Source organism: Promicromonospora sp. NPDC023987, from assembly GCF_040639055.1.
GTDB lineage: Bacteria > Actinomycetota > Actinomycetes > Actinomycetales > Cellulomonadaceae > Promicromonospora.
Window position 1 is genome coordinate 1 of sequence record NZ_JBEZZF010000021.1, and the last position, 55,980, is coordinate 55,980.

General features: G+C 70.7%; 51 protein-coding genes (1 of these 51 only partly in view). 22 read left to right on the forward strand and 29 right to left on the reverse strand.

Translation table 11 applies throughout. The features are described from left to right. From AB0F40_RS11855 to AB0F40_RS11865, 3 genes are all read left to right on the forward strand, one after another. The coding region (locus AB0F40_RS11855; protein ID WP_357467027.1) for a family 20 glycosylhydrolase at positions 1-1,026 on the forward strand (1,026 nt) is incomplete at its 5' end. Beyond that, complete coding sequence (locus AB0F40_RS11860; protein ID WP_357467030.1) at positions 968-2,017, forward strand: epimerase; 1,050 nt, start codon at positions 968-970, stop codon at positions 2,015-2,017. The genes AB0F40_RS11855 and AB0F40_RS11860, both read left to right, overlap by 59 nt. Continuing rightward, on the forward strand, positions 2,017-3,063 hold the full coding sequence (locus AB0F40_RS11865) for a dihydrodipicolinate synthase family protein (RefSeq protein WP_357467033.1): 1,047 nt from the start codon (positions 2,017-2,019) through the stop codon (positions 3,061-3,063). Before AB0F40_RS11860 ends, AB0F40_RS11865 begins: the two co-directional genes overlap by 1 nt. A 9-nt stretch (positions 3,064-3,072) precedes the next feature. Here AB0F40_RS11865 and AB0F40_RS11870 read toward each other — a convergent pair whose 3' ends face one another. Then, positions 3,073-3,711, reverse strand: coding sequence for a helix-turn-helix domain-containing protein (locus tag AB0F40_RS11870; protein ID WP_357467036.1), 639 nt, complete (start codon positions 3,709-3,711; stop codon positions 3,073-3,075). Between the two features lie 103 nt (positions 3,712-3,814). Between AB0F40_RS11870 and AB0F40_RS11875 the strand changes: the two genes are divergently transcribed. The 3 genes from AB0F40_RS11875 to AB0F40_RS11885 all read left to right on the forward strand — a co-directional run bounded on the left by AB0F40_RS11875 (position 3,815) and on the right by AB0F40_RS11885 (position 6,478). Beyond that, on the forward strand, positions 3,815-4,012 hold the full coding sequence (locus tag AB0F40_RS11875; protein ID WP_357467038.1) for a ferredoxin: 198 nt from the start codon (positions 3,815-3,817) through the stop codon (positions 4,010-4,012). Next, positions 4,009-5,211 carry an FAD-dependent oxidoreductase gene (locus tag AB0F40_RS11880; protein ID WP_357467041.1) on the forward strand — a complete coding sequence of 401 codons (1,203 nt, stop codon included), beginning with the start codon at positions 4,009-4,011 and terminating at the stop codon, positions 5,209-5,211. The genes AB0F40_RS11875 and AB0F40_RS11880 overlap by 4 nt, the downstream gene beginning before the upstream one ends. Before the next feature lie 73 nt (positions 5,212-5,284). Beyond that, the gene (locus AB0F40_RS11885; RefSeq protein ID WP_357467043.1) at positions 5,285-6,478 is read left to right on the forward strand and encodes a cytochrome P450; all 1,194 of its coding nucleotides are present in this window, start codon (positions 5,285-5,287) and stop codon (positions 6,476-6,478) included. A gap of 53 nt (positions 6,479-6,531) precedes the next feature. Here the strand turns inward: AB0F40_RS11885 and AB0F40_RS11890 are convergent, their stop codons facing one another. Genes AB0F40_RS11890 through AB0F40_RS11900 form a run of 3 tightly spaced genes read right to left on the reverse strand, consistent with a single transcriptional unit; the run spans position 6,532 to position 9,788 of the window. After that, positions 6,532-7,152 carry an NAD(P)-binding domain-containing protein gene (locus AB0F40_RS11890; RefSeq protein WP_357467046.1) on the reverse strand — a complete coding sequence of 207 codons (621 nt, stop codon included), beginning with the start codon at positions 7,150-7,152 and terminating at the stop codon, positions 6,532-6,534. Further along, complete coding sequence (locus tag AB0F40_RS11895) at positions 7,149-8,369, reverse strand: FAD-dependent monooxygenase (RefSeq protein ID WP_357467049.1); 1,221 nt, start codon at positions 8,367-8,369, stop codon at positions 7,149-7,151. The genes AB0F40_RS11890 and AB0F40_RS11895 overlap by 4 nt, the downstream gene beginning before the upstream one ends. Before the next feature lie 39 nt (positions 8,370-8,408). Then, positions 8,409-9,788: an MFS transporter gene (locus tag AB0F40_RS11900; protein ID WP_357467053.1), complete on the reverse strand. Its 1,380-nt coding sequence runs from the start codon at positions 9,786-9,788 to the stop codon at positions 8,409-8,411. Between the two features lie 152 nt (positions 9,789-9,940). On the opposite strand from AB0F40_RS11900, the gene AB0F40_RS11905 reads away from it, so the two are divergent. Next, positions 9,941-10,900: a LysR substrate-binding domain-containing protein gene (locus AB0F40_RS11905; RefSeq protein ID WP_357467055.1), complete on the forward strand. Its 960-nt coding sequence runs from the start codon at positions 9,941-9,943 to the stop codon at positions 10,898-10,900. Positions 10,901-11,013: 113 nt separating this feature from the next. On the opposite strand, the gene AB0F40_RS11910 is transcribed toward AB0F40_RS11905, so the two are convergent. The 4 genes from AB0F40_RS11910 to AB0F40_RS11925 form a co-directional block, all read right to left on the reverse strand. Further along, positions 11,014-12,051 carry a YdcF family protein gene (locus AB0F40_RS11910; RefSeq protein WP_357467058.1) on the reverse strand — a complete coding sequence of 346 codons (1,038 nt, stop codon included), beginning with the start codon at positions 12,049-12,051 and terminating at the stop codon, positions 11,014-11,016. A 75-nt stretch (positions 12,052-12,126) separates the two neighbouring features. Then, positions 12,127-13,005, reverse strand: a complete 879-nt coding sequence (locus tag AB0F40_RS11915) for a pirin family protein (protein WP_357467060.1) — start codon at positions 13,003-13,005, stop codon at positions 12,127-12,129. A gap of 195 nt (positions 13,006-13,200) precedes the next feature. Continuing rightward, positions 13,201-13,542 carry a GNAT family N-acetyltransferase gene (locus tag AB0F40_RS11920; RefSeq protein WP_357467063.1) on the reverse strand — a complete coding sequence of 114 codons (342 nt, stop codon included), beginning with the start codon at positions 13,540-13,542 and terminating at the stop codon, positions 13,201-13,203. A gap of 79 nt (positions 13,543-13,621) precedes the next feature. Further along, the gene (locus tag AB0F40_RS11925; RefSeq protein WP_357467199.1) at positions 13,622-14,557 is read right to left on the reverse strand and encodes a LysR substrate-binding domain-containing protein; all 936 of its coding nucleotides are present in this window, start codon (positions 14,555-14,557) and stop codon (positions 13,622-13,624) included. Positions 14,558-14,709: 152 nt separating this feature from the next. On the opposite strand from AB0F40_RS11925, the gene AB0F40_RS11930 reads away from it, so the two are divergent. From AB0F40_RS11930 to AB0F40_RS11940, 3 genes are read left to right on the forward strand one after another with little or no spacing between them, the layout of a single operon-like run. Further along, on the forward strand, positions 14,710-15,969 hold the full coding sequence (locus AB0F40_RS11930) for a glutaminase (RefSeq protein WP_357467065.1): 1,260 nt from the start codon (positions 14,710-14,712) through the stop codon (positions 15,967-15,969). A 1-nt stretch (position 15,970) separates the two neighbouring features. After that, complete coding sequence (locus AB0F40_RS11935; RefSeq protein WP_357467067.1) at positions 15,971-16,729, forward strand: MerR family transcriptional regulator; 759 nt, start codon at positions 15,971-15,973, stop codon at positions 16,727-16,729. 41 nt (positions 16,730-16,770) lie between these two features. Further along, a complete protein-coding gene (locus AB0F40_RS11940; RefSeq protein ID WP_357467070.1) occupies positions 16,771-17,751 on the forward strand; it encodes a CPBP family intramembrane glutamic endopeptidase in 981 nt (326 codons plus the stop codon). On the opposite strand, the gene AB0F40_RS11945 is transcribed toward AB0F40_RS11940, so the two are convergent. Further along, positions 17,710-18,720, reverse strand: a complete 1,011-nt coding sequence (locus tag AB0F40_RS11945; RefSeq protein WP_357467072.1) for a LacI family DNA-binding transcriptional regulator — start codon at positions 18,718-18,720, stop codon at positions 17,710-17,712. The genes AB0F40_RS11940 and AB0F40_RS11945 overlap by 42 nt on opposite strands. A gap of 172 nt (positions 18,721-18,892) precedes the next feature. Here AB0F40_RS11945 and AB0F40_RS11950 point away from each other — a divergent pair, with 172 nt between their 5' ends. Both AB0F40_RS11950 and AB0F40_RS11955 read left to right on the forward strand, forming a co-directional pair. Then, positions 18,893-19,828: a dihydrodipicolinate synthase family protein gene (locus AB0F40_RS11950; RefSeq protein WP_357467075.1), complete on the forward strand. Its 936-nt coding sequence runs from the start codon at positions 18,893-18,895 to the stop codon at positions 19,826-19,828. 127 nt (positions 19,829-19,955) lie between these two features. Next, entirely contained in the window at positions 19,956-21,263 is a 1,308-nt protein-coding gene (locus AB0F40_RS11955; RefSeq protein WP_357467077.1) for an Nramp family divalent metal transporter, read from the forward strand. A gap of 20 nt (positions 21,264-21,283) precedes the next feature. Here the strand turns inward: AB0F40_RS11955 and AB0F40_RS11960 are convergent, their stop codons facing one another. The 12 genes from AB0F40_RS11960 to AB0F40_RS12015 are packed head-to-tail and all read right to left on the reverse strand — an operon-like array spanning position 21,284 to position 35,189. Further along, entirely contained in the window at positions 21,284-23,161 is a 1,878-nt protein-coding gene (locus tag AB0F40_RS11960; RefSeq protein WP_357467080.1) for a cytochrome c oxidase assembly protein, read from the reverse strand. Beyond that, complete coding sequence (locus tag AB0F40_RS11965; RefSeq protein ID WP_357467082.1) at positions 23,158-23,532, reverse strand: hypothetical protein; 375 nt, start codon at positions 23,530-23,532, stop codon at positions 23,158-23,160. Before AB0F40_RS11965 ends, AB0F40_RS11960 begins: the two co-directional genes overlap by 4 nt. A gap of 44 nt (positions 23,533-23,576) precedes the next feature. Next, entirely contained in the window at positions 23,577-24,482 is a 906-nt protein-coding gene (locus AB0F40_RS11970) for a cytochrome c-type biogenesis protein CcmH (RefSeq protein WP_357467084.1), read from the reverse strand. After that, on the reverse strand, positions 24,479-26,932 hold the full coding sequence (locus AB0F40_RS11975; protein ID WP_357467087.1) for a cytochrome c-type biogenesis CcmF C-terminal domain-containing protein: 2,454 nt from the start codon (positions 26,930-26,932) through the stop codon (positions 24,479-24,481). The genes AB0F40_RS11970 and AB0F40_RS11975 overlap by 4 nt, the downstream gene beginning before the upstream one ends. Further along, positions 26,929-27,327 (reverse strand): cytochrome c maturation protein CcmE, encoded by a 399-nt coding sequence (locus tag AB0F40_RS11980; protein WP_357467090.1) that lies wholly within the window; start codon positions 27,325-27,327, stop codon positions 26,929-26,931. Before AB0F40_RS11980 ends, AB0F40_RS11975 begins: the two co-directional genes overlap by 4 nt. Next, positions 27,324-28,052 carry a cytochrome c biogenesis protein CcsA gene (gene ccsA, locus AB0F40_RS11985; RefSeq protein ID WP_357467093.1) on the reverse strand — a complete coding sequence of 243 codons (729 nt, stop codon included), beginning with the start codon at positions 28,050-28,052 and terminating at the stop codon, positions 27,324-27,326. Before ccsA ends, AB0F40_RS11980 begins: the two co-directional genes overlap by 4 nt. Next, the gene (locus AB0F40_RS11990) at positions 28,049-28,429 is read right to left on the reverse strand and encodes a hypothetical protein (protein ID WP_357467096.1); all 381 of its coding nucleotides are present in this window, start codon (positions 28,427-28,429) and stop codon (positions 28,049-28,051) included. Before AB0F40_RS11990 ends, ccsA begins: the two co-directional genes overlap by 4 nt. 1 nt (position 28,430) lies before the next feature. Beyond that, a complete protein-coding gene (gene ctaD / locus AB0F40_RS11995; RefSeq protein WP_357467099.1) occupies positions 28,431-30,959 on the reverse strand; it encodes a cytochrome c oxidase subunit I in 2,529 nt (842 codons plus the stop codon). Between the two features lie 3 nt (positions 30,960-30,962). After that, entirely contained in the window at positions 30,963-31,970 is a 1,008-nt protein-coding gene (coxB, locus tag AB0F40_RS12000) for a cytochrome c oxidase subunit II (protein ID WP_357467102.1), read from the reverse strand. Next, positions 31,967-32,371: a hypothetical protein gene (locus AB0F40_RS12005; RefSeq protein WP_357467105.1), complete on the reverse strand. Its 405-nt coding sequence runs from the start codon at positions 32,369-32,371 to the stop codon at positions 31,967-31,969. Before AB0F40_RS12005 ends, coxB begins: the two co-directional genes overlap by 4 nt. Beyond that, the gene (locus AB0F40_RS12010; protein ID WP_357467108.1) at positions 32,368-34,089 is read right to left on the reverse strand and encodes a GMC family oxidoreductase; all 1,722 of its coding nucleotides are present in this window, start codon (positions 34,087-34,089) and stop codon (positions 32,368-32,370) included. Before AB0F40_RS12010 ends, AB0F40_RS12005 begins: the two co-directional genes overlap by 4 nt. A gap of 47 nt (positions 34,090-34,136) precedes the next feature. Then, positions 34,137-35,189, reverse strand: a complete 1,053-nt coding sequence (locus tag AB0F40_RS12015) for a gluconate 2-dehydrogenase subunit 3 family protein (RefSeq protein WP_357467110.1) — start codon at positions 35,187-35,189, stop codon at positions 34,137-34,139. 192 nt (positions 35,190-35,381) lie between these two features. Between AB0F40_RS12015 and AB0F40_RS12020 the strand changes: the two genes are divergently transcribed. Beyond that, entirely contained in the window at positions 35,382-35,819 is a 438-nt protein-coding gene (locus tag AB0F40_RS12020; RefSeq protein ID WP_357467113.1) for a DUF4383 domain-containing protein, read from the forward strand. A 9-nt stretch (positions 35,820-35,828) separates the two neighbouring features. On the opposite strand, the gene AB0F40_RS12025 is transcribed toward AB0F40_RS12020, so the two are convergent. Both AB0F40_RS12025 and AB0F40_RS12030 read right to left on the reverse strand, forming a co-directional pair. Further along, positions 35,829-36,347, reverse strand: coding sequence for a hypothetical protein (locus AB0F40_RS12025; RefSeq protein WP_357467115.1), 519 nt, complete (start codon positions 36,345-36,347; stop codon positions 35,829-35,831). Between the two features lie 151 nt (positions 36,348-36,498). Further along, positions 36,499-36,774, reverse strand: a complete 276-nt coding sequence (locus AB0F40_RS12030) for a YciI family protein (protein ID WP_357467118.1) — start codon at positions 36,772-36,774, stop codon at positions 36,499-36,501. 23 nt (positions 36,775-36,797) lie between these two features. Here AB0F40_RS12030 and AB0F40_RS12035 point away from each other — a divergent pair, with 23 nt between their 5' ends. The 3 genes from AB0F40_RS12035 (at position 36,798) to AB0F40_RS12045 (ending at position 39,754) form a co-directional block, all read left to right on the forward strand. Then, a complete protein-coding gene (locus AB0F40_RS12035; protein ID WP_357467121.1) occupies positions 36,798-37,529 on the forward strand; it encodes a Crp/Fnr family transcriptional regulator in 732 nt (243 codons plus the stop codon). 451 nt (positions 37,530-37,980) lie between these two features. Then, on the forward strand, positions 37,981-38,700 hold the full coding sequence (locus tag AB0F40_RS12040; RefSeq protein WP_357467124.1) for an NlpC/P60 family protein: 720 nt from the start codon (positions 37,981-37,983) through the stop codon (positions 38,698-38,700). Positions 38,701-38,863: 163 nt separating this feature from the next. Then, positions 38,864-39,754, forward strand: a complete 891-nt coding sequence (locus AB0F40_RS12045) for an SDR family oxidoreductase (RefSeq protein ID WP_357467126.1) — start codon at positions 38,864-38,866, stop codon at positions 39,752-39,754. Between the two features lie 25 nt (positions 39,755-39,779). On the opposite strand, the gene AB0F40_RS12050 is transcribed toward AB0F40_RS12045, so the two are convergent. Next, the gene (locus AB0F40_RS12050) at positions 39,780-40,145 is read right to left on the reverse strand and encodes a hypothetical protein (protein WP_357467129.1); all 366 of its coding nucleotides are present in this window, start codon (positions 40,143-40,145) and stop codon (positions 39,780-39,782) included. Between the two features lie 194 nt (positions 40,146-40,339). On the opposite strand from AB0F40_RS12050, the gene AB0F40_RS12055 reads away from it, so the two are divergent. Together AB0F40_RS12055 and AB0F40_RS12060 are read left to right on the forward strand one after the other, a co-directional pair. Further along, entirely contained in the window at positions 40,340-40,993 is a 654-nt protein-coding gene (locus tag AB0F40_RS12055; protein WP_357467131.1) for a PAS and ANTAR domain-containing protein, read from the forward strand. A 330-nt stretch (positions 40,994-41,323) separates the two neighbouring features. Then, entirely contained in the window at positions 41,324-43,465 is a 2,142-nt protein-coding gene (locus tag AB0F40_RS12060) for a DEAD/DEAH box helicase (protein WP_357467134.1), read from the forward strand. 42 nt (positions 43,466-43,507) lie between these two features. Here the strand turns inward: AB0F40_RS12060 and AB0F40_RS12065 are convergent, their stop codons facing one another. Together AB0F40_RS12065 and AB0F40_RS12070 are read right to left on the reverse strand one after the other, a co-directional pair. Next, positions 43,508-45,493, reverse strand: coding sequence for a DUF2264 domain-containing protein (locus tag AB0F40_RS12065; RefSeq protein ID WP_357467137.1), 1,986 nt, complete (start codon positions 45,491-45,493; stop codon positions 43,508-43,510). Between the two features lie 268 nt (positions 45,494-45,761). Further along, positions 45,762-46,625 carry an NmrA family NAD(P)-binding protein gene (locus AB0F40_RS12070; RefSeq protein ID WP_357467139.1) on the reverse strand — a complete coding sequence of 288 codons (864 nt, stop codon included), beginning with the start codon at positions 46,623-46,625 and terminating at the stop codon, positions 45,762-45,764. A gap of 64 nt (positions 46,626-46,689) precedes the next feature. Between AB0F40_RS12070 and AB0F40_RS12075 the strand changes: the two genes are divergently transcribed. The 3 genes from AB0F40_RS12075 (at position 46,690) to AB0F40_RS12085 (ending at position 48,461) form a co-directional block, all read left to right on the forward strand. Continuing rightward, complete coding sequence (locus AB0F40_RS12075; protein WP_357467142.1) at positions 46,690-47,049, forward strand: helix-turn-helix domain-containing protein; 360 nt, start codon at positions 46,690-46,692, stop codon at positions 47,047-47,049. Next, positions 47,046-47,888, forward strand: a complete 843-nt coding sequence (locus AB0F40_RS12080) for an SDR family oxidoreductase (RefSeq protein ID WP_357467144.1) — start codon at positions 47,046-47,048, stop codon at positions 47,886-47,888. Before AB0F40_RS12075 ends, AB0F40_RS12080 begins: the two co-directional genes overlap by 4 nt. A 126-nt stretch (positions 47,889-48,014) precedes the next feature. After that, entirely contained in the window at positions 48,015-48,461 is a 447-nt protein-coding gene (locus tag AB0F40_RS12085; protein WP_357467146.1) for a DUF4383 domain-containing protein, read from the forward strand. Between the two features lie 223 nt (positions 48,462-48,684). On the opposite strand, the gene AB0F40_RS12090 is transcribed toward AB0F40_RS12085, so the two are convergent. Continuing rightward, positions 48,685-49,134, reverse strand: a complete 450-nt coding sequence (locus tag AB0F40_RS12090) for an SRPBCC family protein (protein WP_357467148.1) — start codon at positions 49,132-49,134, stop codon at positions 48,685-48,687. A 299-nt stretch (positions 49,135-49,433) separates the two neighbouring features. Between AB0F40_RS12090 and AB0F40_RS12095 the strand changes: the two genes are divergently transcribed. Further along, positions 49,434-50,984: an alanine/glycine:cation symporter family protein gene (locus AB0F40_RS12095; protein WP_357467150.1), complete on the forward strand. Its 1,551-nt coding sequence runs from the start codon at positions 49,434-49,436 to the stop codon at positions 50,982-50,984. Between the two features lie 6 nt (positions 50,985-50,990). On the opposite strand, the gene AB0F40_RS12100 is transcribed toward AB0F40_RS12095, so the two are convergent. After that, on the reverse strand, positions 50,991-51,566 hold the full coding sequence (locus AB0F40_RS12100) for an iron transporter (protein ID WP_357467152.1): 576 nt from the start codon (positions 51,564-51,566) through the stop codon (positions 50,991-50,993). A 129-nt stretch (positions 51,567-51,695) separates the two neighbouring features. Next, on the reverse strand, positions 51,696-55,980 hold the 3' portion of the coding sequence (locus AB0F40_RS12105; protein WP_357467154.1) for a family 78 glycoside hydrolase catalytic domain. The gene runs 389 nt beyond the window's last position; only the last 4,285 of its 4,674 coding nucleotides appear in the window; the start codon falls outside the window, past its right edge; the stop codon is at positions 51,696-51,698.

The following is a 55,980-nucleotide window of genomic DNA, read 5'->3' on the forward strand; positions in this document are numbered from 1 at the left end:
TACCGCTCCGCGAGCCGGTCGGGGGGGGGGCGCGGGGCGGCCCCCCCCGCCGCCGCCCCGGGGGCCCCCGACGACTGGGGCCACGGCCACGTCCACGACGGGTCCCCGCACGGCGGCTTCTATACCCGGACCGAGGTGCGCCGCATCGTCGCTCACGCCGCCGAACGCCACATCACTGTCGTTCCCGAGATCGAGCTACCCGGTCACGCGCAGGCGGCGATCGCGGCGTACCCGTGGCTCGGCGCCGGCCGGCCGGACCTCCCGGTGGCGACCCGGTGGGGGATCTCACCGCACCTCCTCGCCCCGTCCGAGGAGGTGCTCGCCTTCCTCGGCGACGTGTTCGGCGAGGTCGCGGACCAGTTCCCGGCCCCGTACGTGCACGTGGGTGGCGATGAGTGCCCACCGGACGCATGGGCCGTGCACTCCCGCGCCCGGATGCGCGTGCTGGGTGCCTCGAAGCCCGACGATCTGCGCGGCTGGTTCATCGACCAGGTGGCCGAACGCCTCGACGGCCTCGGCCGCACCCCGCTGTACTGGTACGACGGTGCGCCGCGGTCGCGCGACGCGATAGCGGTCGCCTGGCAGGGCGGCGACGGAGGCCTCTCCGCGGCGCACGCGGGGGCGACGGTGATCAGGGCGCCGCACACCCAGACCTACCTCGACTACCGCCCCAGCGCGGACTCCCGGCGGGGTACCGGCCTCGTGCTCGACCTCGACACCGCCCACCGGTTCCAGGTGGTGCCCCCCGGCGCCGACTCGACCGTGGCCGACCGGTTCCTCGGCGGGCAGGCGCAGCTCTGGACCGAGTACGCGCCCGACCGTGAGACCCGCGACGCGCTGCTGCTGCCACGGCTGCCCGCCGTCGCCGACGCGCTGTGGCGAGGGCAGGACCCGGCGCGCGCCGACGCCTTCGCGATGGCGCTGGCACCGCTCACCGCCGCGCTGACCGCAGCAGGATTTGGCTCCCATGAAGGACCTGACCCAGACGAAGGAGGAGCAGATGCTCACCCCGGCCCAGCTCGATGATCGGCTGACCGCGCCACGCCCCGCGCTCGTCGAAGACCTTTCCCGTCTCGACGGCGACCTCCTCGTGATCGGCGCCGGCGGAAAGCTCGGTCCGAGCCTCGTCCGCCTGGCCGTCAGGGCACTCGAGGCGGCGGGGTCCGACTCGCGCGTGCTGGCCGTCTCGCGGTTCGCCACCGCGGAGGCGCGGGCCGCGGCCGAGGCCACGGGGGCAGTGGTGATCCCCGCCGACGTCACCGACGACGGGCAGCTGACCGGACTCCCGGAGGCCGCGAACGTGGTGTTCCTCGTCGGTGCGAAGTTCGGCAGCTCCGGTCAGGAGGCCGCGACCTGGGCGACCAACACCTATCTTCCCGGCCGCGTCGCCCAGCGGTACGCGGGCTCCCGCCTCGTCGGGCTGTCGACCGGCAACGTCTACCCGTTCACGCCCGTCGCGTCGGGCGGGGCGACCGAGGCCACCGCCCCACAACCGGTCGGTGACTACGCGATGTCATGTCTCGGCCGCGAACGGATCCTGACCCACGTGTCCGAGGCCACGTCGACCCCCACGGCGCTCATCCGGCTGAACTACGCGGTCGAGATGCGCTACGGCGTGCTCGTCGACCTGGCCCGCATGATCAGGTCGGGCCAGCCGGTCGACGTGACCATGGGCGCCGCGAACGTGGTGTGGCAGGGATACGCCAACGAGGTCATCCTGCGCTCGCTGCTGCACGCCTCGGTCCCGCCCTTCGTGCTCAACCTCACGGGGCCCGAGACCATATCGATCCGGCGCACCGCCGAGCGCCTCGCCGAACGGATGCACCTGCCCGTGGAGTTCACGGGTGCGGAGTCGCCGACGGCGCTGCTCTCGGACGCGAGCCGGTGCCACGGCCTGTTCGGCTATCCCGACACCACGTTGGACGAGCTCGTCGACCTCACCGCCGAGTGGGTGCTCGCCGGCGGGACGGTGCACGAGAAGCCCACCAAGTTCCAGCAGCGAGACGGGAAGTTCTGATGTCCGACGCCATCACCAGGTTCCGCGACGGCGGAGTCATCCCGGCGCACCCACTCGCGCTCGACGCCGGTCGCCGCCTCGACGAACGACGCCAACGTGCGCTGTCCCGCTACTACATCGAGTCCGGGTCGCTCGGCCTCGCCGTCGGCGTGCACACCACCCAGTTCGAGCTGCACAGCACGCACCGCGACCTGTTCGCGCCGGTGCTCGCGCTCGCGGCCGACACGGCGGCCGAGTACGGCGCCGGCGCGCCGCTGCTCGTCGCCGGCGTGGCGGGCGGCGTCGAGCAGGCCGTGACGGAGGCGCGGATCGCCGCCGAGGCCGGGTACGACTTCGTGCTGCTCACCCCGTACGGAGCGACGGACGCCACGGACGACGAGCTCGTCGAACGCGCCGTGCGCGTCGCCGAGGTGCTGCCGGTCATCGGCTTCTACCTCCAGGCAGCCATCGGAGGACGACGTCTCGGCGCCGGCTTCTGGCGCCGCTTCGCGGAGGTCCCGGGCGTCATCGGCGTGAAGATCGCGCCGTTCGACCGGTACGCGACCCTCGAGGTCGCTCGAGGGGTCGCGGCGAGTGGCCGGAGCGACGTCGCGCTGTACACGGGCAACGACGACAGCATCGTCGTGGACCTGATGAGCCGGCTCCCGGGACGCGGCCCCGACGAGTCGCCCGTCGCGCTACCGATCGTCGGCGGACTGCTCGGACAGTGGGCCGTCTGGACCCGGCAGGCCGTGTCCGTACACGCCCGAGCTCGCCGCGCGCAGGCAGGCGATCATGCCGAGCGTGGCGATCTCGCCCGCCTCGCGCCGGTGCTCACCGACGCCAACGGCGCGATCTTCGACGTCGCGAACCGCTTCGCCGGCTGCGTGCCCGGCATCCATGAGGTGCTGCGGCGGCAGGGCTTGCTCGCCGGCACGTGGTGTCTCGATGAACGCGAGAGCTTGTCCCCGGGCCAGTCCGAGGAGATCAGCCGGGTCATCGCCGCCTACCCCGAGCTGCACGACGACGAGTTCGTGGCAGCGCATCGAGACCGCTGGCTCAGCTGAGCCCCACGGTCAGTCGGTGGGCAGAGGCCAACGCCACCCGGACCGGCTCCGTGGCAATGGCCGCGCGGGCGGCAGAGGGCTGGCGCCCTCCGGTCTCAGGGCGTCCAGGGCGAGCACGACGTAGCGTCGCCAGCCGTCGTCGTCGGGGTTCGTCGTCCACAGCGCGCTGGTGATCATGCCCATGATCGTCGCGACGTCGCCGGGTACGAGGTCGGCGCGGATCAGGCCGGCTGCCTGACCTCTGCGGGTGAGCAGGGCGGCCGTCCCGAAGAGCCGGTCGGAGATCTCGCCTGTGGCGGCCCGGAAGTCCTTTGCGGCGGCGAGAGTGTTTCGCTCACGGGCGGCTACCGACATGGCGGCGTTCAGCAGGGTGGTCAGCCCGCGCAGCGGGTCCTCGTCGTCGAGGGCCTGCTCGGTGGCCGGCGAGACCATCTCCGCCACGCTCTGCTCGATGGCGGCCCGCACGAGCTCGTCCCGGTCGGAGAACCGGCGGTACAGGGTGGCGATGCCCACGCCGGCACGCCGGGCGATCTCGTCCAGCGGCGCATCGGGGCCGCTGGCGGCGAAGGTCTCCCGCGCGGCGCGCAGGATCCGCTCCACGTTGCGCTCCGCGTCAGCACGCATCCGTCGCGGGGATTCGCTCGTCATGGATCGATTATAGCAAGCAAACGATAGCGAGCCTATCGCTTGTGCTGTATGGTGAGCGGCACGACGAAGTGATAGCCCGACTATCGGATGAGGTGAGGTTGCCATGAAGGTGGAAGTCGACGTTCACAGGTGTGTCGCCGCCGGGCAGTGCGCGATGATCGCGCCCGACGTCTTCGACCAGCGCGACGAGGACGGAGTGGTCGTCCTGCTCGACGAGGCGCCCGGCGAGGAGCAGCGTGACGTGGTCAGCGAGTCGGCGATGGCTTGCCCGGCTGCGGCGATTCGCCTGGTGCCCGCGTGAACAGGGTCGCGATCATCGGTGCCTCGGCGGGCGGCCTCGCCGTCGCGGAAGCGCTACGCGGGGCGGCGTACGAGGGCGAGATCACGCTCGTCGGGGACGAGCACGACCCCCCGTACGATCGGCCCCCGCTGTCGAAGCAGATCCTGACCGGGGAGTGGGGGCCGGACAGGCTGGCGCTCCGTGGGCGGGAGGATCTTGGCCGCTTGCACCTGGACCTGCGTCTCGGTGCGACGGCCACCGGACTGGATCCGGTCGAGCGGGCCGTGCGGCTCGCTGACCGCACCTCCGTGCCGTACGACGGGCTCGTCGTCGCGACCGGTGTCCGGCCCCGCCGCCTGGCGGGCAGCGAAGCGGTGACCGGGGTGCACTCGCTGCGCGGCCTGGAGGACGCGTGGACATTGAAGGCTCGGCTGCTGCCGGGGCGGCGCCTGGTGATCGTCGGAGCCGGGTTCCTGGGCGCCGAGGTGGCCGCCGTCGCTCGTGGGCTCGGGGTGGCCGTGACCATGCTGGAATCAGCTCCGGTCCCGCTCGCGCTGGCCGTCGGCGACGAGGCCGGTCGCTTCCTGGCCCGGCTCCACACAGATCACGGGGTCGGTCTACGCACGGACGTCTCTGTCGTGGGGATCGTTGCCGAGCAGGGCGAGGTTCGCGGTGTGGAGCTGGCCGGCGGCACCGTGCTCCCGGCCGACGACGTGCTCGTGGCCATAGGCTCCCTGCCCAACACCGAGTGGCTGGCGGGCAGTGGCCTGACCATCGAGGACGGGCTGGTGTGCGACGAGTTCAGTGCGGCCGCGCCCGGCGTGTACGGGGTCGGGGACGTGGCTCGCTGGCACAACCCGCTGTTCGGCACCTCGATGCGGGTCGAGCACCGTACCAACGCCGCCGAGCAAGGCATCGCGGTCGCCCGCAACCTGCTCCACCCCGAGGACCGTAGACCTTTCGCTCCTGTGCCGTACTTCTGGTCCGACCAATACGGCATGCGGATCCAGGCCCATGGGTACCTGCGCGGCCACGACGAGGCCGTCGTCGTGGCCGGCGACACGGAGGGCGGCAGCTTCCTCGTCGCCTACCGACGCGGGGAGCGGCTGACCGGCGTGCTTGCGGTCGGTATGTCACCGAAGGCGCTACGTCCCTGGCGTGCGCTCGTCGCCGCCGGCGTGGAGTGGGGCGAGGCGGTCGCCACTCTGGCGGTCGCGTGACGGCGCACGCCCGCCGAGCGGACTCAGCATCATCGATGAACTTCAGAGCACCATCCATGGACAAGGAGCAGTCATGAGCAACCAGACAGCCACCGACAACACGACAGATCTGCCGGCCTTCCCCGGCAAGCGCGAGGCCCGCTGCCCGTTCGCGCCCCCTTCGGAGTACACGGACTGGCGTGCGAAGGACGGGCTGCAGCGAGTCGAGCGGAAGGGCGAGCTGGTCTGGGCGGCGAGCCGGTTCGAGGACGTGCGGACGGTCCTGAGCGATCCGCGGATCAGCGCGGCCCTCCCGGAGGACGAAGGGTCGCCGGCGGCCTTTCCCGGGATGGACGACCCGGAGCACGCCCGCCTGCGCATGATGCTGACGAGGGACTTCAGCGTAAAGCGCGTGCAGCAGATGCGTCCGCACATCCAGGGGCTGGTGGACGACATCCTCGAGACCATGATCAGCAAGGGGAGCTCCGCGGACCTCGTCCGCGACTACGCGCTGCCCATCCCTTCGCTCGTGATCTCGCTGCTGCTCGGAGTGCCCTACGCCGATCACGGCTTCTTCCAGGACAAGGGCGGCGCGCTGCTCGACACGCGCATCACGAAGCAGGAGCGGGATGCAGTCCTGGGCGAGCTGCTCGGCTATCTGGGCGAGCTGGTGGAGCGCAAGGAGCGCGAGCCAGCCGACGACCTCCTCAGCAGGCTGGTCACCGAGCGGGTCCAGACCGGTCAGCTCAGCCGGGAGATGGCAGCCATGAACGGGGTGCTCCTGCTGATCGCCGGGCACGAGACCACGTCCAACATGATCAGCCTGTCCACCCTCGTCCTGCTCCAGGACCCTGAACAGCTGACCCGGATCCGGGACACCGAGGACCCGGCCGTGATCAAGAACGCGGTCGAAGAGCTGTTGCGCTACACGACCATCGCCCAGGACCAGATCATGCGGGTGGCGGCCGAGGACGTCACCGTCGGCGGGCAGCTGATCCGCGCAGGGGACCTGATCGTCGCCAACCTCCCCTCGGGCAACCGTGACGAAGCGATCTTCACCGATCCGGACACCCTCGACATCGACCGCAACACTCGCGGGCACCTCGCCTTCGGCTACGGCGTGCACCAGTGCCTCGGACAGAACCTGGCCCGTGCCGAGCTGGAGATCGCCCTGCCCACGCTCCTGCGTCGGCTACCCGGCCTGAAGCTGGCCGTGCCGATGGAACAGATCAGGTTTCGGGACGAGATGGTGACCTACGGCCCCCACGAGCTGCCGGTCACCTGGTGAGCGTGGCGGCGCCAGAGCGTGCGCCGCCACACGGAGCGATCACCCACCGCCGCTCACGGCAGCAGCGTGAATCCCGACTCCTGGCGCGTCTTCCCGAGCGCCGACAGCATGATCTGGAGAAAGCCCATCGCCTCGAGCTCCCTCGCGCGCGACAGCGGGCCGACGTCGACCGCCCGGAGCCCTGCCGCCTCGATGAGGTCGGCAACCGCGATCTTCGCCTCGGCGTAGTCCCCGGCGAACAGGACGGTCGTGGTCGTGGTGCCGTTCGTGCCGCTGGTGAGCGTGTCGCCGAGATTGACGTTGAACGCCTTCACGACTGCCGCACCCGCGGGGAGCAGCTTGGCGAGCTCGGCGGCAGTGGAGGAGTCGGCCGGCACCTGCAGCTCGTCGTAGGTGCTGAAGTCGATGGCGTTGCTGATGTCGATGACGACCTTGTCGCCGAGCTGATCTCGGTAGTGCTCGAGGATGCTCGGGTACGCGCCATATGGAACCGCGAGCACGACGAGGTCGCCGGTAAGCTTGTCGCCGATCGCCCCGTACGCGACATCCGAACGTTCGCCCGAAGAGCTCGCGGTGCTGCGCCTGATGATCTGAATGCTCGCTCCGGCTCGTGCCGCGACCTCGGTGATCGCCGAGCCCATCTTTCCGCTTCCGATAATGCTGATCGATGTCATGCGAACGAGCTCCTCCGGAATCGATTGAGCGCCTTCTCGGCGACTTTCAGCGCGTCGTAGTCGAACACCGCGCTTCGGCGGAAGTCCCGACCGACGCGTAGGTCGGCGTCGCGCTTCTCGAGGTTCATGAACTCGTACTGCGCATCGAACATGGCGCCGGCTCGACGTGATCCGTGCTGCAGGATCGCTGTGCGCTGCATGCGAACCGAGGTGTAGCGCCTGAACGCCTCGGGGATGCCAGAGACGCCGTTGGCCGCCTTCAGGAACGTGGCAAGGGCCATGCTGTCCTCGATCGCCTGGTTCACCCCCTGACCCTGGTGGGGCAGCATGGTGTGCGCGGCGTCGCCGAGGAGCGTGATCGGTCCGCGCGACCAGTTGGTGAGTGGCTCGTGGTCGAACAGGCCCCACCAGAAGGTCTTCTCGATGGCCCCGATGAAGCGATGGAGCCGCGGGTCCCAACCATCACCCGCGAACTCGGCGGCGAGCTCGCCGACTTCGGCCGGGCCGGACCAGGGTCCGTTGAGGGGCCGGTCGCTGGGGATGCCGGCGACGAAGTTGAACAGCTTGCGCTGCTGCAGCGGGTAGCACATGAAGTGCCTGTTGTTGCCCATCCAGACCTGGCTGATCATGGGCCAGTCCTCAGGCAGGCGAGACGCGTCGACGACACCGCGATAGACGATGTAGCCGGAGTAGACGGGCTCCGGATGTTGATCCACCGCTTTCCGCACCACTGAGTGGATGCCGTCCGCTCCCACCACGGCATCGAAGTCCTCGTGCGTGCCGTTCTCGAACTCGACGCGGACACCGGTGTCCAGCGTCCGCACCGACGCCAACCGGTGGCCGAGACGGATGGTCTCCGGATCGACTTCTCGAGCCAGAACCTCGATGAGGTCCGGTCGGTACATTCCGATGTTCTGGTACTGCCGCGCCGAATCCTCCCAGGCCGCGTCGGTGACGAGATTGCCCATGGCGTCCTGGTAGACACCGTGCCCGTCCGGGACCGCTCCCGCATGTCTGACGGGTTTGAGCACGCCGAGCTGGTCGAGCACGCGCTGGGCGTTCGGTGCGACGGTGACGCCAGCGCCCACCTCGCCCAGCTTGTCGGCCTGCTCGAACACGGTGACGTGGACCCCGGCGATCCGCGTCAGCGCGATCGCTGCGGTGAGCCCGCCCATCCCTCCGCCGATGACCGCGATTCTGGTGGTGCTGTCTACCATTGCTCCTCCTTGACTGAACTGCGCAATACGTGCATTTCTCTATCGCTTCTCCGCCAGGTCGTCGTCGGCTTCCCGCGGCGCGAACACCGTGGCCCCGCTCGCCTGTTCGGCCTCGTGGTCAGGACCGAGCGGGATCCCGGTGCGGTCGCGCAGACACAGCGTCGCCACCGCTCCGAGGAGGGTGGTCAGGAGGAGGTAGCACGAGACCGCGACCGTGGTGCCCGTGGCGTCCAGCAGCATCTGCGAGATCATGGGGGCGAACGCCCCGCCGAGGACCGCTCCGATCGCGTAGGTCACCGACACCCCCGAGAAGCGCATCGAGGCCGGGAAGATCTCCGAGTACCACGCGGCCAGCGGGCCGTAGGTGAGGCCCAGCCCGGTCGAGATGAGGAACAGCGCGGCGTAGAGCCCGGGCAGCCCTCCGGTGTCGACGAGCCAGAAGATGGGGAAGACCACGACGGCCTGCAGGCCGAAGCCGATGAGGAACGTGTTTCGCCGGCCGATCGCATCCGCCAGGACGCCCGCGAGGAGCGTCGAGAAGAACCACACCACCGCCGCGACGACCGCCGCGACGAGGACCGCGGTGGTGTCCAGGTGCTGCTCGGCGATCGCGTAGTTGTTGAGGAAGCCGCCCGTGGTCATATAGCCGAGCGTGCTGTTGCCCACGAACACGAGGGCCGCGAGGACCACGAGGGGCCAGTGGTGCTTGAACAGCGCCACGATCGGGGCGTGCGTCTGCTTGCCGCGCTCGGCCATCTCGGTGAAGACCGGGCTCTCCTCGACCGAACGGCGGATGACGAAGCCGACGACGATGAGGACGACGCTCACGAGGAAGGGCACGCGCCACCCCCACTGGAGGTACTCCTCACCCGGGGAGATGACCCCGGTCATGAGAGCGGTCATGCCCGACGCGAGCAGGAAGCCGAGCGGGACGCCGAGCTGCGGCCAGGAACCGGCGCGGCCGCGCCGGTTGGCTGGGGCGTGCTCGACGGCCATCAGTACCGCCCCGCCCCATTCGCCGCCGGCGGAGAGGCCCTGGAGGATGCGCAGCAGCAGGAGGAGGATCGGCGCCGCGATGCCGATCTGGGCGAAGGCGGGCAGGACACCGATGAGGGTCGTCGCCGCGCCCATGAGGACGAGCGTGCTGACCAGCATCGTCCGCCGCCCGATGATGTCGCCGAAGTGCCCGGCGAGGAATGCGCCGAGCGGGCGGAAGAGGAAGGAGATACCTACCGTCGCCAGGGAGAGCAGGAGTGCGACGTCCTCACCGGCGGGCTGGAAGAAGAGCTGGGCGAACACGAGCCCGGCGCTCGTCGCATAGATGAAGAAGTCGTACCACTCGATGGTGGTGCCGATGATCGTCGCGAAGGCGATCCGGCGTTGGGAGGTGGGATTGCCTGCGGCAGGCGAGGAGCTCATGGTGCGTCCCTAACGTCATTGTCGTCCCTCCGGCAGGAGGGGTGGGAAAGCCGTTCGCCCAGTGTTGCGAGGTCCACCTCTGCATGTAAATCACAGTAATTTGAAGATATAGTTCGGCTGCACTGAAGAAGTGATCCGAGAAGGAGGTGGCCATGGCCGACGTGAGCCTGCGGCAGCTCGAGCTGTTCGCGGCCTTGCCGAACTTCACCACCCTCAGCGCGGCGGCGGCCCATCTGCACATCTCGGAGTCCGCGCTGTCCCAGGCCGTCACGAGCCTCGAGCATGCGGTGGGAGAGCAGCTGTGCGTGCGCCGCAAGGCGCGGGGTCTCACGCTGACGCCGACCGGACAGCAGTTCGCCAGGCAGGCCCGCCAGATCGTCGCCGACACGCAGGAACTGGTTCTGGGTGCCGGTCGTGGGCAGGAGCTGCGGGGACCCGTGAAGCTCGGCTGCTACTCGACCTTCGCCACGAACGTGGTCCCCGAGCTCCTCGAGGGCTTTCCGAAGCGGTATCCGGGGGTGCACATCGAAATCATGGTGAGCACCAACGAAGAGCTGCTCTCGGCGCTCGAGGCGGGTCGCCTCGACGTGGCTCTGGTGTACGACGTGTCTCTGCCGATCGGGTACCGTCGCCGCAAGATCTACGGGACCGAGCTCGAGGTCCACCTGCATCCGGACCACCCGCTTGCGACGGCCGGCACGCTGGATCTACCGGATCTCGCCGGCGAGCCCTACATCCAGTTCGACGCGACCCCTGGCACCGTCAACGTCACGGATGCGTTCGCCGCGCGCGGTCTCGAACCCACGGTCGCAGCTCGGGTCACCGAGATCGGCCTCGTCGAAGCGCTCGTGGGCCGCGGCCTCGGGTACGGCCTGCTCATGTCGCGCCCCAACGCGCTCCCGATGAGCCTCGAAGGCCGACCGGTGGTCGTCCGGCCGCTCGACCCGCCCGTCACGGTCTCCCACGTGGTGGGAATCTGGCCCGAGGACATGAACCTCACGCCCCGCGCCTCGGCCCTGCTCGACTTCGCGCTGGAAAAGCTCGGCGGCTACGGACGGGCCGATGTCCTGCCGGATCCGGCCGCACCCGGCGGCACCGCGGTGATCCCGTAGCTCTGATGGCTGTTGCGAGCCCGATGCCCGGGCACCGCTGGTTCCGATGGTCACGCGCCGCGCCGCCTACCACGAGCCGAGTCGCCCTCGGCAGGCCGCTCGACGACGCAGGCCTATATACCGCCCATGAGCCGGCCGAGCGAGAGGACGACGTACATCACGAACGGCAACATGAGCACTCCGAGCGCGATCGCGTTGAGCACGGAGTGCTCACGCAGCAGCGCTATGAACTCCCGTAGCAGCGCGCTCGGTAGGTAATAGCGTGCGGTGCGTGCGCCGATCGCATGCCCGGTGATGCCGAGCTTGCGCAGGAGCGTGGCCGCCCGGAACGCGTGATAGTCGTTGGTGACGGCCAGCACCGAGCCCTCTATGCCCGACTCGGCGAGCAGCGTTCGCGAGAGCCTGAGGTTCGCCCCGGTCGTCGTCGAAGCGCTCTCGACGAGCATGCGCTCGGCAGGGGCGCCGATCTCTCTCGCGTGCTGGGCCATTGCTTCCCCCTCGCTGCGCGGCTCGTCCGCCCCCTGGCCGCCTGAGAGTACGAGCACCGACGTGAGCTCCCTGCGCTGAACGTCGACGCCGAGCGCCACACGCTGAGCAAGCAGCGGTGGTACCCGACCCTGGACGAGCCCCGACCCGAGCACCACGACGGCCGCAGGAGCGGGTGCGCGTCGTGCGAGCCGGGCGTAGACGAGCGACCAGCCAAGGAACGCGGCGAACGCCGGACCGAGGTACGCGATCGGCGCCATGAGGAGGAGCAGCACACCCGCCAGCTCGATCCAACCCGTGCTGACCGCAAGCACGCCGAGCGCGATCACACCGAGCACAGCGACACCCGCGAGCAGCGAGAGCATGTTCGCCGGCGACCGCCGCTCACGTCGCAGCATCGTCACACCATTGACAACGAGCGCGACGCCGAGTGCAAGACCGGCCACAAGTGGCACCACGAGCAGGAGCAGCCCACCGACCAGATTCCTTGCCTGCTCATCGAGCCCCGCGAGCGTGGCACCGAGCTCGAGCACCAGCCCCACCGCCCAGGCCACGAAGGACGTCGCCGCGAGGGTGAGCAGCACCCCTGGCAAGAGCCGCCGCGGATCACGACGCGCGAGCACAACACCGGAGACCGCGAGAACGAGCGTGAGAAGTCCAGACACCACCCCAGCCTACGGACGGCCTGCTCGATCGCGGTGCAGCACGGGCATGGGATCACCTACGTCCTGCCCGTCACGTCATGCGCTCGCCTGATCGGTGCGCCGCGGCGGATTGCGCCGTGGTGTGATGACGACGTCGGGCAGCGCCGGCGCCGGGAGGCGTCGTCCGGCATAGCCCTCGACGACGCCGAAGCGGTCGGAGGCGGCCTCCCAGTCCTCGCGGGCCCGCACGATCTCGTCGTGGTCGCGGGCGATGAAGTTCCACCACATGACGATCTCCTCCTCGAACGGCGGGCCGCCCAGCAGGATGGTGCGCGCTGGGCCGTCCGAACGGTTCGTGATCGTGAGGGTCTCGACGCCCGACGGCACGTAGCCGAGCTCCGCCGGGCGGATCGCTGCGTCGTCCAGGAGGACGTCCCCCGCGTCGACGAGCAGGCCGTGCTCGAAGCCGGGATCGACGGAGAGCGTGACCGTGGTGTGCGGCTCGACGTCGATCTGTGCGCCGAGCAGCGGCGTGAACGTCCGCACCGGAGACGTCTCACCGCCCAGCGAACCGAGGAAGACTCGGAGCTCGGCCCCGTCGATCTGCACAGGCTCCGGCACGTGGTGCTGGAAGTCGCGCGTCGCTTCCCGGTCCGCCTCCGGCAGTGCGACCCACAGCTGGACACCGTGGAGAACCATGGTGTCGGCAGTGGAGACCTCGGAGTGGGCAATTCCGTGGCCACCGGTCATCAGATTCAGCTCGCCTGTCCGGATGGGCGCATGCGTGCCGAGGCTGTCGCGGTGCTCGATGTCGCCGCTGAAGAGCCAGCTCACGGTCTGGAGGCCTGTGTGCGGATGCGGCGGCAGGTCCATGCCGCCGATCGCCGGGACGTCGATCGGTCCGTAGTGGTCGGCGAAGCACCAGGCACCGATCAGCGTCCGTGCCCGCTGCGGAAGCGTGCGTCGAACGTCCAAGGCTCGTGGTCCGCCCATCGGCACCTCACGAGCCGGGAGGACCTGAACACCCGCCGGGCTCTCGACCGGGACCCCGCACCTGACCGCATCTGAAACGGCTTCCCCGTTGCTCATCTGGATCGCTCCATCTCGTGTCTATTCGATTCCGTGCCGATTCAGCTCCGTGCCCGGGCGACCTGAGCCTCGCGCTGACGTTCAGCGCAGAGCCTTGAGATGCTCCGCGCTCGCGGCGTCGGTTGCTTCGTCGAAGTCGTGGTGCGTGGTGAGCCACTTCTTGACGTAGGGGCAGACGGCCACGATGCGGTGTCCCGCCTGGACGCTGGTGCTCAGAGCAGTGCGCGTCAGGATGCTCGCGAGACCCCGACCCTCGAACTCGTCGAAGACCACTGTGTGGTAGAAGATGCGCTGTCCTGCCGGTGCCGCCTCGACGTCCTTGTACATGGAGAACCCGGCGTGGGTCTCCTCGACCAGTACGTCGAAGCGACCCCTCTCGGGGTTGTCGCGAACGGTGACTTCTTGGTGGTTCTGATCGTCCATGACACCGATTCGACACTGTGTTGCCAGGACATGGTCAAGCCCGGTGATCCGCTCGCGGAGCTCGGTGCTCGGCGTCCCGCTACATCGTGGGACCGCGCAGCCACCCGTGGCGTTCGGCACATCGTCGTGCGGTGGCCAGGACGCTCGCGATGGCGGGCGACATGTCGTTCGTGGGCCACAGCACCGAGAGGTCTGCGGCGATCTGCGGATCGACGACGTCGCGAGCGGTGACGCTGGTGCTGGCCTTCGCGGCGTGCTCGGCGAAGGACGCGGGGGCCAGCCCGACCTCGCGTCCGCTGGAGAGCCGGGCGAGCATGGCGTTCACCGGCGGGTCCTCGAACGCGCAGATCTCGGGTGAGAAGCCCACCTCGTGGCACGCGGCGATGATGCCGTCGTAGTAGGCCGGGGCGAGACGGCGGGGAAACAGCAGCAGCGTCTCGTCGCGCAGGTCCGCCAGTGGGGTCTTCGGTGCCACAGCGAGGCGGTGACGGCTGCTCAGGAGCGCGGAGACGGCCTCCCGGCGCAGGATCTCGCCGTCTACCCCGTCGTGGGGCTGCGGTGAGAGGGCGAGGCCGATGTCGAGGTCGCCGGCGCAGAGCCGTTCGGGGATCTCGGCGCTGAAGGTCTCTCGAGCGTCGAACACGAAGTCGGGGTGCTCTTCCTGGAGCGCGTCCAGGAGCACCGTGAACGTGCCGAAGTTCGCGACCGGGGTATAGCCCAGCCGGATCGTCGTAGCGATCCCTGACCCGGCCAACCGGGTGAGCCGCGCGGCCTGCTCCAGCGCGGCCAGCGCTCTCGGCGCCTCCTGAACGAGAGTCCGGCCCGCGGCGGTGAGCTGCACCCGACGGCTCGAGCGGACGAAGAGCGGGGTCTCCAAGCTCTCCTCGAGCTTGCGGACCTGATGACTCAGGGACGGCTGGGAGATGTAGAGGCGCATGGCTGCGCGGCCGAAGTGGAGCTCTTCGGCGACGGCCAGGAAGTAGCGCAGGAGGCGGGGGCTGAGATCGATAGACAGACTCTATCGTCCGGCGTCGAGACAAGTCTTGGACGCCCGCCGGTCGGCCGCCATAGCGTCGTGTCACACCTCCGGGAGGCTTCGGCGCGCGCCGTCGAGTCCGGTCGAGCTGTTCATGAATGCGGGTGGGCGAACCGTTATGAGGAGGATGAATGCGGTCTATCGTTCCCGACTACCTGAATGAGGCGCTCGGAGATGTGGAGGCGGTTGCCTCCGGAGAGCCGGCAGGCTACATCCCCGAGCTCGCCTTGGCCGACCCCGAGCGCCTAGGTGCAGTTTTTGCCACCGTCGACGGCGAGGTCTACGGCGCCGGTGACAGCGATGTCGAGTTCACGATCCAATCGATCTCGAAGCCGTTCACGTATGCCTTGGCCCTCTCTGATCGAGGATTCGATCCGGTGCTCGCCAGGGTCGGGGTCGAGCCATCGGGGGAGGCGTTCAACGAGATCTCCCTCGAGAGCGATACAGGACGTCCCCGCAATCCGATGATCAACGCCGGCGCGATCACCACTCACTCGCTCGCCGGTGCAGAGGGCCTGAGACCGGCCGAGCGCGTCGAGCGCGTCGTTCAGGGGCTCTCGGCGTTCGCCGGCCGTCAGCTGAAGGTCGATGAGATGGTGTGCGCCTCGGAGATGGAGAACGCGCACCGCAATCTCGCCATCGCGCACATGCTGCGCAGCCACGGCATCCTCACCGAGGATCCGAGGGCCGTGGTGGAGGGCTACGTTCGCCAGTGCTCGGTGCTGGTCACCGCACGAGATCTGGCGATGATGGCCGCGACGCTGGCCAACCGGGGAGTGAATCCGCTCTCGAACGAGCAGGTGGTCGACCAGGCCGTGGTGCGCCAGGTCCTGAGCGTCATGGCCACCTGTGGGATGTACGACGCGGCAGGGGACTGGGCGACCCAGGTCGGCATACCTGCGAAGAGCGGCGTGGCCGGAGGGCTGATCGGCGCCCTGCCCGGCCAGCTCGGCATCGCTACCTTCTCGCCTCGGCTGGACGCGCACGGGAACAGCGTTCGCGGTGTGTCGTTGTTCGAGCGATTCTCGTCTGACATGGGGCTGCACGTGATGGAGGTTCCACCCGCAGCGCGTGCGGTCGTGCGTTCCAACCGCGTCCGCGCGGGCGCGGAAGGGATGACCCGCATCTTCCGGCTGCAGGGCGGGATCCGCTTCGCCGGAGCCGAGAGAATCGTTCGCGAGGTCCTGGAGAGCGCGCCTTCGGAACCCCGGGTGGTTCTCGACGTCTCTCTGGTGCATTCGATCGACGACGTGGCGAGGCGAATGCTTCTGGAGGTCGCACGCCGACTCACACTGGACGGTCACGAGGTCGTCCTCGTGGATCCGGAGGCGATGATTCCGGCGCCGGATCCCGGCGACGGCGGTCGGCTCACCGTCGTGAGCGAGCTTTGACATGCCGTGGAGTACACGCGAAGTAGCGGAGCTGGCGGGTACGACGGTGAACACCCTCCGTCATTACCATCGGATCGGCCTGCTCGAGGAGCCGGAGCGCCGCTACAACGGGTACAAGCAGTACGAGGTTCAGCACCTCGTGAGCCTTCTGCGAATCCGGCGCCTGGTGGACCTGGGTGTTCCCCTGTCACAGATCAGTGACGTGATCGTCTGCACGGAAGGCACGCCGGACACGCTTCGCGAGCTCGACCGCACGCTGCGGGAGACCATCGAACGGTTGGGGCAGGCGCGTGCCGACATCGCGGGCATCCTGCGGGACAGCCTCCCCGCGGTCGTCACCGCCGACCTTGATTCCCCCGCAGCTCGGTCGTCGGAGTCGGAAAGGTCGACGGTCCACGTCCACACGCAGCCGTATGGCGCGCTCGCGTTGGCCGAGATCCAGAAGCTCGCCGAATCCGGTACTGACGGCCTCGGTGCTGCACTGGACCGTCTGGCACCTGACGCGGATGAAGTAGACCGACGCCGACTGGTGACCAGGCTCGCGACGAAGCTCGCGCAGCATCTCGTCGACCGGCCGTGGCCGGAAGCCCCTGCCACGCACCTGTCGAACAGCTACCACAGCACCTCGCGGACGACGGCCGAGGCCGCTCGAGCCCCGTGCAACCCCGCGCAGCTGGATGTTCTCCATCGTGCCCACAACGTCGCACGTGACCTCGTGCGGGCGACGCGGGAGGCGAACCGGATCGTCAACGCACGTTGAGCGCCTACTTCTCGCTTCGATCTCGAATGGAATCCCAACCCATGAACCACCGCACGAACACCATCCCGCCCGAGGTCGAGTACCACCGGGTGCTCGCCGGGGAGAAACGTCGCATCGGTCGAGGAGTCCTCGCGATCGTGCTCCTGATCGGTGGCCTGCTGATCTTCAGCATCGCCCTCACAGCCGCTGCGACAGCACTGGACGACGCGATCGGCACCGACGGCGGCCCGGCGTACTCGCCTCTGATCCACGCCGCCGGCCTGGCCTCCGTCGCGTTCCTCATCCCGTGGAGCATGCTCATCCAGCGCTGGCTCTACGGAGTGAGGGGGCCGTCACTGCACTCGGTGATCTCGCGATTCCGGTTCGACATCTTCGGGCGGGCGCTCGTTCTCATCCTTCCCGCGTGGATCATTCTCCTGGGCGTCCTCTACCTCGCGCCGGTGCCGGAGGGCACCCCCTGGCCGAACACGGACGTGCTCTGGTTCATCCTCGCCACGCTGTTGCTCACCCCGCTCCAGGCCGCCGGCGAGGAGTACGGGTACCGCGGTCTGGTCTTCAGGGTCGCCGGAGGATGGGCGCGCGGGGCGCGGGCGGGCCTCGTCGTCGGCGTCCTGGTCTCGAGTGTGGTCTTCGCGGCCATCCACGTCTCGACCGACGTGTGGTTGAACGTCCACTACCTCGTCTTCGCCGTCGGGACCGCGTTGATCACCTGGCGCACCGGCGGACTCGAGGTCGCGGTGGTGCTGCACGCCGGAATCAACACGCTGACGTTCGTGCTCGAAGCTGCGCTGCAGCAGGACTTCTCCGTCCTGGCCGATCGCTCGGCAGGCGTCGGGGAGGCGGCGGCGACTCTCGGACCCGCCGTAGTCATCGTCCTCACGACCGTGGTGGTGTGGATGGTGACCCGGCGCACCGGGCCGGCGCGGACGCCGAACAACACCGACAGGCCCGGCCATTCAGAGGACCGAACCCGTGCCGCCTCAGGCGCGAGTCGTGGAGGCGCGTGGGATGAGGGTCGGTAGCGCGCGTCGCAACGGCGTGCTCGGGCTCGTGTCGACGAGGAGCATCTCGAGCGCGGTCGTCGCGATCTGCTCGAACGGGGTGTGGACCGAGGTGAGCGGCACCGGTAGGCGTGCGGCGAGCGGTATGTCGTTGTAGCCGACGATCGAGACGTCGCGCCCTGGTTCGAGCCCGAGCGAGTGTGCGGCGCTGAGCACCCCGATGGCGAGGTTGTCGTTGGCGGCGAAGATCGCGGTCGGGCGGTCGGTGCGGTCCAGGAGCGCGTGTCCGCTGCGGATGCCGTCGTCGATGCCGTAGCCGACGGACAGGATCCGTTCCGCACCGATGGTGAGCCCTGCCTCGGCGAGGGCGCGTTCGGCGCCGGTTCGTCGGTCCTGACCGCTGGAGGTGAACCACGGGCCGGTGACGACGGCGATCTCCTGGTGCCCGAGGTCGACCAGGTGCCGGACGGCGAGGTAGCCGCCGGTCTCGTCGTCGCCGAGCGAGGACGGGCTGACGCCGTCGGTCCGCAGCACGAGCACGTGGCGGACCTCGCGCTCGCGAAGCGACGCCGGCAGGGCGTCGTCGATCCGGGCGGTGGCCAGCAGGACGCCGTCGACGTTGCGGTCCAGGAGGGTCTCGGTGGCGCGACGCTCCTCGTCGGGTTCGTCGCCGCAGGTGGCGACGACGGCGAAGTGCCCCCGCTGTCGTGCTGCCCTCTCGATGGCTTCGAACATCTGCGCCATGACGGCGTCCGTGAGACGGGGGACCAGGACCCCGATGGTCCCGGTCGCGCCACGCCGCAGGTTGGCCGCGACGGCATTTCTCCGGTACCCGAGCTCGTCGGCGACACCTCGTACCCGCTCGGCTGTCGCTGACCGGGAGCGGGAGTTGCGGTCGTCGAGCACACGGCTGGCCGTCGACACGCTGACCCCGGCCGCCTCTGCGACGTCACGCAGAGTCACTGCCTGACGGTCGATGCGAGCGCCCATCGAACATCTCCTCCTGCGTCGGTCGCGTGACGTCCGCTGCGTTCTGCGTGCGGATCGATCTTGACTCAGCCTAGGGTCGTCAGCATACTTGCAATCGTTGTTGCAAACGTTCCCGAGAACGTTCCCGCGCTGAAGCGGGTCGATGTGCAGCACGATGCAGAGGAGAACCGCAATGACGCTCGACCTCCGCGGGCTGAGCCCCGCACCCGTCACCCCGTTCACGCCCGACGGCGACGTCGACTTCGACGCGATCCACCGGCTCGGCGGCTGGCTCGGTTCGATCGACGGGGTCAAGAGCCTCGTGGTGCTCGGCCACGCGGGGGAGGGCACGTTCCTCACCGTCGACGAGCAGCTCGCCGTCATCCGCGCGTTCGTGGAGTCGACCGACGGCCGGATCCCGGTGGTCGCGGGTATCACCGGCGAGGGCAACAAGGTCGCCGCGCTCGAGGCAGGGCGCGCCGTGGACGCCGGAGCAGCGGCCGGGCTGGTCTACCCCTCGCACGGCTGGCTGCGCTTCGGCTATCAGAAGGGCGCCCCGCAGACCCGCTACCAGGCGATCTACGAGGAGAGCGGGCTGCCGCTGATCCTCTTCCAGTACCCGGACAACACCAAGGCCACCTACGACCTCGACACCCAGCTGGAGATCGCCGGCCAGGACGGCGTGTTCGCGACCAAGAACGGCGTGCGCAACATGCGCCGCTGGTACACCGAGATTCCCGCGCTGCGCGCCGCCTACCCGGAGCTGCAGATCCTGTCGTGCCACGACGAGTACCTGCTGCCGACCATGTTCGACGTCGACGGGCTGCTCGTCGGCTACGGCAACGTCGCACCCGAGCTGCTCGTCGAGCTGATCGAGGCGGGCAAGGCGCAGGACTACCCGCGCGCTCACGCCATCCACGAGCGGCTCCTGCCGGTGACGAAGAACGTCTACCACCGCGGCTCGCACATGGAGGGGACCGTCGCCCTCAAGTGGGGCCTGGTCAACCGCGGCATCCTCGACCACGCCACGGTGCGGACACCGCTGCTGCCGCTGCCCGACGGCGCCGAGGCGGAGATCGCGGCAGCGTTCTCCGCTGCGGACATCGGCCGAGCGGTCGTCGCGGCTTAAGCCTCACCCGCTGGTGGGGTGCGTTCGCCGCGGAACGCACCCCGCCGGACCCGGCGCGACCTGTGCAGAACATATGGTCGATGAAGACGCGCGCCGAGTACACGCACTCCAACGAAGGAGGCCCGCCATGGGCGAGCGCAGCACCATCCATCACGCATCAGCTCCGAAAGCCGGGCCCGGCGGCGATCCGCCGGGTGCCGTGCAGGCCGCCGCCGAGTGCCGCAGTACGCGGCGTACCTTCTGGCAGCAGCTGCTTCTGATCGGCCCGGCGTTCGTCGCGGGCGCCTGGCAGTTCGGACCGGGCAACCTCACGACCGCAGTACAGGCCGGTGGCACCTACCAGTACACGCTGATCTGGGTGATCGTCGTCTCCACCGTGCTGATGATCTTCCTGACCGACATGTGCGTGCGCCTGGGTATCAAGTCTCCGGTGTCGCTCATCGCCTCCATCAAGGACCACCTCGGCGAACCGGTGGGCGTCATCGCCGGTGCCGGCGTGTTCCTGATCTCGCTCTGCTTCTCGGTCGGCAACGCCGTCGGCTCAGGGCTCGGGCTGTCCATGCTGTTCGGCGGCAGCCCCGTGCTGTGGACGGTGGTCTGCTCCATCGCCGTCGCCGCGCTCCTGCTGCTGCGCAACGTCTACCGCGCCATCGAGAAGGTGCTCGTCGTGATCGTCGCGCTCATGGCGATCGCCTTCGTCGTGAGCGCGATCGTCGCCCGCCCGGACTGGGCCGCGGCGGCATCCGGCCTGGTACCCGCGGTGCCGGCCGACGCTTGGCTGCTGGTCGTCGCTCTCGTCGGCACGAACTTCAGCATCAACGCCGCGTTCTACACGGCCTACGGCACCAAGGAACGCGGCCGGACCGAGGGCGACTACCGGGACGCCACGATCGTCGACACCATCCCCGGCATCGTCGCCCCTGGCGTCATGACCGCCCTCGTGATCGTCGTCGCGGCCGCCGTCCTCGGCAAGACCGGCGAGTCGGCGGCGACCATCGTCGACCTGGCCGGCGTGTTCGAACCGCTCGCCGGGCCCATCGGCTCCACCATCTTCGCGCTCGGCTTCTTCGGAGCGGCGTTCTCGTCCATGATCGCCAACGCGACAGCCGGCGGCACCATGCTCTCCGACGGGCTGGGCCGCGGGGCCTCGTCGAGCTCGAAGGCCGCCAGGGTCATCAGCGCGGTCATCTTCGCGTTCGGTGTCGTGATCACGCTGATCTTCCAGGCGGCACCGGTTCAGCTCATCGTCACCGCCCAGGCGTTCACCGTGTTCGTCGCGCCCGTGCTGGCGACGCTGATCATCGTGATGGCGAACCGGCGCGGCCTGATGGGGGAGATGCGCAACCGCTGGTGGCAGAACCTGATCGGCGTCATCGGGCTGCTCTCCGTGGTCGCGCTGTCGGTCAGGCTCGCACTGAGCCTGCTCGGTGGCTGATCCACACGATCCATCTCGAGCTATGTGGACGGGGCCGCCGCTCGACGGGCGGCTCTGCGTTGGTCGCGTTCGTCGGCCGCCGCCCAGCGGGCCGCGATCAGGAGGGCCAGCCCCAGAGCCGGTACCTCGCCGAGCGCCCACACGAGTGCTCCGGCGGCCTGCTGGTCGGTCACCGGGTCGGTGAGCCAGTCCGGTCGGGACTGCGCCAGCACGGAGGCGGCGAGCAGCATCTGCGAGCTGGTGACCAGGGTGAGCCCGAGCACGGTGTGGAACACCATGGCCGGCGCGAGCATGAGCAGCCGCATCGGGTACGGCGGCCGGTGCGGCACGGGGTCGGTGCCGATGAGGATCGTGGTGAACGCGTAGCCGGCCAGACCGAAGTGCAGCACCGCCCACAGGTGCACGACGCCGTTGGTCAGGCTCAGCTCGAACAGCGGCGTCGCATAGAAGAGGGCCATGCTGACCACCACGTTGGCCGTCGCGACCACCGGGTGCAGCAGGACGTGGGCGGCTCTGCTGCCGAGCACCGCGAGCAGCCATTCACGTGGCCCGCGCGGGCCGTCCGTCGTGGTCGGCAGCGCGCGCAGCGCGAGCGTCACCGGCGACGCCAGCGCTGCAAGCACCGGTAGCGCGGTGACCAGCACCATGTGCTGCACCATGTGCGCGCTGATCAGCACGTGGCCGTACGCCGCGGGGCCCCCGCTGGTGACCCAGAGCAGGAGGGCCATCGCGCCGACCCAGGCGAGCACGCGGCCGGCCGGCCACCGGTCGCCGCGCCGCGCCAGCCGTGCCACCCAGCGCAGATAGGTCACGAGACCGGCGATGGACACGACGACAAGAACCGGCTCCGGGCGCCACGTGGTCAGGGCGGTCGATACGGTCAGCGGCGGCAGCGCGCCGTCGCCCGCTGCCGTGGGCGGGGGCGCCGAGGAGGCGAGCGCGACGCCGAGCCCGACGGTCGCCGCCAGCACGACCACCTCGCCGAGCGCGAGCCGGGCGAGGGGGCGCGCGCCGCTCAGGGCGGCTCGCGTGATCACTACCCGGCGGTGAGCCCACCCCGCGACGCCGAGCCCGGCGAAGAGCGCGGCCTTCGTCGCGAGCAGGACGCCCCAGCCGGTCGCCAGGAGCGCGGCGGGTGACGGGGACAGCTGCAGCACCGCGAGCACGCCGGACGCGGCCACGATGGCGTAGCACCAGCCGGCGACCCGGGAGAACCGGCGGACCGCGGCCAGCGAGGCGCCGCCAGAGCCCGCCCCCGGCGCGTACGCGAGCGCGACCAGCACCAGGAGTCCGCCGGTCCAGATCGTGACGGCACCTAGGTGGAGCCACAGCGCGGAGGCGGCGCCGTGCCCCGGCCCGTGGCTGCCCGCGTGCCCGGATGCCGCCACCGGGACCAGCGCCACCAGCGCGGTCCCGAGGGCGAGGGGCACGCGGCCTGTGCCGGGGGCGATCAGCAGGACGACGGCCGTGGCCGCGGCCAGAGCAGTGGCCCAGAGCAGCGACGACCCGAGGGACGTGCTGAGGAGCACGGCGACGGCGGGTGTGCCGTCAGCCGCGGTGGCGGAGCCGACGACGGTGCGCGCGGTCAGCGGCAGGCATGCCCCCTGAGCGACTGCCCACACAACGGCGGCGACCGCGGCGGCTCGCACGGCCGGCCCGGCCGCCGCCGGCGCCAGGACGACGGTCGCGACGGCCAGCCCGCCGATGGTCACTGTCGCTGCCAGCCGCGCGACCACCTCGGCCAGCGGCAGACCCCACCGGACGAGTGCGCCCGGGTCGCGGAGCAGGGGATCGGCCATGCCGCCGACCCAGAGCCCTCCGACGGCGGCGAGCGTCGCGGCGACCAGCGCGACACCGGCCACGATCGTCAGGGCGGCTGCCGGTGCCCGGCGGGTCACCGCTCCTCCGCGACGTCGAGCTCGGCGCTCATGCCTGCGGCGTGGTGTCCGGAGACGCCGCAGATCAGGCCGAGGGTCTCACCGGCGACGGCGGTGACGGTGAGCTCGTGCTGCTCTCCCGGGTCGAGGACCGGCGTCCGCCAGGTGCCGCGCTCGCCCTCGACGACGAGGTCGTGGCCCATGGCGCCGGTGTTCGTGACCAGCACGGCGACTTCGCCGGCCGCGGGTACGGCACCGCCGGTCTCGATGCTCCACTCGGTGAGGCCGATGCGCAGCGTGGAGGTCACGACGCCGGACATGTGGGGGGCGGGCGCGCCGTCGTCGGACGCGGTGCAGCCGGTGCCGAGGGCGATGGCCAGCGATGCGGTCACGAGGGCTCCGGCGGCTCGCCGCCGCACGGCCCGGCCCTGCCCGCTCACGGCTCTGCCTCCGCGCCGCCACGTGCCGCCCGGTACCGCTCCAGGAGCGCTGCCGAGCGCTCGGGGTCGGACTCCTCGATCGAGGAGCCGAGAAGCAGGAGGGACGGCGGGTGGTGGGCGTCGATGGCCAGGGTCTGCTCCAGCACGGGGACCGCCCGGTCGGGCTCTCCGGTGCGCGCCAGCGCGAAGGCGTACCGGTAGCGCAGGTCGGCGTCCATCGGCCGGAGCCGTACGGCGGTGGCCCAGTGGGGGACCGCGGCGTCCGTGCGCCCGGCCTCTTCCAGCTGGCGGGCCAGCGCGGTCCGCAGCTCGACCCGGCCGGGCTGCTCCTCGGCGGCGTCCCGGAGCACCGACACCGCGGATCCCGCCCGGTCGCCGTCGCCCGCGTCGCTGGGGACGGCGGCGGTCAGGGCACCACCCGTCGAGGTGGGCAGCAGGCCCGGCGCCAGCCACCAGATGCCGAGCATCGCGACGCCGACGACGGCCGCCGTGGTGCCGAGGGTGTGCCGCCCCCGGCGTCGGGCGAACCATACGGCGGCGGCGCCGACCACGACGAGCGGGACCACCCAGAGCGCCCAGGCCGCGCCACGCCGCGGCGGCTCGAGCAGCACCTCGTCGCCGTACGCGTCCGCGAACCAGGCCCGCACCTGGTCCGGCGAGCGGCCGGCGTCGAGCTGCTCGGCGACCACCAGCCGCATCGACTCGGCGACGGGGGACGTCGAGTCGGCCACGTGCTCCCCGAGGCACGACGGGCAACGCAGGCTGCTCGCCACCGCACGGACCCGCTCCGTCGCCGTCGGCGGCTCCCGGTCCGTGAGGGCGACGACCGCACCTGCCGCAGCGACCAGGACCAGGACCACCGCGAGGACCGCCACGGACCAGGAACGACGACGCCGGCTCATCTCCGCACCTCTGGTTCCACCACCGTGTCGATCCACTCCTGGGTCACGGGCCCGGGGTGCTGCTCGACGAGGCGGCCCTCGCGGTCCACGAGATACGTGGCCGGGACACCTCGCAGGCCCCAGGCGACCGACTTGGTGCCCTGCTGGTCCACGATGCTCGGGAACGACAGCCCCTGCTCGCTGACGAACTGGCGCGCGGGGTCGCGCAGGTCGCGCACGTTGATGCCGAGCACCTCGAGGCCGGAGTCCGCGAGCTCCTCGTGGGCGTCCACGAGGACGGGCATCTCGTCGCGGCACGGAGCGCACCACGACGCCCAGGCCGTGACCAGCACGACCGAGCCGCGCAGCTCGGCGACGTCGTACTCCTGGCCGTCGAGGCCCTCGCCGGCCAGGGGCGGGGCGAGGCCGGGCTCGTCGTCCTCGGCCGCGGCGCACCCCACCAGCCCCAGGACCAGCGCGGGCAGCACGGCCAGCGCACGGGTCGTGTGCACGGACCGGCCCCGGTGGGTCCGCGCCGCCGGAGTGCGCGCCGGCCCGCGGCGGGGTGCCGAGGCGACCAGTCCGCCGGCGACGGCGAGCGAGACGGCGGCCCAGAGCCATCCGACCAGCGGTGTCACGGCGAGCCGGACGTTGGCCGAGCCCGAGGCGGGGTCGGCGTCGAGGAGCGTGACGTACACGTCGTCCACGAAGCTGCTGCGGATGTCCGGCCCGGCGAGCATCGCGGCGTCGTCGGGGTACCAGCGCAGCTCGGGCACGGCGGTACCGACGTGCTGTCCGTCCTGGCCGACGAGGAGCTCGGCCTCGGCCACCTGCCGACCGGCGTCGTCATGCTGGTCGAGCCGCACCAGCGTCACGGTGGTGTCTCCGGAGGCGAGCGTCTCGCCGACCGGCAGCACGGCCTCCCGTACCGTCCCGTGGCTGCCGGCCACGACAGCTACTGCCCCCAGTGCCACGCCGGCATGTGCGAGCCAGGATCCGATGACGTGCCGGTCGGGGCTCAGTCCGCCTCGCCGGGAGCGAACGGGCACGCCTGCCGTGACGGTGAACGCGGCCAGACCGGCGACGACGGCGAGCACCGGGTCGCGGACGGTGATCCCGACGACGCAGCACGTCGCGGCGCCGACGGCGCCCGGGACGAGCGGGTGGGGCGGCTGCCGGTTCCGGGCGAGCCACGGGGCCGCGGCGAGCAGCACGAGGAGCAGGAGCGCGAACGGCGCCAGCGTGCGCTGGTACCAGGGCGGGCCCACGGAGACACGGTCGCCGGTGAGCAGCAGGAGCGCCGTCGGCAGCAGGGTGCCGACCGCTACCACCACGAGCACGACGGTCAGCAGCGTGCGCTGGCCGTCCAGCGCGACACCGCGGACGCCACCGCCGCGCGCGGAGCCGACGGCGCCGGCCGGGAGCGCATCGGCGGGGGAGCGGGACCGCACGAGGAGCGCCACCCACGGCAGGACCAGCCCACCGAGCACGGTGGCCAGGACGGGGCCGAGCGCGGACGTCGTGAAGGCGTGGACGGACTCCACCAGGCCGGAGCGCGTGACGAGCTGGGCCAGGACCACCAGCAGGAACCCCAGTCCGGCCAGCAAGATCGCCCAGGTGCGCCACCGCCCGCTCCGTGTGCGCGGGCCGACGGCGTGCAGCAGCGCCGTGGACGCCAGCCACGGCAGCAGCGACGCGTTCTCCACCGGGTCCCACGCCCAGTACCCGCCCCAGCCGAGCACCGCGTAGGACCACCACGCGCCGAGCCCGACCCCGGCGGTCAGCAGCGTCCACGCCACGACGTTCCACACCCGGGTGGTCGCCGTCCAGCCGGGCGGCAGCCGGCGCCGGACGAGCGCCGCGACGGACAGCGCGTAGGGCACTGCCAGGGCCGCGAACCCCGCGTAGAGCAGGGGAGGGTGCACGCCCATCGCCACGTGGTCCCGTAGCAACGGGCTCGGCGACCCGCCCGACCCGCCCGCCGCCGTGAACGGCGACGCCACCAGGGATACCACGCCGAACACCGCGACCAGGGCGGCGAGCACGCACATGACCACCGCGCGGTCCTGGGGCGCCAGCCGGCGCGTCGTGGCGGTGGCGACCACGGCCACGGTCACGAGCGCGGCCAGCCACAGCAGCAGCGACCCCTCCAGCGCCGACCACATCGCCGTGGCGCGGAAGTACGCCGACATGCCGGAGTCGGTCACGCGTTCCACGTACGGCCACGTGACGTCTCGCCGCAGCAGGGCGACCTCCAGGAGCAGGACGGCGCCCGCGATCGACACGGCGCTCACGACCAGGCTCTGCGGGCCGAGCCTGGCGCCCCGGCCCGCCGTCCGGTCCGGGGCCCGCGAGCCGGCCGGACCTGCCGGCGAACGCGCGGCGGCGCCCCATGCGGCGGCGGCGACCACCGCGGCTGCCAGGGAGACGGCCAGCAGCACCGTGCCGGTCACCATCGGTCCGGTGGTCATGACGTGCCTTCCGGCGGCCGGTACTCGTTCGAGTGCCGCAACAGCACGGACCGTGCGTGCAGCACCCGCCCGTCGAGCACGCCCTCGACGACCGCACCCTCACCTTCGCGAACGGCGGCGGGCAGCGCACCGGCGTAGTGCACGGTCACGTCGGTGGCGCCGTCGGTCAGGACGAACGATGCCCCCGCCGCGTCTTGCGCCACGCTGCCGGACACCACCAGGCCGCCGAGCCGCACGTCGCGGTCCTGGCCGCCCTGTGCCAAGAGCTCGCTGGGTGTGCCCCAGTAGGTGAGCCCGTCCTGCGCCGCGGAGGCCAGGAGGCCGGCGAGGCCGAGCGCGGCGACGACCAGCACGGCCCAGGCGCGCCCGCGGCCGCGGGGCAGGGCCATCTTCATGGCGCCACCGGAAGCCGTGGCCGCGCCTGGTCGGGTTCGGCGACAGCGAGCGGTGAGCCCTGCCCGGCACCGCGCCCGGCACGCTCGAGCACCACGACCGTGGTCAGCAGCGTGCACGCCAGGACTGACACGCCGAGCGTCCAGGCCATGACGGGGGCGATCGGCGCGCCGGTGCCCGGCGCGAGCACCGTGGGCGGCTGGTGGAGCGTGCGCCACCACACCACCGACAGGTGGACCACGGGAACCATGAGGAACCCGAGCACGCCGACGGCGCCCGCGGCACGCCGTCCGCCGGGACCCCTCGCGAGAGCGAGGGCGGCGAGGAAAGCGACGTAGACCAGGCCCATCGCCACCGTCGTCGTGACCCGGGCGTCCCATACCCACCAGGAGCCCCAGGTCTGCGCACCCCAGACGCTTCCCGTGGCCAGGGTCACGGCCGTGAGCACCACTCCGGCCTCGGCAGCGGCACGCGCCACCGGGAGCGGCCGGCCGGCGCCGCGCAGCACCACCGGAAGGCACGCCAGCAGCACGACGGCAAAACACAGGTAGGCCGACCACGCGGCCGGTACGTGCAGGTACATCCAGCGTTGCGCGTCACCCTGCACCGCGTCGGGCGGCGCGACGACGAGCGCCAGGACCAGGGCAAGGGCAGTGCTGAGCGCGGCAGCGAGCGCGAGCGCCCCGCGCCCGCGCGCGGCAGCGACGTGGCCGCGGTTGTCTCTCATGCGCAGACCTCCAGGACGAGCGGGTTGACGGCGATCATGACGATCCCGGCCGCGAAGCCGAGGGACAGGAACGTGCCCAGGCGGCCGAGGAAGCCGAAGAGCGGGGAGCTGTCGCCGGCCGTGGCGTGCCGGCCCGTGCGCCACGCCACGACGCCGGCGGCGAGAGTCAGCACCAGCAGCACCACGTCGAGCGTCACGACGACCGTGCCGATCACCGTCGTGGGCGGGTTCCGGCCCGCGCTGGCGTATGCGGTGCAGGCGAAGTCCTGCACCACGTAGGACAGCCCGAGGGCACATACCCAGGCGACGGGCGGGACAAGGACGGCGGCGACGGCGAGGTGCGTCGAGCGCGGCCGCGTGGCCTCCGGTGCTGCCATGTCACACCACCGCCAACGGCATGAGGTCGGTAGCGGCCCAGGCCACGGCCCAGACGACGAGCACGCCGGTCCACAGGACCGCGGCGTTCTGCAGCATGATGCGGGGACGGATGTCGCGGGTGTGCGTCAGGCGCGCCACAAGGGAGCAGACCGTGAGTCCCAGGCCGAGCAGGATCGCGAGCGCGAGCGTTCCGACGAGCATCAGGACCCCTGAGTCGTAGGAGTGTGCCGTGTGGTCCAGTCCGCCGGCCGGCCACTGGGCGACCGCCAGGACGAGCGCCAGCGCTCCGGCGAACGTGGTCGTCACGGCGGCGACCAGGTGGGCGCCGCGCGCCGTCGGCGGAGCGTCGTGGCTGAGCGGGCCCCGGCGCGACCCCCACCAGGACGCCGCGATCGCCAGCGCCAGTGCCAGGCCGGTCCCTGCCGACAGCCACGGCAGGCCGAGTGCCTTTCCGTGCGGCCATACGGGTGCGTTGACCTGGAGGAAGAGCATGCTGAAAGCGACGGTCGTGACGGCGACGACGAGCACCACCGCCGCGCCGACCGCTCCCCACCAGCCGGGCGACAGCGGGCCCGGCGCCTCGACCAGGTACTCGCCGCCCACCGGCTCGGTGGACTCGCCGGCGCCCAGCTCGCGCTCGTTCTGGAGCTCCCACGCCACGAAGGCCGCGATGATCACGAGCACGCTGGCGCCCAGCACCCAGCCGCTCTCCAGGAGCAGCCCGGCGGCCGCCATCGCGAGCCCACCTGCTGCCAGGAACGGCCAGAACGTCGGGCCTGCCTGGACCGCCGCGGTGTTCGGCAGCGCGCTGAGCACGGTCGTGAAGGGCGTGGCGCGCACGTTCTGCGGGGCATGGTCGAAGGCGGCGGACATTCGTTCCAGCTCCGGGTCGCTCGGCGCCCGGTCCCATAGCGGCGCCCGGCCTGTCACCACCGGGATGCGGCCGAAGTTGGGTGCCGCGGGTGGCGAGTCGGCCACCCACTCGAGCGTGTCCGCGCCCCACGGGTTCGCGCCGGAGCGTTCCCCGCGCCGCAGCGCGCCGAGCAGCGTGGCCGCCGTGAGCACGAGCCCTGCGGCGAAGATGAACGCACCGATGGTCGAGAGCAGGTTCAGCACACCGACGCCCAGCCCGGCGTCGTAGGTGAACACCCGCCGAGGCATGCCCCACAGACCAGACAGGTGCATCGGGAAGAACGTGAGGTGAAAGCCGACGAACGCCAGCCAGAAGCTCACCGTGCCGAGCCGGGCCGACGGCATGCGGCCCGTGAACTTGGGCCACCAGTGGAACAGGCCCGCCAAGACGGGGAACAGCATGCCGCCGATCAGCACGTAGTGGAAGTGCGCCACGACGAAGTACGTGTCGTGGGCCTGCGCGTCGAACGGGGCGGACGCCACCATGACCCCCGTGATGCCGCCGGCCACGAACGTGAACAGGAAGCCGAGCGAGAACAGCATCGGGACCGTCAGCCGGGGCCGGCCGGACCAGAGGGTCGCGATCCACGCGACCACCTGCACACCGGACGCCACGCTGATCGACATGCTCGCGGCCGTGAAGAACGACAGCGTCACGGGCGGGAGCCCGGTCGTGTACATGTGGTGCACCCACAGGCCGAGGCTCATGATCGCGGTGACCACCACGGCGGCGACGACGAACGGATAGCCCACGAGCCGGTGCCGGGAGTGCACCGGCACGACGTGGCTGATGATGGCGGCGCCCGGCAGGAACATCACGTAGACCTCGGGGTGCCCGAAGATCCAGAACAGGTGCTGCCACAGCAGCGGGTCCCCGCCCCGCTCGGTGTCGAAGAACGCCGTGCCGATGTTGCGGTCGAGCTCCAGGAGCAGGGAGCCGACCAGCAGCGGGACGAAGGCCAGGATGATCATCGCCGCGACGCACAGCATCGTCCACGCGAAGATGGGCATCCGGTCCAGCGACATCCCGGGCGCACGCATCGCCAGCACGACGACGATCATCTCGATCGCCGCCCCGATCGCGGCGAGCTCGGCGAGCGCCAGCCCGAACAGCCAGATGTCCATGGCCTTGTCGGCGAACTCGGGACCGGACAGCGGGACGTAGGCGAACCAGCCGGCGTCGGGCACCATGCCGACGACGAAGCTGCTGTACAGGATGATCCCGCCCAGCAGGTAGCACCAGTAGTTGAAGGTGTTGTACCGCGCGAACGGCATGTCGCGGGCGCCGAGCATCAGGGGTAGCAGGTAGGCCGCCAGGCCTTCGAGGAACGGCACGGCGAAGAGGAACATCATCGTCGTGCCGTGCATCGTGAACAGCTCGTTGTACGTCTGTGGCGAGAGCACGTCCTGCTCGGGTTGGGCGAGCTGGACGCGCATGAGCAGCGCCTGCAGGCCCCCGACGAAGAAGAAGACGAACGCGGTGACCATGTAGCGCGTGCCGACGGACTTGTGCTGCACGGGCATGAGGATCCGGCGCCAGCCGCTCGGCCGGGCCCAGGTCTGCGCGAAGCGCGCGCGTTCCTCGGCGCTCGGCCCGGTCTCCTGGTCCGTGGTCACGTGCTACTCCAGGCTCTGCAGGTAGGTGATCAGGGCGTCGAGCTCGTCGTCGTCCAGGTCGGTACCCGGCATGGCGTTGCCGGGCTTGACCTTCTGGGGGTGCTCGATCCAGCGGGCGAGGCTCTCGCGGTCGTTGGGCAGTACGCCTGCGCCGATCATCTGCCGGCTCGCCAGGTGCGTCAGGTCGGGCCCGAGCGTGCCCCGCGCCTCCGTGCCCCCGATGGTGTGGCAGTAGACACAGGACGACGACATGAAGATCTCCCGACCAGCGGCCACCTCAGAGACGGGCCCGACGTCGGCGGCCGGCCCGTCGGCGTCGGCGTCGGTCTGGTCGGCGGACGCGGCGGGGCGTGCCTGCGCGTCGAGCCAGCCGGCGTACTCCTGGGGTTCGTGGGCGACCACGACGAACCGCATCCAGGCGTGCTGGATACCGCAGTACTCGGCGCACTGGCCCCAGTAGGTGCCCGGCTCGTCGGCGTCGAGCGTCAGCACGTTGGTCTGCCCGGGTACGAGGTCCACCTTGCCGCTGAGCTGCGGGACCCAGAAGCTGTGGATGACGTCCGAGCTGGTCAGCTCGACGCGCACCTCCTGGTTCGTGGGGATGTGGATCTCGTTGGCGGTCTCCACGTCGTGCCCGGGGTACCGCACCTCCCACCAGAACTGGTTTCCGTCGACCTCGACGATGGTTGCCGCGTCGGCGACGTCGCCGGTTCCCGCGGTGTCGCGGAGCACGAGCACCGAGTCGGTCATGACCCCGATGATGATCAGCGCCGGCACCACCGCCCCCAGGAAGCCCACGACGAGGTGCCCGTTCCCGGACCTCGCCTCGGGGACGTCGCCGGGAGGGTGCTCGGCGGTTCGCCGTCGACGGACCACTGCGACGAGCGCCACCGTCACGACGACCAGCCAGACCGCGGCCCCGACGATCAGCAGCAGCTGCCAGTGGCTGTCGACCCGGCTGGCGTCGTCGCTCGCGGGCGGAAACATCGACGGGATCCTGGCGGTGATCATGGTGACTCCTTCACCTCGATCGTGACGATCGCCCGGGTGCGCGCCCCGTCCAGGAGCGCCTCGACCACGTACTCGCCCGGAACGGCGAGCCGCTCCGCATGAGTCGCGCCCGCCACCAGGCGGCCCGAGTCGACGGGGTCGGCCCCCGCCGGGACGGCGACCTCGCCGTCGTCGAGCCCGACCGACGCGACCCGCTGGGGGCGCTCCGAGCCGTTGACGAACCGGACCTCGACGCCGGCGGCCGTCTCGAGGCGCACGGGCTCGAATCCGGCGGTCGTGAGGCGCACCTCCACGGGCGGCGGGACATCGGCGTCCCCCGCCGCACACGCCGGCACGCCGGCGACGACGGCGGCCAGCACTGCCGCGGTGCTGACCCGGGCCGGTGCCCCGGCGCGGGTCACAACAACTCTCCGGGGTGCGCGAAGTACCGGTCGCGGAGGGCCTCGGCGGTGCGCAGGGCCAGTGCGCCCACCGTGCCGCTCGGGTTGGCCCCGGGGTTCTGGGGGTACAGGGCGGCACCGGTCACGAACACGTTGGGCGTGTCCCACACCTGCCCGTAGCTGTTGGTCACGCTGTCGCTCGGGTCCCTGCCCATGATGGCGCCGCCGGTGGGGTGCGTGCTCTGGTACTGGTCGATCCGGTACGGGGCCAGCTCCGTGGACACGCTGACCCGGTCGGGGCTCATCGCGCGGAGGATCTCCTCGCAGCGGGCGGCGAGGAAGCGGTACATGTTTCGCTCGTTCTCCCGCCAGTCGAAGGTGATGCGCAGCATCGGCAGGCCCCACTCGTCCCGGTAGGTCGGGTCGAGGTCCAAGAAGTTCCCGGCGTAGGCGGGGCTGTCACCCTCGATGCCGATGCTGCCGATCCGGTCCCACGACCGGCCGAGCATGGTCTTCCAGTCCGCGCCCCACTGCCGGTCCACGAAACCGTCCAGGAGCGCGTCGGACGAGCTGATCGGCTCGCGCTGGCCGGCATCGGCGGAGATGGCAGCGCCCCCCAGGAAGTTCAGGCTGGAGTGGTCGAAGTTGTCGGCGTTGTAGTCGTAGACCTGCGCGTTGGTGCAGCCGTTGCCCATGAAGAAGTTGAACTTCTCGTCCCTCCACAGCCCCTTCGCCGGCGACTTGACGAGCTGGTAGGTGTAATTGCGTCCCACCTGACCGCGGTCGTTGCCGATGCCGTCCGGATGTGCGCTGCCCGTGGACAGGAGCAGCATCCGGACGTTCTCCAGCGTGAACGCCGAGCAGACGACCACCTCGGCCGGCTGCACGTGCTCCTCACCACGCGAGTCGACGTACCGCACGCCCGTCGCCCGCCCGTCGTGAGCGGTCTCGATCCGCAGTACTCGGCAGCCTGTGCGCACCTCGTACCGCCCGGTGTCGAGCGCCGGTGGCAGCCAGGTGGTCAGCGGACTCGTCTTGGCGCCGACCTCGCAGCCGTAGCGCGTGCAGAAACCGCAGTACAGGCAGCCGGCGCGAGTGTTGCCGTACCGGTCGGTGTAGCCCTGCGACAGGATGCCCGCCGGCGTCGGAAAAGGATGCAGGTCCAGGTCTCCGCACGCTTCGGTGAACCGCCCGCCGAACTTGCTGCGGGCGAGCGGGGGGTTGGGGTACGGGCTCTTGCGTTCCCCTTCGAACGGATTCCCGCCCGGCAGGATCTGGCCACCCAGGTTGCCGGCCGTGCCTGAGACGCCCATGTCGTACTCGAGCTGGTCGTAGTAGGGCTCGAGATCCTCGTAGCCGACCGGCCAGTCCTGCGTGGTCATCTCCGCCGGGATCCGATCGCTGCCGTACCGCTCCTCGTTGACGCTTCGGTACCGGAAGTCGTCCGGTAGGAATCGCCACGTCAACGCCGTCCAGTGCACCATCGAGCCGCCGAGGCCCTCGCCGGGATGGAAGCTGCCGAACTGGCGGTAGGGCAGGGAGGGTGAGCGGGCGTCGGGGCGCCACGTCCAGGTGGTGCGCGAGATGTCCTGCATCATCGCGTAGCGGTTACGGAAGCGCAGCGAGTCGTGGTTGTGCGCGAAGTCGGGGTAGGTCCACTGGGCCGGTCCTTGTTCCAGGGACACCATCTGGAGCGAGGTCGGTGGCAGGAGCTGCGATGCGAGGATCGAGGCGGACATGCCGCCTCCGATGGTCACGATGTCCACCGGATCGTGTCGGCGCATCCTCAGCCCTCTCCGACGCCGGCGTGGGGTTGTTCGAGCGCGCGCTGGCCACCGCCGGGGCGGTCCGGGTTCATGACGGGCAGCCCGTGCATCGGCCGCGGTTGCCGGTCCGTGCCCTGGAGCATCTCCTCCGGGGAGTAGGAGCGCTGGGCCCCCGGCCACCCGACGAGCCGCCACCCGGCCAGGTCACGGTTGCCGCCGTAGGCGGGATCGGCGAACATGCCTTCGATCGTGTCGGCGCGCACCATCGAGAAGAAGCCGCCGGGGGACACGGTCCCGAACACCTCTTCAGCCTGGTCCAGCACGTCGTCGCTGGTGGCGATCTCTCCTCCGCCGCCGTCGTCGGTGGCCTGGTCAGGGCCCTCGCCGGTGATCCGGTCGGCGGCAGAGCTGCGCTGCTGGTGGTCGTCCAGGACGACGATGATCCCGTCCTGACGTTCTGGGTCCAGGTCGGCGAAGAGCCGGCCGAACCGGGTCTGCGCGTACCGGTCGAGTGCGGCGAGCCCGAGCCGGTAGAGCTCCTGCGGCGGGCGGCTGCCCTGGTACCCGTACCGGTAGAGCTGGGCCTCGGCGACCGGCACAGCCCCCTCCTCCACCTCGCTCGGAGCCTCCTCGTAACTACCGGCGAAAGGTCCTTGTGTGTAGGTGGGCTCGGCGTACGGCGAGGGGTCGGCCAGCTTCGCGTCGATGTACCTGGCCACGCCCATCTGGACTGCTCCCGGGTCCTTGTCGTCGCCGGGCACGAGGCGGGAGAGCATCGCCTCGAGCAGGCGTACCTCCTCGTCGACGAGGAAGCGGAAGCTGTCCGGCACCTCGTCGGGCGGCAACGGGGAGCGCTCGGGCTGGTGGACACCTTCGTCTGTGCCGGCGGCGCCACCCGCCCCGGCAGGACCCGTGGCGTCCGGCGTGCAGGCGGCCAGCGCGGCACCGCCGACCAGACTCGTGCCACCGAGCACCGACAGGGACTTGAGTACCGAGCGCCGCGTCAGCGCCGGTCCCGGCTGCCTGCCCGACTCGCTCTCGGGCCCGTCGGTGCTGGTCTCCTCAGTGGTCACTGCATCACCTCGGTGTGAGTCGCGGCGGGTCGGCCGTCTTCGGCCATTCGACGCTAACAACGCCGCCGTCACTCGCAAGCCCGACCGGCGGTCGCTTTGTCGCTACCTCGCTCATCGGTTCTGGCGGGTGCGAGTGGCCCGGCTGAACAGAATGATCGGTGCACAGGTAGCTACCCGGTCTGGAGGGTCACCATGGCGCAGACGATGTCGCACACGAAAGCCCTGACGCAGTATCAATGGCTTGCTTTCGTGGTCGGTGTCATCTATCTCACGGTCGGGGTCGCTGGATTCTTCATCACTGGTGCCGAAGGCGTAGCAGAGCGCGGCGCGAGCCAGAAATTGTTCGGCCTCGCCATCAATCAACTACACGATGTCGTGCACCTGTCGACGGGGTTTCTCGGAGTCATCATGTGGTCCGGCGCCAGCCGCGCACGAGCATTCGGATGGTCGATCGTGGCGGTGTACAGCACGATTTTCCTCAGCGGACTGACCGCAGTAAAGGGGCCGGAAGGTGGTCCCGTCAATATTGATGTGGCGGGAAGCTGGCTGCACATTCTGACTGTTGTCGCTGGGCTGCTGATCGCCCTCTGGCCCGACGGCGACCGCTCGCATCCGGACCGCCCGGCGTGAGGCCATCCCTCATTCCCTCAGCTCGAGGATCTCGACGCGTTCGGCGATGACTACCGCTTCGCCGGCATACTCCTCATATACCTCGTAGGGAACGGTGTAGTCCTCCTGGAACTCGCCGAGGGAGAGCCGCCGGACGGTCCCGGTGACCTCGACCACCGTCTCGTCCTCGACGAGCGCGTGCGTCGCGTGCAGGCCCTGGTCGACGAAGTCGGCCGACGGACTCATCACCAGGACCGACGGTTCCAGCACGCCCGGGTCGCCGATGAGGAACGCGCCGGCGTCGAGTATCAGCAGGACCTCGCCCTGGACCGTGACGACGCGTCCGGCGAGGCCCGGCTGGTCCTGCCGGTCCTCCTTGCCCTCGGGCACCTCCGCCTCAGCGACATCCGCCACGGTCACGTTCTCGCCAGGGGCCGGGGCGTCGTCCCCGCATGCCGCAAGCAGGCAGATCAGGGCTACCAGCAGAGCCGGCACGAGGAGTCGTCGGTTCGTCGTGGTCGCCATGGCCGAGTCTGGGACCTGGTGCATGCGACTACCTGAGCGGCCGGGTGAACGCGGTCATGTTCCGTCTCCTCCGTCGGGTGCTCTTCGATGCTGCACCGTCGTGCGGGGACACGCATCTGGGACACCAAGGCGGACAAATCCGTTGGCAAGGCCGACCGATGTGCAGGATCGGCACTCAGCGTGGTCCGCGCAGCGGGCCGACCACCGGCAGCCACTCACGGATGCCGGCCACCTCGACACCCGGTGTGCGGTAGTACGGGTCGGCGTCGAGCAGGCGGTCCAGCTCCGCTCGCCCGACGTCGAACAACAGCAGCGCGCCCGAGTCGTCCGCCCACGGACCGGCTGCGAGCAGGGTTCCGTCGTCGTGCAGGCGCGCCAGGATCGCGCGGTGCGCCGGACGCGCGGCGAGGCGTTCGGGAGTGGCAGCGAAGGTCAGCTCGAGAATCAGCATGCGGGCGACGGTACGGTCGGACGATGGGGCGCTCGGTATCGGCCGATACATCCACGACCTGGCAGGCGCTGGCCACCTTGCCGCTGCTGGCGGGGCTGCCCGATGACCGGCTCCGCCTGCTCTGGTCCGCCTCCGTGCCCCGCCGCCACGAAGCCGGAGACGTGCTGCGCCGCGTCGGCGACCCGGCCGGGCACCTGCTGCTCCTGCTGCACGGCCAGGTGTCGGCCACGATCACCACGGCCACCGGCCGCGTCATCCGCTTCGGCGAGTGGACCGCACCCAGCGCCCTGGACAAGATCGCCGTGCTCGACGACCGCGGGCACCCGTCCTCGCTCACCGCCGTCACCCCCTGCTCTGTCCGGTACCTCCCGCGCGCCCGGTTCGAGGAGCTCGTCGACGACGTGGCCGCCGTCCGCCGCCATGTGCTCCGCCTCCTCGCGCAGCAGGCCAGGCAGCAGCAGGAGCGCTTCGCCGACACGGCCACGAGGTCCGTCGAGGAGCGGCTGGCCGCCTGGCTGCTCGAGGGGGCCGAGGCGGCCCCCGGATCAGGTGTCGAGCTGCCGGGCACCCAGCAGGAGCTCGCCGACCTGCTTGGCACGACGCGTGTGACGGTCACCCGCACGCTCTCCCGGATGCGCCGCGACGGCCTCGTCGAGCTGACCGGTCGCACTGTCGGCGTGCTGGCGCCGGAGCTCCTCGCGCTCCGGGCCGGTGGCCACGGGCCGTCCGGGCAGCCTCAGGTGAACGCCGGGTAGCCGGTCGTCTCCGCGTCGGTGCCCCAGGTCGCCCACGCCCATTTCCGGTCCGCTGTTCGACGGTGTGCATCGCCGAGCCCAGCCGCGACAAAACATGACAGGCCGCCGGAGAAGAGGCGTATCACGTCATTTCTCCGGTGTGTTTTTTCTATGTCCCTGGTGCACCCTCGTTGCAGCCCTAAGAATGGCTTTAACGCTGGCCAAGAGGGGTAGATCCGAAGTGTTTCATGCGTTCTGGAAGACCTGATGTCTCACGGCGACCGTTATCTGATCGAGACAAGACTCTTGTTGTTATGTAGCGTCGGATTAGTTGTGCCACCGGAGGCATAGCCGTGGGCCCTATTCCCTGGTTCGGTACGGGACCGCGTAGTCAGCGAGTTGGAGAACATCGGTGAGTACCAGCGCCCGACGCGGTCGATTCCGCGCCGATCATGCTCCTATCACTTCCCTGATGACCTTGACCCGTACTGCGGCCCGCTCGGGCGCAGTGATCGCGGCATCGTCCGGACTCCTTGTGACGGCGTTCATGCCAAGCGCGCACGCCGTCGTGGGAGACGGTTCGACCCGCTTGGCAGACGCCGACATGACCGCACTGACCCAGGACGCCCCCAGGGAGTCCGTGACGGCCCCGGCGGTACAGGTCGCGACCGACGCGACGCTCGACATCGAGAGCAAGGCCGTCACGGTCACCCCTGCCCCCGAACCCGAACCACCACCCGAACCTGCGCCTGAGCCAGAGCCCGTGGTGGACACCACCACCTCTCCCGAGGCGGAGGTGGAGACACAAGCCGCGGTCGCGGAGGCCGAGCCGGCCACCCCGGGCTACGCGTCCGACGGGTCCATCGGTGCCCAGGCCGTGGCGATCGCCAAGCAGTACCTCGGCATCGCCTACACGTACGGTGGTGAGTCCCCCGGCACGGGATTCGACTGCTCGGGCCTGATCAAGTACGTCTACGCCCAGCTCGGCGTCGAGCTGCCGCACTCGTCGTCCTCGATGGTGGCCTCCGGCTACCAGGTCGCGACGCCGATCCCCGGCGACATCGTGTGGACCCAGGGCCACGTCTCCCTCTACGCGGGTGACGGCATGGTGGTCGAGGCGGCCAACTACGGAACGCCGGTGCGCCACACCGCCCAGTGGCAGGACTACGCGGTCTACATCCGCCCCTACTGACGGACGCCCTCTGGGTCGTGGGCGTGATCCTTGCGCCCCGGCGCCCGTCCAGGCGCAACGATCACGCCCACAACCCAGGAGGACGGCGCTCCGGTTCCGGTGCGAGTGAACGCCGCTGCTTCCATGCTGGACGTTCCGCTTGACGTCTACGGGGGAGTTGCACATGTCGGACCAGACCACGCCGCAGGACCCCACCACCCAGCACCCGCGACCGGAGCAGCCGGCGGACGACCTGCGGCCGCCGGGTCGCACGGGCGATATGTCGCAGGAGCCGGACCATGGGGAGTCGACCTATCGGGGATCCGGCCGGCTCGACGGCAAGCGGGCGCTGATCACGGGCGGCGACTCCGGCATCGGGAGAGCTGTCGCCATAGCGTTCGCACGCGAGGGCGCAGACGTCGCGATCTCCTACCTGCCGGAGGAAGAACCGGACGCCCGGACGACGGCGCACTGGATCGAGGACGCGGGTCGCAAGGCGGTGCTGCTGCCGGGTGACATCCGAGACGAGGAGTTCTGCCGCCGGCTCGTCGCCGACGCGGTGGCCGGGCTCGGCGGCCTCGACATCCTGGTGAACAACGCCGCGTACCAGATGTCCCAGGACGAGGGACTGCGCGAGATCACGACGGACCAGCTCGACCGGGTGCTGAAGACCAACGTCTACGCGCTGTTCTGGATCACCAAGGCCGCACTGGACCACCTGCCGCGCGGCGGGTCGATCATCAACACGACGTCGATCCAGGCCTTCGAGCCGAGCCCCCAGCTGCTGGACTACGCCACGACGAAGGCGGCGATCCTCAACTTCACGAAGGGGCTGGCACAGCAGTTGGCGCCGGAAGGCGTTCGCGTCAACGCGGTGGCCCCGGGACCGATCTGGACGCCGCTGATTCCCGCGACACTGCCGGACGGGGCAGTGGAGCAGTTCGGCGGCGATACGCCGTTGGGTCGAGCCGGTCAGCCCGCGGAGCTGGCACCGGCCTACGTGTTCTTCGCGTCACAGGAGTCGAGCTACATCACCGGCGACCGCATCGGTGTGACAGGAGGCCGGCCGCTGTAGCGCTGCAGCGCGTCGGTCGCGGCGCTTATCTGAGCAGCTGGTCCGCTGCGACCGACAGCCGCACCTCGCTGCCCGTGACCGTGGCGATCTGATCCGCTTCGACGTAGCGGTGCCCGGCGAACAGGCCGCTGGCGTCGACCCGGATGTACCCCAGGCGTGCGAGGCGCTCCTGGGCCTGCTCGCTCAAGCCGCTGTCGGTGCCGAACACCTGGGCGGCCCACGCGAACGGACCGCCGGGCTCGTCAGGCGACTGGCCGGCGCTGGTGGCAGCGCCCGCATCGGACATGTGCACCTCGTCGACGGTTCCCACCGTCTCACCGCCGGCGTCAACCACCGTCATCCCGGTGGTGACGTCGCGGATCGGTCCCTTGGGTCCTGTGAACTCGGTCATGGTCGCTCCTCGTGACGAGATCGGTGGGTGCTCTCCGATGCTGCCCCGATCGGCGAGGGCTCGCACCTGGGTACACGCGCGCTACTCTGACCATCACCAGGCCCCTGTGCCCTCCTCGGAGGGTGTGGGCCGTGCGAGTCAGCGCCAGAAAGAGGAGCTTCGTGAACCCTGGCCCCGGTCCCGGACAAGCTCCGATGGACAGCGACATCGAGAAGGCGCTTGCCGGAGGTGCCCGGCAGCCCCTTGGCAGGTACCGGTTCGACCTGGCGACAGGGGAGTGGGCGTGGTCCGACGAGGTGTACGTCATGCACGGCTTCGAGCCGGGTGACATCGTGCCGACGACGCCTCTCATGCTCGCGCACAAGCACCCGGACGACAGGGCTCGGGTCGACGGCGTCCTGCGGCGGGCGGCGGACACCGGGCAGCCGTTCAGCTCGGTGCACCGGATCGTGGATGCCGCGGGCAGGACCCGCACGCTGGCCGTCACCGGTCAAGGGCGTCGTGACCCCGTGACGGGCCGGGTGACCGAGCTGTTCGGCTACTTCATCGATGTCACCGAGTCACAGCGTGAGGCTGCGGCGCGTGAGGCGACGGCGTCGATCCAGGCCTCGGCAGAGCGGCGGGCGGAGATCGAACAGGCCAAGGGCGTGCTCATGGTCGTCTATGGCAAGGACGAGGAAGCGGCGTTCGGTCTGTTGCGGGAGGCGTCCAACCAGTCGAACGTCGCCGTCCGGGACATTGCCTATTCCTTGGTCCACCTGTTCTCCGGGCCGGACGTCACGGAGTTCCCGACCCGTGAGGCGATCGACAAGTTCCTGGCCGCCCCGGTCCTGCCGGACGACCTCTGACCCGCCGGCCCACGCCGGGCGTTGACCGCCGCTGAACCGGGCTGAGCTGTCCGGCGGTAGACTCCAGGTTCTCGGCGATCCAGCAGAGCCATGACCCGCCCCGCTGTGGTTCACGGAGACCTGTGGTTCACGGAGACACCCGGTGGCGTGTCACCATCGGCCTGAGCCCGGGGCCGCGGCCGGCGCAGGCGGAGACGCTGCGTGGTGATCCGGCGGCCGACCGGAGCCCCTGGCCCGGGCTGCCCGCCTCATGGGCCGGATATCCGACGTTCGACCGGTGCTGGGCGCGTACCGCCTCAGCAGCGGTACGGATGCAGTGAAGGAGGAGATGTGGCAGGACCAGGCCGACGCAAGTCCGGTCGCGCGCGGGCCGGGTCCGGTGCCCAGCGCCGCCGGTCGCCGCGGCCCGCCGAGCAGGGGATCATCCCGGTGCTCGCTGAGGTCGCGCGCGAGGTCGACGGCGCCGTGCGGCGACCGCCGACGCGCCCGGCGTTGCGCACCAAGTTCCAGGTGGTCGCGCTGCTCATGCGGGAGGAGCGGGCCCGGGTCAGGGCCGACAGCGCCCTGACCGAGTCCCAGCGAACCCAGCAGCTCAAGCGGCTCGACGGGGTGGCCACCCTGCTGGCGAGGATCGCTGCCCGGGACACGTCGCTGCTCGAGCTGCTCGCCGAGGACGCCCGGGTCTCCGAAACGGCGCGCGCCTTCAAGGCGACCATGATGCGCGCCGCCGGGCTGGAGCCACCCGAGGAGCCCCCGCCGCCCGCCCCGGCCGCGCCGTCGCCCGGTGCTGAGAAGCGGGTCGTTCCCCGCTCGGTGATCTCGCGCCAGCTGGCGAACCCGTTCCTCGCCCCGGACTTCGAGGCCGCAGCCGAGCGACAGCGCCCGCAGGCCCGCCGACTGGCCGGCTGGGAGCTGCTCGAGCCCCTCTTCCGGTCTTTCGAGTACGCGGGCGCCGGCGTACCCGCGTGCATGCCGCTGCCCGAGCCTCGCTCGGTGTCCGCTCCCCATGGGCGCAAGCTGATGCCGCACCAGGCCAAGGTCGTCGAGGCCACGGCCCGCGGGCATCGCACCTTCCTGCTCGCCGACGAGCCCGGGCTGGGCAAGACCGCCCAGGCGCTGCTCGCCGCCCAGGCGGCCGACGCCTACCCGCTGCTGGTCGTGACGCCCAACGTCGTGAAGACGAACTGGGCGCACGAGGTCGAGATGTGGACGCCGAAGCGTCGGCCGACCGTGGTCCACGGCGACGGCGAGCGGGTCGACGGGTTCGCCGACGTCGTGATCGTGAACTACGAGCTCCTGGACCGGCACATCGGCTGGCTCGGCGACCTCGGCTTTCGCGGCATGATCGTCGACGAGGCGCACTTCATCAAGAACAAGGGCTCCCAGCGCTCCCAGCACGTGCTTGCCGTCTCCGAACGGATCCGCGCGCGGACCGCCCGGCCGCTCCTGATGGCGCTCACCGGGACCCCGCTGATCAACGACATCGAGGACTTCCGGGCGATCTGGCAGTTCCTCGGCTGGATCGACGACGCGAAGCCGCTCGGCCCGCTGCTGTCCGCCCTCGAGGACACCGGCCTCACCCCGGCCGACCCGGGCTTCTACGCCGCCGCCAGGACCAGCGTGATCGACCTGGGCATCGTGCGCCGCCGCAAGGCTGACGTGGTCGCCGACATCCCCGCCCGCCGGGTGGCGGACCTGCCGGTCGAGCTCGATGGTGCGGCGGGCCGCTCGATCCGTGCCGCCGAGGTCGCGCTCGCCGAACGTCTGGTCGGTCGCTACCGGTCCGCCGTGGAGGCGCGTGGCGACGACGTCGTCACGGACGGGGTCGACCTCGACCTCGCGCGCCGGGTCGCGGCGGCGGAGCTGAAGGACTCGAGTTCGAAGGCCGGTGGCGAGAACGTGTTCACCATGGTCCGCCGGATCGGCCAGGCCAAGGCCGGGCTGGCCGCCGACTACGCCGCGCAGCTGGCCCGCAACGTCGGCAAGGTGGTGTTCTTCGCCAAGCACGTCGACGTGATGGACCGGGCGGAGCAGACCTTCGCCGATCGCGGCATCGGGTACGCCTCGATCCGCGGCGACCAGACGCCCAAGGTGCGCGAGAAGAACCTCGCCGCGTTCACGGGCGACCCCGACGTGTCGATAGCGGTGTGCTCCCTGATGGCCGCCGGAGTGGGGCTGAACCTTCAGGTGGCCTCCAACCTGGTCCTGGCCGAGCTCTCCTGGACCCACGCCGAGCAGACCCAGGCCATCGACCGGATCCACCGGATCGGCCAGGCCGAGCCCGTCACCGCTTGGCGGATCATCGCCGCCCAGACCATCGACTCCACGATCGCCGAGCTGATCGACAGCAAGTCCGGGCTGGCCGCCAGGGCACTCGACGGGGCGGGCGACGAGGACGCGGCGTCATCCACGGACGTCCAGCTCGATGCCCTCGTCGCCCTGCTCACCGACGCGCTCGGCGCCGACACGTGACAGCCGACCACGGTTCCGCGCGGCCCGACGTCCGCGGGCCGGTCAGGCCCGGCGCACCACCGGCGCCTCGCCGGACCAGCTCAGGACGCGGTCGCCGCTCGGCGTGCTGATCCGGGCGGAGAGCCCGTCCACGGTGGCGCTGACCGCGTCCGGCGCGCCTGCGTCCCCGATGCCGGCCAGCCGCACGTGCGCGACGAGCAGCGAACCTTGCCAGGTGCCGGTCACGGCGGGCACCAGGGCCCAGGGGCCGTAGGCGGTGCCCGCGGGTGCTCGGAGGACGCCGCAGGCGTCGAACCCGGACAGGCCGGACACGTGGGACTCGAGCCCACCCCCGGCGACCCTTGACGCAGGCCCGGCCGGCCCGGATGGCCCGTCCGGATCGGCCACCGTCAGGCCGGCTGGTTCCTCGCCGGCCAGCGCCCAACCGGTCAGTCGTACCGGGGTGCCCGGACGCAGGCCGCGTAGCCGTACCACTCGCACCTCGTCGGCGCCGTCCGCGAGCACGAGGCTGTCCACCCATGCGCCGGGCAGGCTGGTGCCGGGGGAGCGCCGCGGCCCGGCCGCGAATCCTGCCGTGCCCGGGAAGTGGGGTCGCCAGGCGGAAGCGGCCCAGCCCGCACCCGTCCCCAGCGGATGAATCCGGCGCCGCGCGCTCACCCGGCCGTCGTGCTCGATCTCCACCGAGTTGTCGGCCACGTTCGACGCCGTCGTGGGGCCCGTCCGGGTCGAGTACGCGAGCCGGGCGTACAGCGGGTCGGCGGCACCGTCCTCGCCGGCCCCCGGGTGCAGGTGGTCGCTGCCGTGGTTGTGCACGCGTACCAGGCCGTCCGTCGTGCGCTGCACCAGCCAGCCGACGGTGCGGATCTCGACCGTCCCGTCCTGCGCCGGCGGCGCCTCCTCCGTCGCCGTCCAGTACTCGTCGTCCGGCGGGAGGAGCAGCCCGGCGAACCCGTGCACCGCCCAGTACGGCGACGCCGGCCCCGAGTACGGCTGGAGGCTGGCCTCGTGCGGGCCGTGCCAGCCGAGGCCGAAGAGCCCACGCTCGATCGAACCTCGATCGAGGAAGTACCGCAGCGTGCGGCTCGTGAGCCCACGTGCCGCTCCGGCCGACCACGGGTGGCGTCCGGTCACGGAGGCTATCGCCGGTGCCGCCAGGGCGGCAGTCCGGTAGGTGAGGGAGCGTCCCTGGTACAGCGGCGCGCCGTTGTCGTCGAAGGTGGGCAGGTAGGTGCCGAGGAACTTGACCAGCCGGTCGCCGAACCGGGCGAGGAGCTCCTGGTCCTGGCGGATCCAGGCCTGCAGCACCGGGTAGAAGTGCATGATCCAGCCGATGTAGTGGTCGTACGCCCGGCCGTCGCCGTCCCGGTACCAGCCCTCGCCGTCGTACCAGTGCTCGATCAGCTCCAGCCCGTGCTCGAACGACGCGGCGCTCGCCGCGTCCCCGCGTCCGACGTCCTCCAGGAAGCCCGCCACCATCATGGGGAACAGGTACCAGTTGTTGGGGGCGGGGTCGTGGGTCAGCGCGCCGTGCAGCCATCGCGCGACGCCGTCCTGCTCGCCCGGGTCCAGGGTGTCCCACAGCCACTGTCGGCTGAGGTGCAGCCCGAGCGCCACGGACGCGGACTCGACCATGGGCTGACCCGCATCGGCGATCGAGCGGATGTCTTGCCACGACTCGTCGGTGCGTGTTCCATCGACGGTGTGCCGGGTGCCCGCGACCAGACCGCGCCGGTAGAACGCGAGGTGACTGTGCGGGTCCGCGCCGTCGTCGCCACGCACACGTGTCGCGGCCAGCACGAAGGTGCGCGCCCAGCCCTCCAGACCGTCGGACAGGGTGCCGGAACCCGAGGGGCGGCCGGGTAGGTCGAGCTGTGCGGCATCCGCACTCGCGTACCGCCTGACCGCGAGCAGGAGGTTGTCCGCGATCTGGCCCCAGTGCGCACGGCCCAGTCCGGTCAGAGGGCTGAGCCTTCGGTCCTCGGCCGGGATCGGCAGGTCCCAGCCCATGGCGGTTGCGTCAAGTGTCATCGTCGTCTCTCTCGGTTGATCAGGACTGGACGCTGCCGGCCCATGCGTGCGGCCTCCACCAGGGCGTCCGGCAAGCGCGCACATGTTCCCTGACTGCGCGGCCTAGCGCTCGCGCTGTGCCCTCAACATCGTTGTCGTGCTTCGTCAAGGGACGCTAGGACACCGCTCGAAACTCCGTCGACGGATCCGATCAAAGTTGATCAATGCGATCGCCGGCGTGGGCGACCGGCCTGCTGCTCGAGAGCAACGCAGCAGGCCGGCGGAGGCGTCAGCGAACGATCTCGGCCAGCCATCGGTCGATCGGTCGCGGGTTCAGGCCGAGAAGACTCTGTGCGCTGTCGCCGTGACTGATGGTGTTGGCGGTCTCGGCATTGAGTGCCTGGTAGAGGCCCACGACGGGGGCGCTGGCGTCAGTGCCGAACAGCGGCGTGATCAGCGCTCCGAACGCGTCGGGGGTGATGGCCTCGTACACGACCGCGCGCCCGAGCTGCTCCGAGAACCCGGCCGCGAGGTCGGGCCCGGTCAGGCCGGGCAGGTGGCCGATGGACACGGTCCCCGTCACGGACGGGTCCTCCAGGAGTCGGACGGCGACGTCGGCGACGTCGAGGTGCGAGCTCCACGAGACGGGGAACGCCTCGGGGAGCGGGTAACGCAGCACACCGTCCTGCCGGGCCGGGCCGTCGACGACGGGGAGCAGCAGGTTCTCCAGGTACAGCCGCGGAGCCACGACGGCGGTGGAGACGCCGGTGTCCGTGACCCTCCGGATCAGGTCCGTGACGGGGCTGTCCTCCGGCGCCTGCAACGGTGAGTCGGGCTGATCGACGACCTGCCCGCTGGTGGAGATCACGACACGGCCCGGGCGGGCGGCCGCGATGGCGGTGGCGATGGCGTCGACGTAGGCGACCGTCTGGTCGGGGCCGGTCATGGGCAGGTGGACGAACACGCCGTCCGCGCCGGTGTAGGCGGCGACCAGCGAGTCGGCGTCCGCCAGGTCGACGGTGACGGACTCGACGCCGTCCGGGACGTTCGCCGTCGAGCGGACGGCTGCGACGGGACGCATGCCGGCGGCCAGGAGCGCGGAGACGACGGGGGCACCCTGGGCGCCGGTGGCGCCATGCACGATGTAGGTCATGGAGCCATTAGTGCATGGGGTGCATCAGTTACGTCAACTGCACTAATAGCGATAGGGTGGGCTCATGAACGAGGTCGAGCTGCCGGAGTGCGGAGTGGCACGCTTCCTGCTGCTGTTCGAGGGGCCGTGGGCGACGCTGATCGTGCGCGAGCTGATGCACGGCCCGCAGCGGTTCGGCGAGCTGCGTGCCGCGCTCGGCGGTATCAGCGCACACACACTGACCAGCCGCCTCCGCATGTTCGAGGCGCGGGGCATCGTGACCCGCACCGCGTATGCGGAGATACCCCCTCGTGTGGTGTACGAGCTGACGCCGCTGGGGTGGCGGCTGCGGCCGGTGCTGGACGCGATGTACGAGTGGGGGATGGCGGCGCCCGTCTCGGCGTTCGTGCCGGAGGCCAAGGACGCCAGGGAAGAAGGCACATGAACCAGACAGCGATCGTCACCGGCGGCGCCGGTGGGATGGGCCTGGCGACCGCGAGGATCCTCGGCCGAGACCACCGCGTCGTCATCGCCGACGTCGACCAGCAACGCCTCGACCAAGCGGTCGCGGAGCTGAGCAAGGACGGCGTCGACGCCGTCGCCGCTCGCTGCGACATCACCAGCCGGCAATCGGTCCAGGACCTGTTCCGCGATGCCGGCTCCGGCGGCACCCTGCGCGCGGTCGTGCACAGCGCCGGCGTCAGCCCGCAGATGGGCGACGCCGGGAAGATGATCGCCATCAACGCGCGGGGAACCATCCATCTCACCGAGGCCGCTCTGGCGCTCGCGGGTGAGGGCTTCGCCCTGGTCAACGTGGCGTCCTCCGCCGCCCACATGGCGCCGCGGGCTCTGATCTCCCACCGCACCTACCGCCTGGCGTTCACCGACCCGGCGCGCCTGGCGTCCAGGCTCACCGCCCGCACCAACCTGGCACCACGCAACCTGCGCTCCGGGCTGGCGTACTCCCTGAGCAAGAACTTCGTCATGTGGTACTCCCAGGAGATGGCCGCACGGTTCGGCGCCCAGGGCGCACGCATCCTGTCCGTCTCTCCGGGCAGCTTCGACACCACGATGGGCCGGCTGGAGGAGAAGAGCGGATCGCACAAGCTCGCCGAGTACGCCGCCCTGCACCGCTACGGGAAGCCCGAGGAGATCGCGGAGGTCCTCGCGTTCTGCGCCAGCGACCGGCCCGGCTACCTCACCGGCGTCGACATCCTCTGCGACGGCGGGACCAAGGCCGGGCTCGACCTCAAGGGCACCCTGGCCATCGCCAGAGGTAACTGAGGTCTCGACCCCCGGGTCACGGCCCATCCATTTCTGTCCCGGCTCCGAACGACCTGCACGAGCGGTGCCGCGACGCCCTGTGCGGCCGGCCATCGCGTGCTGTCACCACACAGAATGGAAAATGCCATGACACAGTCCACGTCGTCGACGCGAAGCCGGGCACCGCACCAGTGGCTCGCCGTCACGATCGGTGCGGTCTACCTCCTGGTGGGCGCTGCCGGGTTCCTGGTGACCGGGTTCGACGGTTTCGCCGAGCACGACCACGACCAGACGCTCCTCGGGTTCGCCATCAACCCCCTGCACAACATCGTGCACCTCCTGATCGGGCTCCTCGGGGTGACCATGTGGTCCGTCCCGGGCCGAGCACGCGTGTTCGGCTGGCTGCTCGTCGTCGGGTACGGGGCGACCTTCGTCTACGGCCTGATCGCCGTGAACAACCCGGACATCAACATCCTCAACATCAACGCGGCGGACAACGTGCTGCACATCCTGAGCGCCCTGGCCGGCCTGGCCATCGCACTGTGGCCGCACCGGCAGGCCGACGCCGCCGCACCCGGGTCGCACTGGTCCTGACCGGACACGTCACGACGAGCTTGTGACGTCCTTCCACCCTGCCGCGTCCTACGGGTGTCGCCGGTCCCGGCGGCTCGCATCCACCGATGCGGCAGGGCAAGGTAGGGAAGGTCGAGATCAAGCCGGTGACCGAGCCCGGCACCGCCTGGGTCGTGCACGAGACCAAGAGCAGCTACCCGACGGAGGGCAGTACCTCATGTGGTGGAGGCGGCGTCCCGGTCGGTCACCTGTGTGACGTCGGGGTTCCGTCGTCGCGGTGCGCGAGCGTGGCGAGCGCGTTCTTCCAGTGCCCCTCGGCGGCGGCCGCGTGGCGTTCGGTGTCGAAGCTCTCCTCGACCACGGTGACGAGCGTGCCGTGGTCGTCGGGCTCGAGCATGATGCGGATCTCGTGGTAGTTCGCTGGGACGTCCTCGAGCCCGTTGAGCGGCGCGAAGTGCGTGAAGTGCAGCAGCCGCGGCCGCTCGACCGCGATGACCTGGCCCTTGTCGGCGAACACCCGGCCGAAGAAGTGGCCCTCGAAGGTGATCGGGCTGCCCGGACGGAAGTCCGTCTCGATGTTGGCGCCGAGCACCCATCGCGCCCCGGGGTGCATGAGCTCGGCCCAGACCCGCTCGGGCGGCTCGGCGACGTGCGTCGTCGCGGTGACGGTGTGGCGCGGGGTGTCTGTGCTCATCGCTGCCCTCCGTGGTGCTCTCGCACACGACGGTACCGCGCACCTCGGACCTCTGTGCTCCCGCGCGCCTCCGCAGGGCTCGCCGTGGCAAGTTGTGCCGAGATCGAGTAACGACAAGGCAATGAGCGTCCCCAAATTCGCGTTCAGCCCCGGGTGACCCGCTAGTGTGCCGCCATTGCTAATCCGTGACCGCACTCACAGGTCGCTCGCTGCCAAGGACGCCACTTGCGCGGTGTGGCGCGCGGACGCGCTGGTCTCCGCCGGTGCGCGTGTCCGAATGTTCCTACTCTGGAGTCACTATGAGCCTCGCCGACAGCATCGGCACCGCGAACGACCTCATCTGGTCGATCCCGCTGATCGCCCTCTGCCTTCTCGCCGGTCTGTACTTCTCCGTCCGCACCGGTTTCCTCCAGGTCCGGCACCTCCCCGACATGATCGACCAGCTCAAGAAGGGCGAGAAGTCGGAGGACGGCACGTCCTCCTTCCAGTCGCTGATGATGTCGCTCGCCGGCCGCGTGGGCATGGGCAACATCGGCGGCGTGGCCACGGCGATCGCCTTCGGTGGCCCCGGCGCCGTGTTCTGGATGTGGACCTCGGCGTTCCTCGGTGGCGCCACATCGTTCGTCGAGTCCACCCTCGGCCAGATCTACAAGGAGCGGGACCCGGACACCGGTGAGTACCGCGGTGGCCCGGCCTACTACTTCGAGAAGGCGTACAAGCACAAGGCTCGTGGCCTCTCGCTGACCTACGGGATCATCTTCGCGGTCGTCACCATCCTCGCGATGAGCTTCTTCCTGCCCGGCGTGCAGGCCAACGGCATGGCCTCGGCGATCGACAACGCGTGGGGCATCCCCACCTGGGTCACCGCCATCGGCCTGGTGATCCTGCTGGCCTTCATCGTCATCGGTGGTGTCAAGCGCATCGCGCACTTCGCGGTGATCGTGGTCCCTGTGATGGCGCTGCTCTACATCCTCATCGCGGTCGTCGTGTTCTTCATGAACTTCAGCGAGATCCCCCGTGTGTTCGGGCTGATCTTCGGCAGCGCCTTCGGCGTCCAGCCGATCTTCGGCGCGATCCTCGGCCTCGCGGTCAAGTGGGGCGTGCAGCGCGGCATCTACTCCAACGAGGCCGGTCAGGGCACCGGGCCGCACGCCGCCGCCGCCGCCGAGGTCTCGCACCCGGCCAAGCAGGGCTTCGCGCAGTCCTTCGCCGTGTACGTCGACACGCTGTTCGTCTGCTCGGCCACCGCGTTCATCATCATCTCGACCGGGATGTTCAACACCTTCGCCGGTGAGTCATGGCCGGGTGAGGTGGTCTACGAGGGCAACGGTGGCCTGAGCACCGACGTCGAACCAGGTCCTGGTTTCGTGCAGCAGGGCCTCGACTCGGTGTTCCCGGGTGCCGGCCCGACGTTCATCGCCATCGCTCTCGCGTTCTTCGTGTTCACCACGATCGTGGCCTACTACTACATGGCCGAGACCAACCTGAACTACCTGACCCGCAAGATGGAGAACCGTGTCGCGGCCCGGGCCATGCAGCGGGTGCTGCAGGCGCTGGTGCTCGTCGCGGTCGCCTACGGCGCCGTGACCACCGCCGGTGCGGCCTGGGGTCTCGGCGACATCGGTGTGGGCTCGATGGCCTGGCTGAACATCGTCGGCATCCTGTTCCTCCAGGTCCCCGCCCTGAAGACGCTCAAGGACTACCGCGACCAGAAGCGGCGGGGCCTGGACCCGCAGTTCGACCCGCGGCAGCTCGGCATCGAGAACGCGACGTTCTGGGAGCTCCGCGCGGACAAGCGGCTCCAGGCCGGGGCCGGCGAGCCGCCCGAGATGCAGCTCGACCGGGACTGACCTGGGTCAGCCCGGCGGGTCGACAGTCTCGGCACCACGTTCGATGGGCACCCCGACGAACTCCACGTCGACGGGTGCCGCGAACCGCCGTCCGTTGATCTCGTCGTGCCGCATGAAGGTCGGCGGGTCCACGTGCACACGCAGCGTGTACTCGCCGTCCTCCGGCAGCTCCCAGTTGCGCGCGTAGTGGTAGAGCATCGGATGCCAGACCAGCTCCTGCGGGAACGGCCCGAGCTCCTGCCCGCCGGAGGTTACGAGCGTCGCGCTCACGTTCAGGCCGGGGACGAAACGCCCGTCGGCCGCGTCGCAGACGACGACCTCCACGTGCGCGTTGGCGTCACCCGGGTTGTGCCACACCAGCTCGCCGTCCTCCAGGTGGTACATGCCCTCGGCCTTCTCGATGGCGTAGCCGATCAGGTAGTCGCCGGCCTGCTGCGTGCCCCCGGCGTCGGCCACGTCCTGCGCCATGTGGTCGAGGGCTTCGCGGTAGGCCTTGCCCTGAGCGACGGCGAGCTGCAGCTGGCGCTCGGTGGCCTCCGACGAGGCGGGGTCCCTCGGCGGTGTGGTGGCTGGTGTCGACATCTGTGCCTCCTCGTCCAAGGTGGTGGTGCTCTCGATGCTCCACCGTCCGGCGGGTACCCGCATCCGGGGTCGTTCCGCGTACCGCCCTCGGACGGCGGCACCCCCCCGGCGCCCCGGACGGAGGCACCGCTAGCGGAGCACGCGGATGCTCTCGATCCGGACCTCACCCACGCTGCTGAGCGGGTCGAACCGGAGCGTCGTGAGCGGGCTCGCCTGCGGCGGGACGCTCACCCGGTAGACCCGTGGCCCGCCCGCCTCGACCCCGAACCGGGCGCTCCGGTGCTCCGCGGCCCCGGGCTGGTCCACGGTTCCCCAGAAGACCTGCCCCTCACCTGCGGTCGACGACGTCATGGTGACCTCGACGGTCGCGCCCGCCGACGCGTCCAGCGACATCGGACCGGGGAAGGACAGGACTGGGTCACCGCCGGTCGACCTCGCACGGAGCGCGCCGTCCGCCACCGTGAAGCCGTCGAGCTGGTTCGTCGGTTCCCATCCTTCGGCGTCGCCGTCCGTCTCGAAGTCCCAGGACTCGACGGCCGTGGTGATGCGCAGCTCGGCGCGGTCGCCCGGGGTGCCCCCGTCGCCGTAGCGAGCCGTGACCTCGATGGTTCCGGCCTGCGCGCCGGCGCCGTCCGGTGACGCCACCGACGCGCTGATGCTCGCCTCCGCGCCCCCGGCGAGGTCGTACGGGACGGTCGCCGGGTCCAGGACCCACCCGTCGGGCGCGGTGAGCTCGACGACACCGGTCAGCGGCGCCGCAGTACGACGGTTGCGGATCGTGACGACCGCCGTCGTCGAGTCGCCGGGCTCCTCGAGCACGTCCGGGTCGGCCACCACGGAGACGATCTCGACCGGCGAGATCACGTCCACGACCGACGACACCGGCACGGTGACCGTGGCCCGCCCGTGGCGGTAGGTCACGAAACCGTCGAGAGGGATGCTGTCGGTGATCGGCGCGTCGGCTCCTGCCGACAGGGTCAGCGGCAGCACGGCGGACGTACCGGGCCGCACCGTCCGAGGGCTGGTCCCCGCCTCCGCCGACCAGCCGGCGGGCAGGTCGAGCGTGACCGCCGGATCGGTCAGCCGGGAGCTGCCGTCGTTCGCGACGGTCGCCTCCAGACGCGTGGTGCCGCCCGGGACGACGGCGGGCTCGGTGAGCTCCAGCGTGATGGTCACACCGAGCAGCAGCGTGCTCGCCGCGGACAGCGCGGCGCCGGTCCGGTCGAGCGACGCGGTCAGCACCTCGGCGTCGTCCTTGCCGACCGAGCCGTCGTCCGTCCAGCGGTCGAGCGCTTCCCGCAGCTCCGCGACCCGGGACAGCGCCGTCTCCGCGGACGCCAGGCCGGCTCGCTCCCGGCCGGCGAAGACGTGCTCGCGGCCCGACCGGACGACGCGGTCGAGCACGGACGCCTCGGCGAGCAGGCGCGAGCCGGCCTTGCGGTCCACGGCACCGGACGCGACGAGCTCGGAGACCTCCTGGTGGAAGGCCGAGGTCTCGTCAGCGGCCTGGCCGATGTGGCCGCGAACGGCGTGCGACTCGAACGCGTACGTGCCCGACCCGACCTCGAAGACCGCCGCGCCGTCCTGCATCCGCACGAACCGGACGCCGGGTGCGTCGCCGGCGCTGGTGTCGCCCTCGACGACGGCATGGCGGCTGGTCGCCGGGACGTGCACCAGCGCCGTCGTGTTGGCCGGTACGGTCACGTCGAGCGTGAGGTCGTGGTCGGACCGCTGCTCCCAGGCGGACCGGACCACCCCGTGGGGCGAGTCGTGGCTCACGGCGGCGTGGGTGAGACCGCCACCGGGCCGAGGGGCGACGTCGAAGGTCGAGTAGCCGGGGCTGGTCACCGTGATGCCGCCGATGGAGGAGTACATCCACTCGCCCACGGCGCCGTAGGCATAGTGGTTGAAGGAGTTCATGCCGGGGTCCTGGAACGAGCCGTCCGGACGGATGGAGTCCCAGCGCTCCCACGTCGTGGTCGCGCCCATCGTCACCTCGTACAGCCAGGACGGGTATTCCTTCTCCAGCAGCAGCCGGTAGGCCACGTCGTCACGACCCACGGCCGACAGCGCCGGCAGGAGGTGCGGCGTGCCGAGGAACCCCGTGGACAGGTGCCAGCCGCGGGCCTCGACGGCCGCGACGAGCTGGTCGCCCACCGCATCCAGCCGGTCCTCGGGGACGAGCCCCATGTCGATCGACATCGTGTACCCCGCCTGCGAGCCGCTCCCGATGGTCCCGTCGGCGGCGATGAACCGGTCGGCATACGCGGCACTGACACGCTCGAACAGCGCGCGGTACTCGTCGGCCTCCTGGTCACGGCCCGTCGCCCGCGCCATCTCGCTGAGCAGCCGTGCGTCGTGGGCGTAGTAGGCCGTGGCGATCAGCGTGTTGGGAGTGGCGTCGTCGAGGTTCAGCCAGTCGCCGATCCCGTGCCCCTCCGGGACGATGTCGTCCTGCGCGACGGAGCTCCAGAAGCCGACGAGATCGACCATCATCTGCCAGTTGTCGTCGATGACCTGGGTGTCGCCGTACTGCTTCCACGTCGCATGGGTGACGGTCACGCCGGCGTCGCCCCAGCCGGCGGAGACGTTGCTCTCGCCGACGCCGGGCTCGGTGCCGGGTGCGACGCCGGGGAGCGCGCCGTTCGGGGCCTGCCGGAGCCGCATGTCCCTCAGCCACTTGGTCAGGAAGGCGTAGGCGTCGTGGTTGAACGTCGCGGTCTCGGCGATGACGTTGAGGTCGCCGGAGTAGCCGAGCCGTTCGTCGCGGGCGGGCGTGTCGGTCGGCACGGAGAGGAAGTTGCCCCGCACACCCCAGACGATGTTCGAGTGCAGCTGGTCCAGCATCGGGTCGGAGGTGTCGAACGTCGACGTCGCCCGGTTGTCCGTGCCCACGACGATGCCGGTGACGTCTTCCGCGGTGGGGGGCGTGTCCAGACCGGTGATCTCGGCGTACCGGAACCCGTGGAAGGTGAAGGTCGGGCTGTACTCGGCGGTGCCGTCGGCGCCGAGGGTGATCGTGTCGGTCGCCCGTGCGGTGCGGAGGTTCGCGGTGTAGAGCGTGCCGTCGGGGTTGAGGACCTCGCCGTGGCGGATCGTCACGACGTCGCCGGGCCGTCCCGTCAGCCGGGCCCGGATCCAGCCGACCATGTTCTGGCCCATGTCGTAGACGGTGACGCCGTCGGCGGGCGTGGTCACGGCCTCGGTGGGCCGTTCCTCCGTCACCCGGACCGGCGGATCCGTCTGCGCGTGCAGGTCACCGACCGCGGGAGCGGACACGCGGGCCGCGGTCCAGTCGCCCGAGCGGCCAGGTTTGCTCCACCCGGGCACCTCGTGACGGACGTCGTAGGTCTCACCCATGAGGAGGTCCGCGTCGAGGACGGGGCCGGGCGTCGTGTCCCACGACTCGTCGGTCGTCACGACCGAGCTGGTCCCGTCCTCGTAGGTGACCTCGAGGCGGGCGAGGAACGCCGGGTCGGTCCCGTACCGGTGCTGGCCGACCCAGGCGAGGTGGCCCGCGTACCAGCCCGTCCCGAGCATCGCCCCGATCGTGTTGTCACCCTGCCGGAGCAGCTCGGTGACGTCGTACACCTGGTACTGGACCAGCTGGCTGTAGTCGGTCCAGCCCGGCGCCAGCTCATGGTCCCCGACCCTGGCTCCGTTGATCTCGGCACGGTAGACCCCGAGGGCCGTGGAGTAGAGCCGGGCGGAGGCGACCGGTCGGTCGATCCCGAAGTCCTTGCGCAGCAGCGGCAGGGCACGCTCCTCGCTGGTGAGCACGCCGTCCTCGACGACGCCGGAGACCTTCAGGCGTCCGTCCGCCACGCTGCCGATCGCGAACGGGTTCACGCCGTCGGAGAAGTCCGTGTGGAAGAGCGTCTCGTCACCCTGGGTGACGGTCACCTCGTCGACGTCGCCGGACTCGCCCTGGGCCGACCGGAACCCGATGGTGCCGGACGACCGCAGGGGGATGGCACGGGAGTCGATGGCCCGTCCGTCGATGCTCGTGGTCGCACGGCCGTCGGCCACGGCGATGGCGATCTCGTGCTCGCCGGTGAACCCGCCGGGCAGGGCCTCGTCCGGTACCGGGACGTCGTCGAGCAGGGCCCAGCTCCCGTTGGTCCGGCTGTGCGGACGGAGGCTCGGTTCGCCCCGTGCGGACAGCTGCCACATGTAGGCGTTGTCCGCCGTGGAGTCCGAGTAGAAGACGATCCCGAGCGCCTCGGTGATGTCGCTGGCCCGGACGCGCAGCGTGTAGTCGCTCCACCCGGTGCCCCTCGGCCCGTCCGGAGGGCCGCCGACCCACTCCGCGCCCCACGACTCGGCACTGGTGGCGTCCGCGGGCAGCGCGGTCTCGAACGAGCTCGGCTCGCTCCATGGGGTGGCCTTGCCCGCGCCGTCCCACACCCGGACC

What these genes read in the sequence shown, in the direction of transcription:
- AB0F40_RS12065 (WP_357467137.1), bottom strand. Translation starts at nt 45,493, where the DNA reads ATGACACTTGACGCAACCGCCATGGGCTGGGACCTGCCGATCCCGGCC.
- ccsA (WP_357467093.1), bottom strand. Translation starts at nt 28,052, where the DNA reads ATGAGAGACAACCGCGGCCACGTCGCTGCCGCGCGCGGGCGCGGGGCG.
- AB0F40_RS12010 (WP_357467108.1), bottom strand. Translation starts at nt 34,089, where the DNA reads ATGTCCGCCTCGATCCTCGCATCGCAGCTCCTGCCACCGACCTCGCTC.
- AB0F40_RS11890 (WP_357467046.1), bottom strand. Translation starts at nt 7,152, where the DNA reads ATGACATCGATCAGCATTATCGGAAGCGGAAAGATGGGCTCGGCGATC.
- AB0F40_RS11950 (WP_357467075.1), top strand. Translation starts at nt 18,893, where the DNA reads ATGACGCTCGACCTCCGCGGGCTGAGCCCCGCACCCGTCACCCCGTTC.
- AB0F40_RS12040 (WP_357467124.1), top strand. Translation starts at nt 37,981, where the DNA reads ATGACCTTGACCCGTACTGCGGCCCGCTCGGGCGCAGTGATCGCGGCA.
- AB0F40_RS11875 (WP_357467038.1), top strand. Translation starts at nt 3,815, where the DNA reads ATGAAGGTGGAAGTCGACGTTCACAGGTGTGTCGCCGCCGGGCAGTGC.
- AB0F40_RS12045 (WP_357467126.1), top strand. Translation starts at nt 38,864, where the DNA reads ATGTCGGACCAGACCACGCCGCAGGACCCCACCACCCAGCACCCGCGA.
- AB0F40_RS11945 (WP_357467072.1), bottom strand. Translation starts at nt 18,720, where the DNA reads ATGGGCGCTCGCATCGACCGTCAGGCAGTGACTCTGCGTGACGTCGCA.
- AB0F40_RS11935 (WP_357467067.1), top strand. Translation starts at nt 15,971, where the DNA reads ATGCCGTGGAGTACACGCGAAGTAGCGGAGCTGGCGGGTACGACGGTG.
- AB0F40_RS12020 (WP_357467113.1), top strand. Translation starts at nt 35,382, where the DNA reads ATGGCGCAGACGATGTCGCACACGAAAGCCCTGACGCAGTATCAATGG.
- AB0F40_RS11955 (WP_357467077.1), top strand. Translation starts at nt 19,956, where the DNA reads ATGGGCGAGCGCAGCACCATCCATCACGCATCAGCTCCGAAAGCCGGG.
- AB0F40_RS12085 (WP_357467146.1), top strand. Translation starts at nt 48,015, where the DNA reads ATGACACAGTCCACGTCGTCGACGCGAAGCCGGGCACCGCACCAGTGG.
- AB0F40_RS12035 (WP_357467121.1), top strand. Translation starts at nt 36,798, where the DNA reads ATGGGGCGCTCGGTATCGGCCGATACATCCACGACCTGGCAGGCGCTG.
- AB0F40_RS12090 (WP_357467148.1), bottom strand. Translation starts at nt 49,134, where the DNA reads ATGAGCACAGACACCCCGCGCCACACCGTCACCGCGACGACGCACGTC.
- AB0F40_RS12025 (WP_357467115.1), bottom strand. Translation starts at nt 36,347, where the DNA reads ATGCACCAGGTCCCAGACTCGGCCATGGCGACCACGACGAACCGACGA.
- AB0F40_RS11975 (WP_357467087.1), bottom strand. Translation starts at nt 26,932, where the DNA reads ATGACCACCGGACCGATGGTGACCGGCACGGTGCTGCTGGCCGTCTCC.
- AB0F40_RS12070 (WP_357467139.1), bottom strand. Translation starts at nt 46,625, where the DNA reads ATGACCTACATCGTGCATGGCGCCACCGGCGCCCAGGGTGCCCCCGTC.
- AB0F40_RS11900 (WP_357467053.1), bottom strand. Translation starts at nt 9,788, where the DNA reads ATGAGCTCCTCGCCTGCCGCAGGCAATCCCACCTCCCAACGCCGGATC.
- AB0F40_RS11905 (WP_357467055.1), top strand. Translation starts at nt 9,941, where the DNA reads ATGGCCGACGTGAGCCTGCGGCAGCTCGAGCTGTTCGCGGCCTTGCCG.
- AB0F40_RS12100 (WP_357467152.1), bottom strand. Translation starts at nt 51,566, where the DNA reads ATGTCGACACCAGCCACCACACCGCCGAGGGACCCCGCCTCGTCGGAG.
- AB0F40_RS12075 (WP_357467142.1), top strand. Translation starts at nt 46,690, where the DNA reads ATGAACGAGGTCGAGCTGCCGGAGTGCGGAGTGGCACGCTTCCTGCTG.
- AB0F40_RS11940 (WP_357467070.1), top strand. Translation starts at nt 16,771, where the DNA reads ATGAACCACCGCACGAACACCATCCCGCCCGAGGTCGAGTACCACCGG.
- AB0F40_RS11920 (WP_357467063.1), bottom strand. Translation starts at nt 13,542, where the DNA reads ATGGACGATCAGAACCACCAAGAAGTCACCGTTCGCGACAACCCCGAG.
- AB0F40_RS11980 (WP_357467090.1), bottom strand. Translation starts at nt 27,327, where the DNA reads ATGAAGATGGCCCTGCCCCGCGGCCGCGGGCGCGCCTGGGCCGTGCTG.
- AB0F40_RS11885 (WP_357467043.1), top strand. Translation starts at nt 5,285, where the DNA reads ATGAGCAACCAGACAGCCACCGACAACACGACAGATCTGCCGGCCTTC.
- AB0F40_RS11870 (WP_357467036.1), bottom strand. Translation starts at nt 3,711, where the DNA reads ATGACGAGCGAATCCCCGCGACGGATGCGTGCTGACGCGGAGCGCAAC.
- AB0F40_RS11895 (WP_357467049.1), bottom strand. Translation starts at nt 8,369, where the DNA reads ATGGTAGACAGCACCACCAGAATCGCGGTCATCGGCGGAGGGATGGGC.
- AB0F40_RS11990 (WP_357467096.1), bottom strand. Translation starts at nt 28,429, where the DNA reads ATGGCAGCACCGGAGGCCACGCGGCCGCGCTCGACGCACCTCGCCGTC.
- AB0F40_RS12095 (WP_357467150.1), top strand. Translation starts at nt 49,434, where the DNA reads ATGAGCCTCGCCGACAGCATCGGCACCGCGAACGACCTCATCTGGTCG.
- AB0F40_RS11860 (WP_357467030.1), top strand. Translation starts at nt 968, where the DNA reads ATGAAGGACCTGACCCAGACGAAGGAGGAGCAGATGCTCACCCCGGCC.
- AB0F40_RS11865 (WP_357467033.1), top strand. Translation starts at nt 2,017, where the DNA reads ATGTCCGACGCCATCACCAGGTTCCGCGACGGCGGAGTCATCCCGGCG.
- AB0F40_RS11930 (WP_357467065.1), top strand. Translation starts at nt 14,710, where the DNA reads ATGCGGTCTATCGTTCCCGACTACCTGAATGAGGCGCTCGGAGATGTG.
- coxB (WP_357467102.1), bottom strand. Translation starts at nt 31,970, where the DNA reads ATGATCACCGCCAGGATCCCGTCGATGTTTCCGCCCGCGAGCGACGAC.
- AB0F40_RS12080 (WP_357467144.1), top strand. Translation starts at nt 47,046, where the DNA reads ATGAACCAGACAGCGATCGTCACCGGCGGCGCCGGTGGGATGGGCCTG.
- AB0F40_RS11970 (WP_357467084.1), bottom strand. Translation starts at nt 24,482, where the DNA reads ATGAGCCGGCGTCGTCGTTCCTGGTCCGTGGCGGTCCTCGCGGTGGTC.
- AB0F40_RS12055 (WP_357467131.1), top strand. Translation starts at nt 40,340, where the DNA reads ATGGACAGCGACATCGAGAAGGCGCTTGCCGGAGGTGCCCGGCAGCCC.
- AB0F40_RS12030 (WP_357467118.1), bottom strand. Translation starts at nt 36,774, where the DNA reads ATGCTGATTCTCGAGCTGACCTTCGCTGCCACTCCCGAACGCCTCGCC.
- AB0F40_RS12050 (WP_357467129.1), bottom strand. Translation starts at nt 40,145, where the DNA reads ATGACCGAGTTCACAGGACCCAAGGGACCGATCCGCGACGTCACCACC.